This is a genomic window from Arthrobacter sp. efr-133-TYG-120, assembly GCF_030209785.1.
GTDB lineage: Bacteria > Actinomycetota > Actinomycetes > Actinomycetales > Micrococcaceae > Arthrobacter.
In genome coordinates, this window is sequence record NZ_JARVRI010000036.1 from 1 (window position 1) to 56,995 (window position 56,995).

53 protein-coding genes and 1 tRNA gene (1 of these 54 cut by a window edge) are annotated in these 56,995 nt (G+C 63.7%); 42 read left to right on the forward strand and 12 right to left on the reverse strand.

Annotated features, from left to right (window positions below; genetic code table 11):
- Positions 1-124: 124 nt before the first annotated feature.
- Positions 125-1,369: a D-inositol-3-phosphate glycosyltransferase gene (mshA, locus tag QRN51_RS18715; protein ID WP_284991313.1), complete on the reverse strand. Its 1,245-nt coding sequence runs from the start codon at positions 1,367-1,369 to the stop codon at positions 125-127.
- Positions 1,370-1,517: 148 nt separating this feature from the next.
- Here mshA and QRN51_RS18720 point away from each other — a divergent pair, with 148 nt between their 5' ends.
- The 7 genes from QRN51_RS18720 to tsaD are packed head-to-tail and all read left to right on the forward strand — an operon-like array spanning position 1,518 to position 7,322.
- Positions 1,518-2,048: a GNAT family N-acetyltransferase gene (locus QRN51_RS18720; RefSeq protein WP_284991314.1), complete on the forward strand. Its 531-nt coding sequence runs from the start codon at positions 1,518-1,520 to the stop codon at positions 2,046-2,048.
- Between the two features lie 40 nt (positions 2,049-2,088).
- Positions 2,089-3,195, forward strand: a complete 1,107-nt coding sequence (locus tag QRN51_RS18725) for a carbohydrate kinase family protein (RefSeq protein ID WP_284991317.1) — start codon at positions 2,089-2,091, stop codon at positions 3,193-3,195.
- Between the two features lie 57 nt (positions 3,196-3,252).
- The gene (gene alr / locus QRN51_RS18730) at positions 3,253-4,458 is read left to right on the forward strand and encodes an alanine racemase (protein ID WP_284991319.1); all 1,206 of its coding nucleotides are present in this window, start codon (positions 3,253-3,255) and stop codon (positions 4,456-4,458) included.
- Between the two features lie 26 nt (positions 4,459-4,484).
- Positions 4,485-5,060, forward strand: coding sequence for a tRNA (adenosine(37)-N6)-threonylcarbamoyltransferase complex ATPase subunit type 1 TsaE (gene tsaE, locus QRN51_RS18735; protein WP_284991557.1), 576 nt, complete (start codon positions 4,485-4,487; stop codon positions 5,058-5,060).
- Positions 5,060-5,731, forward strand: coding sequence for a tRNA (adenosine(37)-N6)-threonylcarbamoyltransferase complex dimerization subunit type 1 TsaB (gene tsaB / locus QRN51_RS18740; RefSeq protein ID WP_284991320.1), 672 nt, complete (start codon positions 5,060-5,062; stop codon positions 5,729-5,731). Before tsaE ends, tsaB begins: the two co-directional genes overlap by 1 nt.
- A 44-nt stretch (positions 5,732-5,775) precedes the next feature.
- Positions 5,776-6,216 (forward strand): ribosomal protein S18-alanine N-acetyltransferase, encoded by a 441-nt coding sequence (gene rimI, locus QRN51_RS18745; protein WP_059387414.1) that lies wholly within the window; start codon positions 5,776-5,778, stop codon positions 6,214-6,216.
- Positions 6,213-7,322, forward strand: a complete 1,110-nt coding sequence (gene tsaD / locus QRN51_RS18750; protein ID WP_284991322.1) for a tRNA (adenosine(37)-N6)-threonylcarbamoyltransferase complex transferase subunit TsaD — start codon at positions 6,213-6,215, stop codon at positions 7,320-7,322. The genes rimI and tsaD overlap by 4 nt, the downstream gene beginning before the upstream one ends.
- 34 nt (positions 7,323-7,356) lie before the next feature.
- Here the strand turns inward: tsaD and QRN51_RS18755 are convergent, their stop codons facing one another.
- Positions 7,357-8,508 (reverse strand): glutamate--cysteine ligase, encoded by a 1,152-nt coding sequence (locus tag QRN51_RS18755; RefSeq protein ID WP_284991323.1) that lies wholly within the window; start codon positions 8,506-8,508, stop codon positions 7,357-7,359.
- 177 nt (positions 8,509-8,685) lie between these two features.
- Between QRN51_RS18755 and QRN51_RS18760 the strand changes: the two genes are divergently transcribed.
- The 3 genes from QRN51_RS18760 to QRN51_RS18770 all read left to right on the forward strand — a co-directional run bounded on the left by QRN51_RS18760 (position 8,686) and on the right by QRN51_RS18770 (position 10,904).
- Complete coding sequence (locus QRN51_RS18760; RefSeq protein WP_284991325.1) at positions 8,686-9,846, forward strand: GTP-binding protein; 1,161 nt, start codon at positions 8,686-8,688, stop codon at positions 9,844-9,846.
- Between the two features lie 66 nt (positions 9,847-9,912).
- Positions 9,913-10,035, forward strand: coding sequence for a type B 50S ribosomal protein L36 (gene ykgO, locus QRN51_RS18765; protein WP_059387417.1), 123 nt, complete (start codon positions 9,913-9,915; stop codon positions 10,033-10,035).
- Between the two features lie 50 nt (positions 10,036-10,085).
- Complete coding sequence (locus tag QRN51_RS18770; RefSeq protein ID WP_284991327.1) at positions 10,086-10,904, forward strand: shikimate 5-dehydrogenase; 819 nt, start codon at positions 10,086-10,088, stop codon at positions 10,902-10,904.
- 23 nt (positions 10,905-10,927) lie between these two features.
- On the opposite strand, the gene QRN51_RS18775 is transcribed toward QRN51_RS18770, so the two are convergent.
- Positions 10,928-12,166 carry a THUMP-like domain-containing protein gene (locus tag QRN51_RS18775; protein WP_284991328.1) on the reverse strand — a complete coding sequence of 413 codons (1,239 nt, stop codon included), beginning with the start codon at positions 12,164-12,166 and terminating at the stop codon, positions 10,928-10,930.
- 77 nt (positions 12,167-12,243) lie between these two features.
- On the opposite strand from QRN51_RS18775, the gene QRN51_RS18780 reads away from it, so the two are divergent.
- From QRN51_RS18780 to QRN51_RS23490, 13 genes are all read left to right on the forward strand, one after another.
- Positions 12,244-12,654: a hypothetical protein gene (locus QRN51_RS18780; protein WP_284991330.1), complete on the forward strand. Its 411-nt coding sequence runs from the start codon at positions 12,244-12,246 to the stop codon at positions 12,652-12,654.
- 224 nt (positions 12,655-12,878) lie between these two features.
- Positions 12,879-13,175: a co-chaperone GroES gene (groES, locus tag QRN51_RS18785; protein ID WP_028265041.1), complete on the forward strand. Its 297-nt coding sequence runs from the start codon at positions 12,879-12,881 to the stop codon at positions 13,173-13,175.
- A gap of 86 nt (positions 13,176-13,261) precedes the next feature.
- Positions 13,262-14,872: a chaperonin GroEL gene (groL, locus tag QRN51_RS18790; protein ID WP_284991332.1), complete on the forward strand. Its 1,611-nt coding sequence runs from the start codon at positions 13,262-13,264 to the stop codon at positions 14,870-14,872.
- Positions 14,873-15,215: 343 nt separating this feature from the next.
- Positions 15,216-17,270, forward strand: a complete 2,055-nt coding sequence (locus tag QRN51_RS18795; RefSeq protein WP_284991333.1) for an acyltransferase family protein — start codon at positions 15,216-15,218, stop codon at positions 17,268-17,270.
- Between the two features lie 207 nt (positions 17,271-17,477).
- Positions 17,478-18,989 (forward strand): IMP dehydrogenase, encoded by a 1,512-nt coding sequence (gene guaB / locus QRN51_RS18800; RefSeq protein WP_284991334.1) that lies wholly within the window; start codon positions 17,478-17,480, stop codon positions 18,987-18,989.
- Between the two features lie 148 nt (positions 18,990-19,137).
- Positions 19,138-20,274: a GuaB3 family IMP dehydrogenase-related protein gene (locus QRN51_RS18805; RefSeq protein ID WP_284991336.1), complete on the forward strand. Its 1,137-nt coding sequence runs from the start codon at positions 19,138-19,140 to the stop codon at positions 20,272-20,274.
- A 100-nt stretch (positions 20,275-20,374) separates the two neighbouring features.
- Complete coding sequence (locus QRN51_RS18810) at positions 20,375-22,135, forward strand: glycerol-3-phosphate dehydrogenase/oxidase (protein ID WP_059387421.1); 1,761 nt, start codon at positions 20,375-20,377, stop codon at positions 22,133-22,135.
- A gap of 39 nt (positions 22,136-22,174) precedes the next feature.
- Positions 22,175-22,663: a PTS sugar transporter subunit IIA gene (locus tag QRN51_RS18815; RefSeq protein WP_059387422.1), complete on the forward strand. Its 489-nt coding sequence runs from the start codon at positions 22,175-22,177 to the stop codon at positions 22,661-22,663.
- 58 nt (positions 22,664-22,721) lie between these two features.
- A complete protein-coding gene (locus QRN51_RS18820; RefSeq protein ID WP_284991338.1) occupies positions 22,722-23,564 on the forward strand; it encodes an SURF1 family protein in 843 nt (280 codons plus the stop codon).
- On the forward strand, positions 23,561-24,079 hold the full coding sequence (locus tag QRN51_RS18825) for a DUF3817 domain-containing protein (RefSeq protein ID WP_059387423.1): 519 nt from the start codon (positions 23,561-23,563) through the stop codon (positions 24,077-24,079). The genes QRN51_RS18820 and QRN51_RS18825 overlap by 4 nt, the downstream gene beginning before the upstream one ends.
- A gap of 106 nt (positions 24,080-24,185) precedes the next feature.
- Positions 24,186-25,793, forward strand: coding sequence for a glutamine-hydrolyzing GMP synthase (gene guaA / locus QRN51_RS18830; protein ID WP_502870880.1), 1,608 nt, complete (start codon positions 24,186-24,188; stop codon positions 25,791-25,793).
- A gap of 128 nt (positions 25,794-25,921) precedes the next feature.
- A complete protein-coding gene (locus QRN51_RS18835) occupies positions 25,922-29,836 on the forward strand; it encodes an AAA family ATPase (protein ID WP_502870881.1) in 3,915 nt (1,304 codons plus the stop codon).
- A 9-nt stretch (positions 29,837-29,845) separates the two neighbouring features.
- The gene (locus QRN51_RS23490; RefSeq protein ID WP_502870882.1) at positions 29,846-30,091 is read left to right on the forward strand and encodes a hypothetical protein; all 246 of its coding nucleotides are present in this window, start codon (positions 29,846-29,848) and stop codon (positions 30,089-30,091) included.
- A 19-nt stretch (positions 30,092-30,110) separates the two neighbouring features.
- Here QRN51_RS23490 and cpaB read toward each other — a convergent pair whose 3' ends face one another.
- The 3 genes from cpaB to QRN51_RS18850 form a co-directional block, all read right to left on the reverse strand.
- Entirely contained in the window at positions 30,111-30,869 is a 759-nt protein-coding gene (gene cpaB, locus QRN51_RS18840) for a Flp pilus assembly protein CpaB (RefSeq protein ID WP_284991340.1), read from the reverse strand.
- A 201-nt stretch (positions 30,870-31,070) separates the two neighbouring features.
- Positions 31,071-31,322, reverse strand: coding sequence for an FmdB family zinc ribbon protein (locus tag QRN51_RS18845; RefSeq protein WP_284991341.1), 252 nt, complete (start codon positions 31,320-31,322; stop codon positions 31,071-31,073).
- A gap of 154 nt (positions 31,323-31,476) precedes the next feature.
- A complete protein-coding gene (locus tag QRN51_RS18850; protein ID WP_284991342.1) occupies positions 31,477-32,082 on the reverse strand; it encodes a 5-formyltetrahydrofolate cyclo-ligase in 606 nt (201 codons plus the stop codon).
- Between the two features lie 117 nt (positions 32,083-32,199).
- Between QRN51_RS18850 and galU the strand changes: the two genes are divergently transcribed.
- Both galU and QRN51_RS18860 read left to right on the forward strand, forming a co-directional pair.
- On the forward strand, positions 32,200-33,105 hold the full coding sequence (gene galU, locus QRN51_RS18855; protein WP_059387427.1) for a UTP--glucose-1-phosphate uridylyltransferase GalU: 906 nt from the start codon (positions 32,200-32,202) through the stop codon (positions 33,103-33,105).
- A 6-nt stretch (positions 33,106-33,111) separates the two neighbouring features.
- Positions 33,112-33,732: a GNAT family N-acetyltransferase gene (locus tag QRN51_RS18860; protein WP_284991345.1), complete on the forward strand. Its 621-nt coding sequence runs from the start codon at positions 33,112-33,114 to the stop codon at positions 33,730-33,732.
- Here QRN51_RS18860 and QRN51_RS18865 read toward each other — a convergent pair.
- Positions 33,729-33,989 carry a hypothetical protein gene (locus QRN51_RS18865; RefSeq protein ID WP_284991567.1) on the reverse strand — a complete coding sequence of 87 codons (261 nt, stop codon included), beginning with the start codon at positions 33,987-33,989 and terminating at the stop codon, positions 33,729-33,731. The genes QRN51_RS18860 and QRN51_RS18865 overlap by 4 nt on opposite strands.
- A gap of 51 nt (positions 33,990-34,040) precedes the next feature.
- Between QRN51_RS18865 and QRN51_RS18870 the strand changes: the two genes are divergently transcribed.
- The 3 genes from QRN51_RS18870 to QRN51_RS18880 all read left to right on the forward strand — a co-directional run bounded on the left by QRN51_RS18870 (position 34,041) and on the right by QRN51_RS18880 (position 35,677).
- Complete coding sequence (locus QRN51_RS18870) at positions 34,041-34,766, forward strand: hypothetical protein (protein WP_350225005.1); 726 nt, start codon at positions 34,041-34,043, stop codon at positions 34,764-34,766.
- A gap of 6 nt (positions 34,767-34,772) precedes the next feature.
- Complete coding sequence (locus QRN51_RS18875; protein ID WP_284991347.1) at positions 34,773-35,573, forward strand: SDR family oxidoreductase; 801 nt, start codon at positions 34,773-34,775, stop codon at positions 35,571-35,573.
- A 31-nt stretch (positions 35,574-35,604) separates the two neighbouring features.
- A tRNA-Ala gene (locus QRN51_RS18880) sits at positions 35,605-35,677 on the forward strand.
- 236 nt (positions 35,678-35,913) lie between these two features.
- Here the strand turns inward: QRN51_RS18880 and QRN51_RS18885 are convergent.
- Together QRN51_RS18885 and QRN51_RS18890 are read right to left on the reverse strand one after the other, a co-directional pair.
- Positions 35,914-37,014 (reverse strand): ATP-binding protein, encoded by a 1,101-nt coding sequence (locus QRN51_RS18885; RefSeq protein WP_284991559.1) that lies wholly within the window; start codon positions 37,012-37,014, stop codon positions 35,914-35,916.
- A gap of 329 nt (positions 37,015-37,343) precedes the next feature.
- The gene (locus QRN51_RS18890) at positions 37,344-37,784 is read right to left on the reverse strand and encodes a VOC family protein (RefSeq protein WP_059387432.1); all 441 of its coding nucleotides are present in this window, start codon (positions 37,782-37,784) and stop codon (positions 37,344-37,346) included.
- Between the two features lie 215 nt (positions 37,785-37,999).
- On the opposite strand from QRN51_RS18890, the gene QRN51_RS18895 reads away from it, so the two are divergent.
- From QRN51_RS18895 to QRN51_RS18905, 3 genes are all read left to right on the forward strand, one after another.
- Complete coding sequence (locus tag QRN51_RS18895; RefSeq protein ID WP_284991348.1) at positions 38,000-39,136, forward strand: App1 family protein phosphatidate phosphatase; 1,137 nt, start codon at positions 38,000-38,002, stop codon at positions 39,134-39,136.
- Between the two features lie 79 nt (positions 39,137-39,215).
- Positions 39,216-39,620 (forward strand): NADPH-dependent F420 reductase, encoded by a 405-nt coding sequence (locus tag QRN51_RS18900; protein ID WP_284991349.1) that lies wholly within the window; start codon positions 39,216-39,218, stop codon positions 39,618-39,620.
- 12 nt (positions 39,621-39,632) lie between these two features.
- Positions 39,633-39,932, forward strand: coding sequence for an NAD(P)-binding domain-containing protein (locus QRN51_RS18905; protein ID WP_284991350.1), 300 nt, complete (start codon positions 39,633-39,635; stop codon positions 39,930-39,932).
- A gap of 40 nt (positions 39,933-39,972) precedes the next feature.
- On the opposite strand, the gene QRN51_RS18910 is transcribed toward QRN51_RS18905, so the two are convergent.
- Positions 39,973-41,484, reverse strand: a complete 1,512-nt coding sequence (locus tag QRN51_RS18910; protein WP_441432546.1) for a GntT/GntP/DsdX family permease — start codon at positions 41,482-41,484, stop codon at positions 39,973-39,975.
- Positions 41,481-42,029 carry a gluconokinase gene (locus QRN51_RS18915; protein ID WP_284991351.1) on the reverse strand — a complete coding sequence of 183 codons (549 nt, stop codon included), beginning with the start codon at positions 42,027-42,029 and terminating at the stop codon, positions 41,481-41,483. The genes QRN51_RS18910 and QRN51_RS18915 overlap by 4 nt, the downstream gene beginning before the upstream one ends.
- A gap of 383 nt (positions 42,030-42,412) precedes the next feature.
- On the opposite strand from QRN51_RS18915, the gene QRN51_RS18920 reads away from it, so the two are divergent.
- The 11 genes from QRN51_RS18920 to QRN51_RS18970 all read left to right on the forward strand — a co-directional run bounded on the left by QRN51_RS18920 (position 42,413) and on the right by QRN51_RS18970 (position 56,392).
- Positions 42,413-43,258: a sugar phosphate isomerase/epimerase family protein gene (locus QRN51_RS18920; RefSeq protein WP_284991354.1), complete on the forward strand. Its 846-nt coding sequence runs from the start codon at positions 42,413-42,415 to the stop codon at positions 43,256-43,258.
- A gap of 42 nt (positions 43,259-43,300) precedes the next feature.
- On the forward strand, positions 43,301-44,308 hold the full coding sequence (locus tag QRN51_RS18925) for a Gfo/Idh/MocA family protein (RefSeq protein ID WP_284991356.1): 1,008 nt from the start codon (positions 43,301-43,303) through the stop codon (positions 44,306-44,308).
- 41 nt (positions 44,309-44,349) lie between these two features.
- Complete coding sequence (locus tag QRN51_RS18930; RefSeq protein ID WP_284991357.1) at positions 44,350-45,210, forward strand: sugar phosphate isomerase/epimerase family protein; 861 nt, start codon at positions 44,350-44,352, stop codon at positions 45,208-45,210.
- Positions 45,211-45,234: 24 nt separating this feature from the next.
- Complete coding sequence (locus QRN51_RS18935) at positions 45,235-46,401, forward strand: Gfo/Idh/MocA family protein (RefSeq protein WP_284991358.1); 1,167 nt, start codon at positions 45,235-45,237, stop codon at positions 46,399-46,401.
- A 101-nt stretch (positions 46,402-46,502) separates the two neighbouring features.
- Positions 46,503-47,549, forward strand: coding sequence for a LacI family DNA-binding transcriptional regulator (locus tag QRN51_RS18940; protein WP_284991360.1), 1,047 nt, complete (start codon positions 46,503-46,505; stop codon positions 47,547-47,549).
- A gap of 89 nt (positions 47,550-47,638) precedes the next feature.
- Complete coding sequence (gene uxaC, locus QRN51_RS18945) at positions 47,639-49,045, forward strand: glucuronate isomerase (protein ID WP_284991361.1); 1,407 nt, start codon at positions 47,639-47,641, stop codon at positions 49,043-49,045.
- Positions 49,046-49,131: 86 nt separating this feature from the next.
- On the forward strand, positions 49,132-50,454 hold the full coding sequence (locus QRN51_RS18950; protein WP_284991561.1) for a mannitol dehydrogenase family protein: 1,323 nt from the start codon (positions 49,132-49,134) through the stop codon (positions 50,452-50,454).
- A gap of 422 nt (positions 50,455-50,876) precedes the next feature.
- On the forward strand, positions 50,877-52,289 hold the full coding sequence (gene uidB / locus QRN51_RS18955; RefSeq protein WP_284991362.1) for a glucuronide transporter: 1,413 nt from the start codon (positions 50,877-50,879) through the stop codon (positions 52,287-52,289).
- A 163-nt stretch (positions 52,290-52,452) separates the two neighbouring features.
- On the forward strand, positions 52,453-53,682 hold the full coding sequence (manD, locus tag QRN51_RS18960) for a D-mannonate dehydratase ManD (RefSeq protein WP_265976960.1): 1,230 nt from the start codon (positions 52,453-52,455) through the stop codon (positions 53,680-53,682).
- Positions 53,672-56,017 carry a gluconokinase, GntK/IdnK-type gene (locus QRN51_RS18965; RefSeq protein ID WP_284991363.1) on the forward strand — a complete coding sequence of 782 codons (2,346 nt, stop codon included), beginning with the start codon at positions 53,672-53,674 and terminating at the stop codon, positions 56,015-56,017. Before manD ends, QRN51_RS18965 begins: the two co-directional genes overlap by 11 nt.
- A 105-nt stretch (positions 56,018-56,122) precedes the next feature.
- On the forward strand, positions 56,123-56,392 hold the full coding sequence (locus tag QRN51_RS18970) for a hypothetical protein (RefSeq protein ID WP_148667388.1): 270 nt from the start codon (positions 56,123-56,125) through the stop codon (positions 56,390-56,392).
- A gap of 17 nt (positions 56,393-56,409) precedes the next feature.
- Here QRN51_RS18970 and QRN51_RS18975 read toward each other — a convergent pair whose 3' ends face one another.
- Positions 56,410-56,995 carry the 3' portion of an SOS response-associated peptidase gene (locus tag QRN51_RS18975; protein ID WP_284991366.1) on the reverse strand. The gene runs 149 nt beyond the window's last position, so 586 of the gene's 735 nt are visible here — the last part of the coding sequence; its start codon lies beyond the right edge, outside the window — the gene reads right to left on this strand; it ends in the stop codon at positions 56,410-56,412.

Sequence of the window (56,995 nt, forward strand, 5' to 3'; positions counted from 1 at the left end):
GGGATTGCCTTCATTGGTGAGCGGGCGTCGTCGGGATTGCCTTCATTGGTGAGCGGGCGTCGTCGGGATTGCCTTCATTGGTGAGCGAGGGTCGCCGGGGAGGGGCTTGTTTGTGAGCGGGGGTCTAGCTTGGGCGGACGAGGACAGCGCCGATGGCTGCGTGGTAGCTCTCGAGCGTGATGGCTGCCGTCCTGTGCCAGCCGAAGGCCTCCGCGTGCACGGCTGCGGCACGGCCCATGTCTTCGCGGGTGCGGGGATCGTCGTACAAAGCTTCGATGACGTCGGCCCAGCGAGCGGGATCGTGGCCGTCAACCAAAATACCCGTCCGGCCGTCGGCAACGGCGCGGGTCAGCCCACCCACGTTGGTGGCCACCACCGGAGTGCCGCAGGCCTGTGCTTCAAGGGCTACCAGCCCGAACGACTCGCTGAAGGAGGGCATCAACACGACGTCGGCAGATCGGAACCAACCCGCCAGCTTGGGCGCCTTGACCGGCGCGCGGTGCGTGACGACGTCGTCGAGCCCCGAGGCGGTGATGAAGGACTGGAGGTTGAAGTCCTTCGCGCCGCTCAGGGCGCCCAGGATGGTCAGTTCGAGGTCGATGTCCGGCCGCCTCTTGCGGAGGATGCCGGCAGCCTCGACGAATACTTGCGGGCCCTTGAGCCGCTGGATGCGTCCGGCGAAGAGCAAGTGGAAACTGCCGGGGCGCACACCTAGCTCGGCGCGGGACCGGGCCCGGAACGCGGGAGTGAACACGGTCAGGTCAACACCGGGGGGAGCGATGTCGATGTGGTCGAAATCCGCGCTGTAGTGCGAAACGAGCTCCTGGGCTTCGGCGGGAGTGTTGGCCACGAGGCGCGTGGCTCCATCCACAATCCGCTGTTCGCCGTCTTCACGCAGGCGCGGTTCCGGCCGCTCGCCGGATTCGAGCACCAGGTTCTTGACCTTCGCCATCGTGTGCATCGTGTGGATCAGCGGCACGTTCCACAATGCGGAGAGTTCGAGGCCCGCCACACCGGACACCCAGTAGTGGGAATGGATGGCGTCGTAACGGCCGTGCGGTTGCCGTTGCCGGATCCGCTCGACCTCGGCAACCATGGCGTGGAGGAGTTCGGGAAGTTCCTCCTTGGGCAGTTTCCGTGGCGGGCCCGCCAGGACGTTATGGACGCAGACGCCGGGACCGGGATGTTCGACGGCGGGCTGGCTGGCGGACGTCGAACGCGTGAAGATCTCTACCTCCACACCAAGATCCGCCAACGCCATGGCCAGCGCCCGGACGTACACGTTCATGCCGCCGGCGTCGCCCGAACCCGGCTGTTCCATGGGGGACGTGTGGAGTGACAGGAAGGCCACGCGACGGATCAACGACACCGCTACCTCCTGTATCCAATGCAAATTCAACAAGTCCCGCAAAGTGAAAATCTCTGCGTCCCAGCGAAAACACTACTCCTGAGCTCCCTGGCATTGCAGTCGGCCCAACAGGGCCGGCACGGTAGCGACGGCTGGTACCGTAACGGACGTGAGCCACTCAAACAGCAAAGCAGGAACGCCGGCGGCCGCTGGCTACGAGATCCGGGCCGCCCGGGCAAGCGACTGGCCCGGGATCTGGGCTGTCCTGGAACCCGTGATCCGGGCCGGGGAGACCTTCACCTGGGACCGCGACACCACCGAAGAAGCCGCACGGAGCAAGTGGTTCAAGGAAGCGCCCGGGCTGACCTTCGTGGCAGTGCGCGACGGCGACGTGCTGGGTACCGGTGAACTGCACGCCAACCAGGGTGGTGGCGGAAGCCACGTGGCCAACGCCGGCTATATGGTCCATGCCGATCACGGAGGGCAGGGAATCGCCCGGGCGCTCTGTGCCTATTCCTTGGTTGCCGCCCGGGACTCCGGGTTCAAGGCGATGCAGTTCAACGCTGTCGTCGAGAGCAACGTGCGCGCGGTAGGGCTCTGGCAGTCCATGGGCTTCCGTATCCTGGCGACCATCCCCGATGCCTTCCAGCACCCGAACCTCGGCTACGTCGGGCTGCACGTCATGTACCAGGAGCTCTAAGAGCTTTGCACAATCGTGGCCGCGGCGTAGTCTGCCGTGCATGGACGCAACGCCCAGGATTGGATTCGACCCCCTCGCCGCTATCCGGGGGGAAGCGCGTGATGACGCGGCCGATTCAGCCTGCGATCTCCTGCTGACAGGGACTGTGTTCCAGGACATTATCTTTACCGGACTGGACCGCAGCCCTGAACCGGGGACCGAAGTGTGGAGCCAAGGCATGGGGACCTGCCCTGGCGGCGTGGCCAACCAAGCCATCGCGGCCGCCCGGCTTGGGCTGCGGACCAGCCTCGCGGCGGCCTTCGGGGACGACGGATACGGGGACTTCAACTGGCGGATCCTGGAAAGCCAAGAGCATGTGGACCTTTCCCTGTCCAGGCGGTTCGAGGGTTGGCATTCCCCGGTCACGGTCTCCTTGTGCGTGGATCAGGATCGTTCCATGGTCACCCACGGACATCCCCCGCCCATGAGCGCCTCAGAACTGATCGGCGATCCGCCCAAGGCGCTCGCCGCCGTCGCGGATCTGGGCGAGGAACCGGAGCCATGGATGCTGGCGGCGAGGAAAGCCGGCGTCAAACTCTTCGGCGACGCCGGATGGGATCCGACTGGTGCGTGGTCCTCGAAGCGGCTGGACCAGCTCAGCAATTTCCACGCCTTCATGCCGAATCAACGCGAAGCAATGGCCTTCACCGGCAAGGACAACCCATGGTCTGCGCTCTACACACTTGCCGACCGCGTTCCGGTGGCTGTGGTGACTTTGGGAGCGCAGGGAGCCATGGCCGTGGATTCCGAAACCGGCGAGGAGGAATGGGTGCCGTCCCTTCCTGTGACGGCGTACGACCCCACAGGAGCGGGCGACTGCTTCGGTGCGGCGTTTGTCGTGGGCTGCCTGGCCGGGTGGCCTTTGGGGGACCGGCTCCGTTTTGCCAATCTTTGCGCGTCGCTCGCGGTTCAGGAAGTGGGCGGCTCGCTGGCTGCGCCCGGTTGGGGAGACATCGCCGATTGGTGGCAGCGAGCCAACGCCCGGAGGGAGCGGCAGTCCAGCCAGTGGCTCAAACGGTTCGCTTTCCTCGAGGACATTGTGGCGGATGTCCCGCCAGGGGCCCAACGTCGTGCAACGGCCACGATCGCCCACAACTCCGACGCCTGAGCGGGGCCCCACCAAGCCGGACAACCCGCGGGCCATGGCGGCACTAGAATCGTGAGGGTGACTTACGAAGCAGCTGCCAGTTTCGAGCCCTCGACGACATCGGGTTCGGCAACGGTCCTCGAACGATCAGCCGTCATTGACTTGGATGCCATCCGGCACAACGTACGCCAATTCGTGGCTATCGCCTCGCCCGCAAACGTCATGGCCGTGGTCAAGGCCGACGCCTATGGGCACGGCGCGGTGCAGGTGGCGCGGGCGGCCCTGGAAGCCGGCGCCCGATGGCTTGGCGTTGCCCATATTTCGGAGGCTTTGGCGCTTCGCGCTGCTGGAATCGATGCCCCCATGCTGGCCTGGTTGCACACCACCCAAAGCAACTTCCAGGCGGCGGTTGCCGCCGGCGTCGACGTCGGGATTTCGGGCTGGGAGCTGGACGCGGTGGTCGCGGCGGCACGCGAACAGGAACGGCCGGCACGTATCCACCTCAAGGTTGATACCGGCTTGGGCCGCAACGGCTCCACCATCGCCCAATGGGACAAAGTGGTGGGCCAGGCCATGGAGTACCAGGACGAGGGGCTCCTGCGCGTGGTGGGCATCTTCTCGCACTTGGCCGTGGCCGACGAACCCCACCGTCCCGAGACCGATGAGCAGTTGGCAGCATTCCGGGAGGCGATTGCCGTGGCCGAGGACGCCGGAGTGGACACCGAAGTCCGGCACCTGGCCAACACTCCCGCCACGCTTTCACGCCCGGATGCCCACTTCGACCTCGTCCGCGTGGGGCTCGGGCTTTACGGGCTGTCCCCGTTCGAAGGACAAAACTCCGCGGAACTTGGCCTGCGCCCCGCCATGACAGTGCGCACCCTCGTTTCCAACTGCAAGCGCGTGCCCGAAGGCCAAGGGGTGTCCTACGGACTCAACTACCGGACGTCCAGCGAGAGCGCCTTGGGCCTGATCCCGCTTGGTTACGCCGACGGCGTGCCGCGCGTAGCCACCGGCGGACCGGTACGGGTCAACGGCGTCAACTACCCGGTGGTGGGCCGGATCGCCATGGACCAGATGGTCATCGACCTTGGGAATGCGGTGACGGACGAAGCCGGCTGGTTGGGTGCCGAAGCCGTCATGTTCGGTGACGGCGCCGACGGCGGCCCGACGGCGGACGACTGGGCCGCCGCCGCCGGAACCAACAACTATGAGATTGTCACCCGTGTCAGCCCACGCGTGCCGCGCATCTATATCAATGAGACCCCGGGGGCGGATGCCCGGTGAGCGGGACCTCGATTGACAAGACCCCGTTGAGCGAGGCCTTGTGGGAACGCACGGTCAAGGTCGCGACGGCGGAGCAGACACACGCTTTGGGCTCGGCGCTCGCCGGGGTCCTTGAGCCCGGTGACCTGCTGGTCCTGACAGGCGAACTCGGTGCCGGCAAGACCACCTTCACCCAGGGACTCGGCGAAGGACTGGGCGTCCGTGCCGGCGTCATCTCGCCCACGTTTGTCCTGGTACGTATCCACCCGAACTTGCCGGACGGGCCGCGGCCGGGTGGTCCCGACCTGGTCCACGTTGATGCTTACCGGCTTGCCTCCGCCGCGGAAATCGACGACATCGACCTTGAAAACACCATGGACAACTCCGTGACAGTGGTCGAGTGGGGGCGCGAGCGCGTCGAACACCTTTCCGATAGTCGCCTGGACGTCGAGATGCACCGGACGGTGGGCGGCGCGGAAGGGGCTGCAACCCGCCCGGAGGCCGGCCAGGACGTCGTGCTGGACTTCGACCCGGAGGACGACGACGAACCGCGCACCATCGTTTTCCGCGGCTATGGCCCTCGGTGGAGCACAGTGCCGGAAATACTGGAGGAGAACGCCTGATGCTGATTTTGGCCATTGATACTTCGGCCGTGGCGAGTGCGGCACTCATCTCCGACGATGCCATGGAAGGCGTGGTGGAGTCCTTCGCCACCGAGGACACCCGCAGCCATGCCGAGGTCCTGGCGCCCGGCATTGAGAAACTCCTGGCCGACGCCGGACTAAGTGGCGCGGACATCGACCTCATCGTCACCGGCGTTGGCCCCGGACCATTCACCGGGCTTCGTTCAGGGATTGCAACCGCCCGCACGTTGGCATTTGCGTGGAACAAGCCGCTATTCGGACTCATGAGCCTGGACGCGATCGCTTTGGAAGTGGCCGAATCAACGGAAGCACAGGCTGAGTTCCTCGTGGCCACGGACGCCCGTCGCAAGGAGGTCTACTGGGCGCGCTACACGCTCAACGATGGCCAGCTCCCGCAACTCGTGGACGGTCCGCACGTCGGTTTCGCCTCGGAGTTGCCCGATCTCCCGGTCTTCGGTGCCGGCGGCGGCATCTGTGCGGACGTCGTCAACGCGAACGAGGAATTCAGCGCCACCCAGCCCGACGCCGCGTCGCTTGGCCAGTTCGCCATGGCACTCCTGTTGGCCGGCGCGGAACTGCCCGATTCCACGCCCTTGTATTTGCGGGAATCCGACGCCCAAGTGCCGGGCCCTAGGAAGCGTGCCCTGTGAACCACTCATATCAGTTCAAGCTCGACGGCGTGACCTTGCGCGACATGACCGCCAACGACGTCACGGCGGTCGAGGTCCTGGAGCGCCGGCTCTTCCCGGTGGACGCGTGGCCGATGCAGATGTTCTTCGATGAACTCGCCCAGATTGATACCCGTCGCTACGTAGTGGCCGAAGCCGGCGGCCAGATTGTGGCCTACGCCGGGCTCATGTGCATTGAGCCGATCGCGGACGTCCAGACGATCGCCGTCGTTCCTGAATTCGAAGGCAGGGGAATCGGCTCGGCCATCCTCACGGAACTGATCGAAGAGGCCCGACGGCGTGGCGCTGTGGAAGTGCTCCTGGAGGTCCGTGCCGACAATCCACGAGCGCAGGCACTGTACGTGCGGTTCGGCTTCGAGCAGATCCACGTCCGACGGCGGTACTACCGCGACGGCACGGACGCCCTCATCATGAGGCTCACACTGACTGAAGGAACACCGGAATGAACCGCTCCCACACTATCCAGCCGCTCGTGCTGGGGATCGAGTCTTCCTGCGACGAAACCGGCGTCGGGATTGTCCGCGGAACCACGCTGCTGACCAACACCGTGTCCTCTTCGATGGATGAGCACGTCCGTTTTGGCGGTGTCATTCCGGAGATCGCTTCCCGTGCCCACCTGGACGCTTTTGTTCCCACGCTGCAGGAAGCTTTGCACGAGGCAGGGGTGGCGCTTGACGATATCGATGCCATCGCCGTAACGTCCGGACCCGGATTGGCCGGCGCGCTCATGGTGGGTGTCTGCGCGGCCAAGGCCCTCTCTGTTGCCACGGGCAAGCCGCTCTACGCGATCAACCACTTGGTGGCGCATGTCGGCGTCGGGCTCCTTGACGGGGCCGCCGGCGGTGGCACCGGGGGACTCTCGGGCGGCCGGCTGCCCGAAAACCTCGGTGCGTTGCTGGTTTCCGGCGGGCACACGGAAATCCTGCGCATCCGCAGCATCACCGACGACGTCGAGATGCTCGGCTCAACCATCGACGACGCCGCAGGCGAGGCTTATGACAAAGTGGCCAGGCTCCTGGGCCTTGGCTACCCAGGCGGACCGGCCATCGACAAACTCGCCAAGCAAGGCAACGCCAAGGCCATCCGCTTCCCGCGCGGCCTGACGCAACCCAAGTACATGGGAACCGCGGAGGAACCCGGACCGCATCGCTACGATTGGTCCTTCAGCGGGCTCAAGACCGCCGTCGCGCGCTGCGTTGAACAATTCGAAGCGCGCGGTGAGGAGGTTCCCACCGCCGACATCGCCGCTGCATTCCAGGAAGCGGTGGTGGACGTCATCACGTCCAAGGCTGTGCTGGCCTGCAAGGAGAACGGCATCACGGATCTGCTGCTCGGCGGCGGCGTCGCAGCCAACTCCCGGCTCCGTGAGCTGACAGGGCAACGTTGCAGCTCCGCCGGGATCACGCTGCATGTGCCGCCGCTGCCACTGTGCACCGACAACGGCGCCATGGTGGCGGCCTTGGGCTCGCAGCTCATCATGGCGGGAATCGCGCCCAGCGGCGTCGCGTTCGCTCCGGATTCCTCCCTGCCGGTGACTACCGTTTCGGTGTAGGCGAGGGAATCCGTCTCGAGGTTAGCCGGCAACGCTAGGAGGTCGGAACGGACCGCATTTGCTCTACGAGATCCTGGACGACCGCGTGAAGATCGCCGTCGTGCTGGGCCGCGACGCGGCGCTGGCGCTGGTAGCCGGCTCCGCGGGCGATGATCTTTTCGACGTCGGCCAGTTCCGCCGAGCAACCCAGCTTTTCCGCGACAGGTGCCAGGCGCAGCAGCGTTTCCTTGAGGTGCTCGGTGACGAGCTGCTCGTTGCCTTCGGCGTCGAGGATGATGATCGCCTCCATGCCGTAACGGGCGGCGCGCCACTTGTTTTCCTGGATATGCCATGGCGGCATGGTGGGAATGCTGCCGCCGTTGTCCAGGATCGTGGAGAACTCGTCCACCAGGCATTGGGTCAGGGCTGCAACGGCGCCGACCTCCTCGAGGGTTGCCAGGCCGTCGCAAATGCGCATCTCGATGGTGCCCAAGTTCGGCACGGGCCGGATGTCCCAGCGGATTTCAGACAGGGTGTCGATCACTCCAGTGGTGAACATGTCCTGGACGTAGGACTCGTATTCGGCCCAGCTGGGGAACTGGAAAGGCAATCCGGCCGTGGGAAGCTGCTGGAACATGAGGGCGCGCTGTGACGCATAGCCCGTGTCTTCACCGCCCCAGAACGGGCTCGAAGCAGACAATGCCTGGAAATGGGGGAAGTAGTTGACCAAGCCATCGAGGATGGGGAGCGCCTTGTCCCTCCGGTCCAGGCCGACGTGGACATGGACTCCATAAATGACCATTTGCCGCCCCCACCATTGGGTCCGGTCGATCAGTTTGGCATAGCGTTCTTTGTCCGAGACCGGCTGGAGCTGCGGCGGGCTGAAAGGATGGCTTCCGGCGCAGAAGAGCTCCACGCCCATGGGGTCGGTGACTTCCCTGACGGCCCGCAGCGAGCGGGCCAGGTCTTCCTTGGCTTCCTTGACGGTGTTGCACACGCCCGTCACGAGTTCCACGGTATTCAGGAGCAGTTCCCGCTTGATGTGGGGGTGCTCGTCGTCTTCGTTCAAATCCGGATGCCGCGAAGCCACGCCCCGCAGGACCTCATTCGCCACCGAGACCAATTCGCCGGTGCGTGCGTTGACGAGCGCTAGCTCCCATTCCACCCCCAGGGTCGACTGCCTGGATGAAGCGAAATCAATCTGCACGTGGGTCCCCTCGGTATTTGCCAAAAACGCCCTGAGCAATGCCCGCCGTGGGGCCGTCAGCGGTTGGCTCAAGTCTAATGCAGGGGCGGTACGGTACCGCATGATGGGAACCGCGAGGTAAAACAGGAAATCGAAGCCGTTTGCTAATGAGAATGATTTGCATCTAAGATTATTGGCATGCATCTTTCTGTTGTCAGCTCACTGGACAGCCAATGCCGCGAAGCAGCCGCCGCCAGGCTTGGGCGGACCCATCGAGATTCGGTGGTTGTCCTGCACGACCTCCTGGACGGGTCCATTGTCTTGCGAAGGATCTTCCGCAACGGCCAACTGGTGGAGCAAGCTCAAACCGCTTTGGAACACGGCTGCCTTAGCTGCACGGTCCGTCTCGACGTTGTCCCGACGGCGGAACGCCTCGCCGCGTCGGGACACGACCATATCGTCCTGGGCCTGCCACCGGGTGTCTCCGTGGAGATGGCGGTAGCCGAACTCAAGCGCGGCCTGGAGCGGCCCGCCGTCATCGACAACGCGGTGTTGGCGATTGACCCCTCCGGGCTGGAAGACCATATCTGGGACAAACACACGCTGTATGAATCCGGGTTTACGGCCATGCCCGAGGATGAGCGCACCAGCGGAGAATTTCTCATCGGGGAATTGGGCCACGCGGATACTGTCATGGTGCACGCCGGTCTTGGGGCAGAGCTCACCGGATTGCGCCCGGATTCAAGCGAGGCGTGGACCCTCGGCGTGGAACTTCTTGGGCAGCTCGCGCCGCACGCAGCCATTTCCGCGGGCGACGACGACTTCCGGCCCGGCTGCTACGACGGCGCCGAGGCTCTCGCGAGGGCCCGTCGTGGTTCCGTGAGGGTGCCGCTCGAGGAGGAGTCGGGGCGTTTCCGGACCGTGCTCCACAAAGTGGAGCGACCCCTTCATCCGATGCGCTTCCAGGAGGCGCTGCCCAAGTTGGCCGGGGGATGCCACTGGATGCGGGGCCGCTTGTGGATTGCCTCGGCTGCCAAAGTCCGGATCGCGGTGCAGGGAATCGGGCCGCGCGTCTGGCTCGAGAGCACGGGCGAGTGGCTGGCGGACGCCGGCATCGGCCCCATCCCCAGCGGCAAGGGCCTGAAGCACGGAAACGGACTCCACGACGTCGACGCCGCCCTCGACTGGCATCCGCGCTTCGGCGACCGGGGGACGGTGCTTGCCGTGACCGGAAGGGAAGACGACGTTGACGCAGCAGAAATCCGGTCCCTGCTGGATGCATGCGCGCTGAGCGAAGCCGAGATGAGGCTCGGCTTCGCCGGACTCGAGGACCCTTTTGAACTCGAATCCACCCTGTAGCCGAGCTCCAGCCCAGGCGGAACAAAGCCCCCATCAACCAAGCGAAAACACGAGAAGGAGAACCCCATGAAAGTCAGGAATTCGTTGCGTGCCCTCAAGAAGGTCCCCGGGGCGCAAGTGGTCCGCCGGCGCGGCCGCACCTTTGTCATCAACAAGCTGAATCCGCGCTTCAAGGCGCGCCAAGGCTAGCTCCCCGTCTAGGCTGGGCAGAGAACCCGCTACGCGAAGGAAGCCCCGTTATGCCGATCCTCAATAAAGACATGACGCTCTGTATTTCTCTCTCTGCCCGGCCCAGCAACAACGGAACGCGTTTCCATAACTTCCTTTACCAGGAGCTTGGCCTGAACTGGATCTACAAGGCCTTCGCTCCCACCGACCTCCCGAACGCGATCGCGGGCGTGCGCGGCCTGGGCATCCGCGGCTGTGCCGTCTCGATGCCGTACAAGGAAGACGTCATCGCCCTCGTCGACCGGATGGACGCTTCGGCGGCAGCAATCGATTCAGTCAACACGATCGTGAACGACGCTGGCGTACTGACGGCCTACAACACGGACTACACCGCGATCGCGCAGCTGATCGAGCGCAACGCGATCGACCCGGCGTCGTCCGTGCTGCTCCGCGGTTCCGGCGGCATGGCAAAGGCCACCGCCGCTGCCTTCCGGGACGCCGGGTTCTCCCGCGTTACAGTGGTTGCCCGGAATGAAAAACCCGGGCAAGCCCTCGCGGGGCTTTACGGCTTCGGCTGGCAAGCCGAAGTAGGGGAGTCGACGGCGGACGTCCTCGTAAACGTGACACCGATCGGCATGGCCGGCGGACCTGAGTCCAGCTCGCTGTCCTTCCCCGAAGCGGCGGTGGCGGCCGCGAAGGTAGTGTTCGACGTCGTCGCCCTCCCCGCAGAGACGCCGCTCATCAAGGCCGGCCGCGCGGCAGGAAAGACCGTGATCACCGGCGCCGAGGTGGCCACCATCCAGGCGCTTGAGCAGTTCGTTCTCTATACCGGCATCACCCCCACACCGGAGCAAGTCGCTGCGGCCGAGGAGTTCACGCGCGCCCAATAGGGCGCCACAGCTCAGAGACCAGCTCAGGCAGCCGCGACGGGCTCCACTACAACAGCCACCTTTTCCTCGCCGATCCTGGTGAGGACCAAGGTGGCTGTTTTGTTGCCGCGGCCTTTTGCCGAGCCTTTTCCTGCCGGGAGCAGCTGCTTCCGCAGCTCCTCCGGGGTGACGGAGGTGCCGCGTTTCTTGATGTCGAGGACGCCGACGCCGTTCGCCTTCACCCAGGCTTTGAGGGCTTTGACGTTCAACGGCATGACTTCCAGGACTTTGTAGGCGCGGGCGAACGGGGTCTCCACAAGTTCCGGAGCGCAAATATAGGCGATGTGCTGGTCCACCAGGTGGCCGCCCAACCGGAGTGCGACGTCGGCCACCAGGCCCGCACGGATCACCGCCCCGTCCGGTTCGTACAGGTATCCCTCCACGGGCCCGACGTCGGGCACCGGACCGCCGTCGAAATCTTCGGCGCTGGTGATCTCGGCTGCGCCTTGCGGCCCGAGTACCAGGGCAGCGCGGCGGATGCCGGGACGGGCGACGTCGTTGAACCACAGCGTCACTTCCGTGACGTCCCCGCCCACCGAAACCCACTGTGCCTCGCAGCCGGCCGGTACCGATTCGTGCGGCATGCCCGGGCCCATTTTGACCCCGACGGACTTGCCGGTCGCCGCCAATGATTCAACGAAGGACAACGGCGGCGAGAACGCCTCCGGATCCCAGATCCGTTTGGTTCCCGACGACGACGTCGTGCGTCGCGCCGGATCGAGCCACACGCCGTCGACCCCGTCGAGGGGCACCGAGGTTGCGTCGGAGTGCACTACCGTCGCGTGCGGGAACGGAATGAGGTTGATGGTGGCGCAGGCTGCGGTGGTCTCGTCGAGCTCCACGGCGGTGACCTCGATGTCCATGGAGGCCATGGCCATGGAGTCCGCTCCGAGCCCGCAGCCCAGGTCCGCCACGTGCCGCGTGCCTGCCTTGGCGAATCGCTCGGCGTGCCTGGCTGCAACATTGAGGCGGGTGGCCTGTTCCAGGCCGGCCTGGGTGAAGAGCATCTGCCGGGCGAATTCTCCGAACTTGGCCTCGGCCCGGGTGCGGAGCCTGGATTGGGTGAGGACGGCGGCCACGAGCGCGGGGGAGTGGCCGTCTTTGCGCAGGCGCGCGTTGAGGGCGAAGGCTTCGCCGTCGCGGTATGGTCCCAAGGATGCCAGGAGTTCCCAACCTTCCGTTGTCAGCAAAGGGGCAATCTGGTCCTGGGGTGTGTCAGCCATGGGAACCAGCCTAATGCTCGCCCGTCATAGAGTGCGGAGGGGGAACCGCGACCACCCGGGCGGATAGGGTTGATGCCATGGAAGACAACCCAGTACGCCAGCCTGACGACGCCAATGGTTCTCCCTTTGCCCCCGATAAACGTCCCTTCGCCGGAAATCTCTCCAAGTATGCCCGCCCCGCACTCATCGTCGGTGTTTTGATTGCCGTTGTCTGCATTGCGCTCTTGATCATTATTTTCTTCCTCGACTCCTTCAACGCGGCCACCTACTCCATGACCGGAAAGAGCGTCCAGGACGCCACCGACGAGGCCCGGGACATCCGTGACACCTACACCGGTGCCCGCATCGCAGCGATCGTCGGGCTGGTGGTGTTCGGCGTCGTCGCGCTCGCCAGCGGCGTAGTGCTCTACCTGAACCGCGGAAACGCGCCGAAGGAAGACTATGACGACGGCGAGGACGTCGACTTCGACGACCTCGCCGGTCAATGAGCTACTCGAGCCGCAAGTGGCGCTTCGGGCGTTCACCCATGACGGAATTCTGGCACTCGCCTTGACCGAGTGCTAATGCTTACATAGAGTCTTGATTAGCACTCTCCCTAGGCGGGTGCTAATCATGCCGCCAGGCACTTACCGGCACCGCGACGACGGTAAGCCCGCCACGGCATCCCTGGTTTGATAGTCCATGTACTACCTCACGTAAAGGAGAGATCCGAGTGTCGGTCTCCATTAAGCCTCTCGAGGATCGCATTGTTGTCCGCCCGCTCGAAGCAGAGCAGACCACGGCTTCCGGCCTGGTCATCCCGGACACTGCACAGGAAAAGCCGCAGGAAGGCGAAGTTGTCGCAGTTGGCCCCGGCCGCTTCGACGACAACGGCAACCGCGTCCCCGTCGACGTAACCGTCGGCGACGTCGTCATCTACTCCAAGTACGGCGGAACTGAAGTCAAGACCGGCGGCAACGAATACCTCGTTCTGTCCGCCCGCGACGTTCTGGCGATCGTCGTTAAGTAATTCCCTGGATCCCGCATCGCAGATCGAGTCGGACTTCTTCCGGTCGAATCAGCGGTGCGGGTTTTCCGTCTTGAAAGGACACAACCATGGCAAAGCAGCTTGCGTTTAACGACGCTGCCCGTCGCTCGCTCGAAGCAGGCATTGACAAGCTCGCCAACACGGTCAAGGTCACCCTTGGCCCGCGTGGCCGCAACGTCGTTCTGGACAAGAAGTGGGGAGCTCCCACCATCACCAACGACGGCGTGACGATCGCCCGCGAAGTCGAACTCGACGACCCGTATGAGAACCTTGGTGCGCAACTGGCCAAGGAAGTCGCCACCAAGACCAACGACGTCGCAGGTGACGGCACCACCACCGCCACCGTGCTGGCACAGGCACTCGTCAAGGAAGGCCTGCGCAACGTTGCCGCCGGAGCCGCACCTGGCGAAATCAAGCGCGGCATCGAGGTTTCCGTCCAGGCCGTGGCTGCCCGCCTCCTGGAGAACGCCCGCGAAGTTGAAGGCACCCAGGTTGCCAGCGTTGCCGCGATCTCTGCCCAGAGCGATGAGGTCGGCGAGCTCCTCGCCGAGGCTTTCGGCAAAGTCGGCAAGGATGGCGTCATCACCATCGAAGAGTCCTCCACCACGCAGACCGAACTGGTCCTGACCGAGGGCATGCAGTTCGACAAGGGCTACCTGTCCCCGTACTTCGTCACTGACGCGGAACGCCAGGAAGCTGTTCTGGAAGACGCGCTCATCCTGATCAACCAGGGCAAGATCTCCTCGCTGCAGGAATTCCTGCCGCTCCTCGAGAAGGCCCTGCAGGCTGCCAAGCCCCTCTTTATCATTGCTGAGGACATCGACGGCGAGGCACTGTCCACGCTGATCGTGAACCGTATCCGTGGCACCCTGAACGTCGTTGCCGTCAAGGCTCCGGGCTTCGGCGACCGCCGCAAGGCCATGCTGCAGGACATTGCCACCCTGACCGGCGCCCAGGTTGTTTCCCCGGAGCTCGGCCTGTCCCTGGACCAGGTTGGCCTCGAGGTCCTCGGCAGCGCCCGCCGGATCACCGTCACCAAGGACAACACCACCATTGTTGACGGCGCCGGTACGCCTGAGGACGTCGCAGCGCGCGTCGCCCAGATCCGTGCAGAGCTGACCCGCACCGACTCCGATTGGGACCGCGAAAAGCTGCAGGAAAGGCTTGCGAAGCTGGCAGGAGGCATCGGCGTCATCAAGGTCGGCGCAGCCACCGAGGTCGAGCTCAAGGAAAAGAAGCACCGCATCGAGGACGCAGTGTCCTCCACGCGTGCTGCCCTGGAAGAGGGCATCGTCTCCGGCGGTGGATCCGCCCTCATCCACGCCCTCAAGGCACTGGACGAGGACTCTGCCGTCAAGGCACTGGAAGGCGACGCGGCTGCCGCCGTCGGCATCGTTCGCCGTGCCCTGACCCAGCCCCTTCGCTGGATCGCCCAGAACGCCGGCTTCGACGGTTACGTCGTCGTGGCCAAGGTTGCCGAGCTGGAAGCCAACCACGGCTTCAACGCGAAGTCCGGCGTGTACGAGGACCTGATCGCCGCCGGCGTGATCGACCCCGTCAAGGTCACCCGCTCCGCACTCCAGAACGCCGCATCCATCGCAGCCCTGGTTCTCACCACCGAGACCCTTGTTGTCGAGAAGCCGGCCGAGGAAGACGAGCACGCAGGCCACAGCCACTAGTCCCCACCGCCTCCCTAGCCTCGCTTCGCTTCGGCCAGGGAGCCCGGGCGGTGTGGGCCCATCTGCGTGAAAGAAGGCCCGGTCCCCTTGAGGGGGCCGGGCCTTTCTTTTTAAAGCAACGCGGGGTCACTTACGGCCCATTGGGTGCTGCCGGATGGGCCGTAAGCGACCCCGCGTTGCCCGGAAAACGGCATGGAGGATTGACCCAGACAACGCTCCGGAAGCTCCCAGCCCCTTGTGTCCTAATGGATCATAGGAAGTTGGTTGAACGCGGTCTCAATTGACGACGAACATTTCGAATCAGTAGGGTAGACGGTTTGAGTAGCACCCTGGAGGCAAGAATTTGACAACCACGCGCCCGATTGCGCTACGGCGAACTAGCGGCGAGACGCAGAAATCGGCCCCCAAATCAACGTTCCGTCCTGAGATCCAAGGGCTTCGATCTGTTGCCGTCCTCATGGTTGTCACCTACCACATCTGGTTCGGCCGGGTCTCCGGCGGGGTGGATATTTTCCTCCTGGTCTCTGCATTCCTCATGACGGCGCAGTTCACACGGCGGTATGCCGGTGGGCGGCAGACGGAACTGATCAAGCACTACCTTCATCACTTCCGGAGGCTCTTGCCGGCAGCCGTGACGGTGATCGTTGGAACGCTGGCCGCCACTTTCCTCTTCATGCCGGCCACCCGCTGGGTCGATACCATCAAGCAGGGCTGGGCTTCACTCTTCTACGTTGAGAACTTCCTGCTGCAGTCGCAGGCAGTCAACTACTACGCCGCGGACCACAGCCTGGCCAGCCCGCTACAGCATTTCTGGTCGCTGTCCATCCAAGGACAGGTCTTCATTGTCTGGCCGATCATCTTCGTGGGCGCTGGCTGGGTGGCGAGGAGGTTCAGGCTCGCGTACGTTCCCCTTCTGCGTTACATCTTTGGATTAGTCTTCCTGGTTTCCCTGGTGTATTCGGTCCTCTACACCGCTTCGGACCAATCGGCGGCCTACTTCTCGACGGCGGCCAGGCTGTGGGAGTTTGCCCTGGGAACTCTTCTGGCACTTTTCCTGCCTTCGGTCAAAATACCCAGGTCGGCCAGGATCGTCCTAGGCTGGCTCGGTATCCTGGCGATGCTCAGCTGCGGGCTCATCCTCGACGTCGAGGGGGTCTTCCCCGGGTGGTTGGCCTTGTGGCCAACGCTGGCCGCAGCCTGTATCCTCGCGGCAGGCCAGACCCAGAGCCGGTTCGGAATCGACCGGATCCTCAGTTCCAAGCCGCTCGTGCGGATGGGAAACAATTCGTACGCCCTCTACCTCTGGCACTGGCCCATGTTGGTCATCTATCTGGCTTGGTCCGGCAAGACCCACGCCGGCTGGTTGTCCGGCACAGTGATCATTGTTGGTGCCTTCCTCCTGGCTGTTCTGACCACCAGGTTCATCGAGAAGCCGTTGCGGGAGTGGAAGTGGCCCGAGGCCAACCGGCGCAGAAGCGCGATTTCGCTGGTTGCGGTAGGGGCCGTGGCTATTTTGCCCTTGGCGGGTTGGCCCCTGCAGATCGAGCAGACAAACCGTGCCTTGGTTGCAAACATGGATGCCCGCAACCCCGGAGCGGCGGCCGTGGGCGGGGACTTCGTGTACACCCCCGATCCAGGGGTGCCCTTGGTTCCAAGCATGACTGCCGTTGATGGGGACTGGCCGGTTTTCCCGACCGCCTGCACAGGGACCGCGGACCCGCAGGAGTTCGTCAACCGATGCACCAACGGGATCAAGAACGGGACGAAGTCCGTGGTGGTCATAGGCAGTTCGCACGCCCACGTGCTGAACACGCCGCTGCTTACGATGGCCGCAAAGAACAATTGGAGCCTGACGTCCATCACGAAGGGATATTGCCCGCTTGGCGAGGACACCGCGGCAGACATTACGCAGGCATGCGTTGACTTCAACAAGGCCACGCTCGCAGAGGTCCTGAAGATGAAGCCGGATGTTGTGGTGACGACCAGTACGCGCACCAATGCTCAGAGCAACGTCCCGGAGCGGCTCGATCCTTCCTGGGTCACGGAAGTAAAGACCCTCAACGACGCCGGAATCCAAGTGGTTGCCTTCCGAGACACACCACGGGCAGCGCAGCCAGTTCCTGCCTGCCTGGAGAAGAACCCCGGCGCGTATGTTGCCTGTGGTTCCCAGCGTGCCGAAATCTATTCGGAAGATTCCCCGACGGGGGCCGTCGCCGCGTCAATGCCCGACACGAAATTCCTGGACCTTTCGAAGTACTTCTGCCCCGATGCGAATTGTCCGGCCGTGATCGGCAATGTGATTGTCTACAAGGACGACAACCACGTGACCGCCACCTACATGAAGACCCTGACCCCATACTTCGAGAAGGCGTTCATGGCCGCGACCGGGTGGAGCTAGGCGGCCAGAGTTGGGTTGTCCAGCGGCTCGGCGGCGGATGCCGGGTGCTGTTGCTCACATTGCCCTCGCGGAATATGGGGATCGGCGGCGAGGTTCTACTATTTATTCAGAACCTTTCTGCACAGGCCAGTCCCGTAATGACGGGCTGGTCATCAGCTGCAACCCCTACCAGAGCAACCCCCAAGAACCAAGGTAAGAGGCGCACTCATGACCCAGCCCGAACACGATCCCTTTGGCTTTGTTGGCCTGACCTATGACGACGTCCTGCTGCTGCCGGGCCACACCAACGTCATTCCGTCCGAAGCTGACACCTCCTCCCGGATCTCCAAGCGGATTTCGGTCCAGACCCCGCTGCTGTCCGCCGCCATGGACACTGTCACCGAGTCCCGGATGGCCATTGCCATGGCCCGCCAGGGTGGCCTTGGCGTCATCCACCGCAACTTGTCCATCGAAGACCAGGCCGACCACGTCGACCGCGTCAAGCGCTCCGAGTCCGGGATGATCACCAACCCCCTGACCATCCACCCGGAGGCCACCCTTCAAGAACTGGACGAACTGTGTTCGCGTTACCGGGTTTCCGGCCTGCCCGTGATCGACACGGACGGCCGTCTGCTCGGTATCGTCACCAACCGCGACACCCGCTTCGTTCCGGAGTCCGACTTCCCGCTGAGGCTGGTCAGCGACGTCATGACCAAGATGCCGCTCATCACGGGCCACGTGGGCATCAGCCGCGAAGAGGCTTCGCACAAACTGGCCACCAACAAGATCGAGAAGCTGCCCCTCGTTGACGAGCAGGGTCGCCTCAAGGGCCTGATCACCACCAAGGACTTCACCAAGGCCGAGCAGTACCCGCTCGCGACGAAGGACGAGGAAGGCCGCCTCCGGGTCGGCGCAGCCATCGGGTTCTTCGGCGACGGCTGGGAACGGGCCATGGCCCTGATCGACGCCGGTGTCGACGCACTTTTCGTGGACACCGCCAACGGCCACTCGCAAGGTGTCCTGGACATGATCACGCGCCTGAAGTCGGATCCCGTCGCTGCCCACGTTGACATCATCGGCGGCCAGGCCGCCACCCGCGAAGGCGCCCAGGCACTGATCGACGCCGGTGCCGACGGCATCAAGGTGGGCGTGGGCCCGGGCTCCATTTGCACCACGCGCGTTGTTGCCGGTGTGGGCGTTCCCCAGATCACGGCTATCTACGAGTCCTCGAAGGCGGCCATCCCTGCCGGTGTTCCGCTGATCGCCGACGGCGGCCTGCAGTACTCGGGCGATATCGGCAAGGCCCTCGTGGCCGGTGCCGACACCGTCATGCTCGGCTCATTGCTGGCTGGTTGCGACGAGTCGCCGGGTGAGCTGATCTTCGTGAACGGCAAGCAGTTCAAGAGCTACCGCGGCATGGGTTCCCTGGGTGCCATGCAGTCCCGTGGCAAGAACACGTCCTACTCGAAGGACCGCTATTTCCAGGCGGACGTTTCCGGTGATGACAAGCTCATCCCGGAAGGCATCGAAGGTCGCGTCGCCTATCGCGGCCCGCTCTCCTCGGTGGCGTACCAGCTGGTCGGCGGCCTGCGCCAGACCATGTTCTACACGGGTGCCCCGACCATCGCCGAACTCAAGGCACGCGGTAAGTTTGTGCGCATCACTGCGGCCGGACTCAAGGAGTCCCACCCGCATGACATCCAGATGACCGTCGAGGCTCCGAACTACGGTTCCCGCTAGGCGTAAATTCCTATCCCAGGCAGTTCCAAGCGAGCCCGCCACCTCCACTATGGAGGCGGCGGGCTCGCTTATTTATCAGGCATTGCCTGTCGTCATGGTCTGCGTCACCCTGCCAGAACATCGCGCCGCACTGGGATAACCTAGAGCAGTGACTTACGAGATTGAGATTGGCCGTGGCAAGCGTGGGCGTCGTGCCTACTCCCTGGATGACATCGCGATCGTCCCCAACCGCCGGACGCGCGACCCCAAGGACGTTTCCGTCTCATGGCAGATTGATGCCTACAAGTTTGAGATGCCCGTGATCGCCGCACCCATGGACTCCGCGATGTCGCCTGAAACGGCCATCGCGCTTGGGCGGCTGGGCGGCCTGGGCGTTCTGGACCTCGAGGGCCTGTGGACGCGGTACGAAGATCCCCAGTCCGTGCTGGACGAGATCTCTGCCCTCGCGGATGAAACGGCCAGCCCGACGGTCACCCGGCGCATGCAGGAGCTCTACAAGGCCCCCATCCAGCCCGAACTGATCACCACCAGGCTCGCGGAAATCCGTGCATCGGGCGTGACGGTGGCCGGCTCACTGACACCGCAGCGCACCCAGGAACACTACAAGACCGTGGTGGCCGCCGGCGTCGACATTTTTGTCATCCGGGGCACCACGGTCTCGGCCGAGCACGTCTCAAAGAACCATGAGCCCCTGAACCTCAAGCAGTTCATCTATGAGCTCGACGTCCCCGTGATCGTCGGCGGGGCTGCCGGCCACACCCCGGCGTTGCACCTCATGCGTACCGGAGCGGCCGGCGTCCTGGTGGGCTTCGGCGGCGGCGCAACGACTACCACGCGGCGCGCCCTCGGCATCCATTCGCCCATGGCTTCCGCCATTTCCGACGTCGCCGCCGCCCGCCGCGACTACATGGATGAATCCGGCGGACGCTACGTGCACGTGATAGCCGACGGCGGCATGGGTACTTCGGGTGACATCGTCAAAGCCATCGCCATGGGCGCCGACGCCGTCATGCTCGGCAGCGCCTTGGCCCGTGCCGAAGAGGCCCCGGGCAAGGGCTGGCACTGGGGCCAGGAAGCCCACCACCTTGAGCTGCCCCGCGGCGACAGGGTCAACGTCGGCACCGTCGGTCCCCTCGAAGAAGTACTCTTCGGGCCGGGCCACCACACCAACGGCACGTCAAACCTGATCGGCGCGCTCCGCCGCTCCATGGCGACCACGGGCTATTCGGACCTGAAGGAGTTCCAGCGGGTCGACGTCGTCGTCTCGCCATACTCGGGCCAGTAGCTCCCGCTCGGGCCGCTTTAGCGCAGGCGAAAACCCTGCCCAAGCCGCTGGACAAGAAGTAGTGTGGGGAACTACGGGCTTGTGCGATGGGAGGCGTCCAATGAGCAGTGTTGCAGATGGTTCGCAAAGGATTGATGCATCAACCGGTGCGTTGAGTCCGGAGGCGCGGGAAAGATCCATCGAAGTCCTCAGGGGAACCACGGAGCCTGGCAAGGAACTCGACATCCTCATCGTCGGGGGAGGCGTAGTGGGGGCCGGTGCGGCGCTGGACGCGGTGACCCGCGGTTTGTCGGTGGGCATTGTCGAGGCCCGGGACTGGGCTTCCGGCACGTCGTCACGGTCTTCGAAGCTGATTCACGGCGGCTTGCGCTACCTGGAAATGCTCGACTTTGCGTTGGTCCAGGAGGCCCTCCAGGAACGTGGTTTGCTGATCCAGCAAATCGCCCCACACCTCGTGCGCCCGGTTCCGTTCCTGTATCCGCTGACCCGGCGTTTCTGGGAGCGGCCCTACGTTGGTGCCGGCATCTTCCTCTACGACACGCTTGGCCTCACCTCCGGCCACAGCCGCGGCGTACCCATGCACAAACACCTCTTCCGGCGCGGAACACTGCGGGCAGCACCCAGCCTCAAGAGCGATGCCTTCGTCGGCTCCATCCGCTACTACGATGCACAGGTCGACGACGCCAGGCTGGTGGTCAATGTCGTCCGCACGGCCGCACATTACGGAGCGCATGCCGTGAACAGGATGCGCGTGGTGTCGTTCGTGCGGGAGGGCGAACGCGTGGTCGGCGCCAAGGTGGAAAACCAGGAAGACGGCAGCATCATCGAAGTCCGCGCCAAGCAAGTGGTCAATGCCACCGGAGTCTGGACGGACGAGACCCAGGCCATGGTGACGGATCGCGGCCAGCTCAAGGTCCGTGCATCCAAAGGCATCCACCTGGTGGTCCCGCGCGACCGCTTCCAGTCCACGGTCGGATTGATCCTGAGGACTGAAAAATCCGTGCTGTTCGTCATACCTTGGGGGCGGCACTGGATCATCGGCACAACGGACACCGACTGGAAGCTTGACAAGGCGCATCCTGCAGCGTCTACCAAGGACATCGACTATGTTCTTGAACACGTCAATCGTGTCTTGAAGCGGCCCTTGACCCGTGAGGATGTCGAAGGTGTCTACGCCGGACTGCGTCCGCTGCTGGCGGGGGAGAGCGACTCCACGGCCAAACTTTCACGCGAACACGTGGTGGCGCACCCGGTTCCAGGCTTGGTGGTGGTTGCGGGTGGAAAGTTCACCACGTACCGGGTCATGGCGAAGGACGCGGTGGACGAAGCGACCCGGGCCATGGACGAGCGCGTGCCGGCGAGCTGCACCGATACCATCCCCCTCCTGGGCGCCGAGGGATTCAAAGCCGCGTGGAACAGGCGGGGAAGAACCGCCGACGAGGCCGGGGTCCACGTTGCCAGGGTGGAACATTTGCTCAACCGCTACGGCTCCATGACCCCGGAAGTCCTCGCCATCATCAAGGACAACCCGGCGATGGCGGAGCCGCTGCCGGGGGCAGACGACTATTTGGCGGCAGAGGTCGTCTATGCCGCGACCCATGAGGGTGCCCGGCATGTCCATGACGTCCTGACCCGGCGCACCCGCATCTCGATCGAGTCGTGGGACAGAGGTGTTTCCGCGGTCCCTGTTGTCGCTAAGCTGATGGGAGAAATTCTTGGCTGGAGCGATGCGCAGCGGGAAAGCGAAATCAAGCACTACCTGGCCCGGGTGGAAGCTGAACGGCTCAGCCAACAGCAGCCCGACGATGAATCGGCCGATGCTGCGCGCATGGGCGTCGATGACATCGTTCCCCTCCGCTGAGCGGCCCGGGTTGGCTGGCCACACTGGAGGGAAAACGACTTGGCGGAACCACTGGACCCGTATGATGCCGAACTAACCACGCCGGAGACCGTCATCCTTGAGATGGAAGCGGTAGACAAAACAGATGCCGCGGGCCAGCTCGCGGAACGGCTGTACGCAGCCGGGCGCATCACGGACCTTGAGGGCTTCCTGGAAGTCGTCAACTCGCGCGAGCACCAACTTGCTACCGGGCTGCCGGGCGGCATTGGCCTTCCGCATGCCCGCAGCGAGTATGTCTCCAGGGTCTCCATCGCTGTTGGTGTCACGAAATTCGGTCATTCGTTGGACTTCGGCGCCAGCGACGGACCGGCCACGTTGGTCCTGCTCATCGCTACGCCCGCCAGCTCATTCTCGGACCACCTGGAAGTCCTCGCGACCTTGGCCCGCTCGCTGTCCAAGGAATCGTTCAGGGAATCCCTCCGGCGCGCCCACGATCCCGAAGTCATCGCCGAACTGATCAACTCCAGCTTGGTTTTCTTCGACCACTGAGGAAGGGGCAGGCCCTCCCGTTTAGCTGTTCTACAGCTTGACGAAGTACGGTTAAGGGGTGTTGAAAACCGCTCTGAAGCCCCGCTGGATCGCAGGACTTGTCTTTGCGCTCCTGCTCTCCGGGGTGTTTGTGCTGCTCAGCCAGTGGCAGTTCGGCAGATCCACCCAGAGCGACGCCCCGGTTGACGACCCCGCTGTGGAGCAGGTCAAGCCGCTTACCGGGGAATTGCAGCCTGGAACGTTCTTCCCGGGTTCGGCGTCGGACCAAATGGTCAGTGCCAAGGGTAGTTACGATCCCACCAAGCAGGTCCTCGTGGAGGGCCGGCTGCTCGCAGGGCAAAAAGGGTACTGGGTAGTGACCGCGTTTGCGGTCGACGGAGCACCTGTCCTCCACGGCGTCGGCGCAACCGGGAAGACGTGGATCCCCGTGGCCCGCGGCTGGGTCGCCGATCCCGCCCAAGCCGGGCCGCCGCCGTCGGGCACCATTGAACTGACCGGACGGCTCCTGCCGTCCGAGGCGCCGGTGCCAAACGTCGACGCCGGAGCGGGACGCGCCTCTGCGGTCTCCGTCGCGGAACTCATCAACACATGGGACGTCTCGAGCTATCCCGGCTTCGTCGCCGCGACGTCGGAAGTATCCGCGGGCAAGACCCTCGCACTTCCAGCGCAGCTGAAGCCCTTGAATATCCCGGCCCAACCACCCAACCAACAGATCAACTGGCTCAACCTTTTCTACTCCGTGGAATGGGTTGTCTTTGCAGGATTCGCCCTCTACATCTGGTGGCGCATGGTGGCCGATGACTACCGGCGCACCCTTGAAGACGACGAGGAAGAGCCCGACGCCGAACACCCGTCAGACGATTTGCCAGCAATTGCCAAGCCAGAACAGGTAAAGCCATGATTGAGCCCAAACCGGCCATCCAGCCCGAACAGTCCGGAGAATCCGCCGCGAAGCCAAGGGCGGCCAAGAAGCGCCGCTTCGGCGGAACGACGGCGCAGATCCGCTCGGCCCTGAAGTTCTACAAAGTCATGGCTTACCTCACCGGCACCATGCTGTTGCTTCTGTGCGCCGAACTCGTTGCGCGCTATGTGTTCGGCGTGTATCTCTTCGCCGGCGGTACCAATGCGATCACCGGTCAGCCTTTCGGTTTCGGATTCGCCGACGCCGAGTCCAAGGCGGTCCTGGGCGGGGTCAACGTTTCCGTGGGGGTCCTGATCGTCCACGGTTGGATGTACGTGCTGTACCTCATCTCGGATTTCCGCTTGTGGTCGCTCATGCGCTGGCCGTTCACCAAGCTCGTCCTGCTCGCCTTGGGCGGCGTCGTCCCTCTCATGTCCTTCATCGTGGAGAAGAAGTTCCACTCTGAGGTAGAGATGGAACTCGCCGCGAATCCGCAGGCCTCCAAGCGCTACTGACGGGCGTGGTGCGGCGGTCACTGTGAGATCGCTAACGTCGGATTGATTTCCGGGCTTCACGACCGGCTTCAAGGTGCACCGGGGCATCCCGGCAAAGTAGGCTGTTATGGTGACTACTCCCACCGCACCCTTCAGTTCTGAAGCTCAGACTTCCCAGAAGCCGGTGCTGGTTGTTGACTACGGTGCCCAGTACGCGCAGCTGATTGCCCGCCGCGTCCGCGAAGCGAATGTGTACTCGGAAATTGTTCCGCACACGTTCACCACCGAGCAGCTTCTGGCCAAGAACCCGGCAGCGATCATCCTCTCAGGCGGACCTTCAAGCGTTTATGCCGAGGGTGCCCCGAGGGTTGGCGCGGACCTTTTCGAGGCCGGCGTCCCGGTCTTCGGTATTTGCTACGGCTTCCAGGCCATGGCGAACGCGCTCGGCGGCAAGGTCGCTCAGACCGGTCTGCGGGAGTACGGCGCTACCGAGGCCACCACCGTCGGTGAGGCGCGCTCCATCCTTGCAGGTGTCCCGGACTCCCAGAACACCTGGATGAGCCACGGAGACTCCGTTCACGAGGCTCCTGAAGGCTTCGAGGTCCTGGCGACCACCGCCGGAGCACCTGTGGCTGCTTTCGCGAACGAAGAGAAGCATCTCTACGGCGTTCAATGGCACCCGGAAGTAAAGCACTCCGTCCACGGCCAGCAGGTTCTGGAAAACTTCCTGTTCAACGGGGCAGGCCTGAAGCCGAACTGGACCACAGGCAACATCCTCGACGAGCAGGTGGACCGGATCCGCCGGCAGATCGGCGATTCCAAGGTCATCTGCGGCCTCTCCGGCGGCGTCGACTCGGCCGTTGCCGCAGCCCTCGTGCAGCGCGCCGTGGGCGATCAGCTGACCTGCGTCTTCGTGGACCATGGCTTGCTGCGCGAAGGCGAAGCCGAACAGGTCGAGCGTGACTTCGTTGCCGCTACCGGCGTCAAACTCTACGTCGCCAACGAGCAGGAGCGTTTCCTGTCCGCCCTGGCCGGGGTCAGCGATCCCGAAACCAAGCGCAAGATCATCGGCCGCGAGTTCATTCGTGCGTTTGAGGAAGCAGAGCGGGCCATCATCGCCGAGGCTGCGTCCGAAGGCGAGAGCATCAAGTTCCTCGTCCAGGGCACCCTGTACCCGGACGTCGTCGAATCCGGCGGCGGCGAAGGTGCCGCGAATATCAAGAGCCACCACAACGTGGGCGGCCTTCCCGAGGACCTGCAGTTCGAACTCGTTGAACCGCTCCGCGCGCTGTTCAAGGACGAGGTTCGTGCCGTGGGCGCGCAGCTCGGCTTGCCGCAGGAGATCGTCGGACGCCAGCCGTTCCCCGGACCCGGCCTCGGTATCCGCATCGTCGGCGACGTGACCAAGGAACGGCTCGACCTCCTTCGCAAGGCGGACGCGATTGCGCGGGCTGAACTCACGGCGGCCGGACTCGACAATGACGTCTGGCAGATGCCTGTCGTGCTGCTGGCCGACGTCCGCAGCGTTGGCGTGCAGGGCGACGGCCGCACCTACGGACACCCGATCGTGCTGCGTCCGGTTTCGTCCGAGGACGCCATGACCGCCGACTGGTCGAGGCTTCCGTATGACCTCCTCGCCAGGATCTCCAACAGGATCACCAACGAGGTTGATGGCGTCAACCGCGTGGTACTTGATGTCACCAGCAAGCCGCCGGGAACCATCGAGTGGGAATAGCATTCTGAGTGACCGGCCTCTGTTCCAGGGGCCGGTCACTTTGTTTTTCCCCTGAAATCAGCGCCAATTTGCCTTTCCACCAGTGTTGCGGTGCGGACTGCCGGTCGATTCCCGCTACCCTCGAAAGTATGCCGATTTGGTCCAAGTCGTCTCGAGCTATAACAGAAAAGAAGGCAGCGGTGTCAGTAGGTCAAAGCCACGAAGAGAGCTCCATAGAGCTTCGGAAATGGCTGTCGGGGCTCAAGCCCGTGACTGGCGCGGACACCATGCTGCGCTTCGTCAAGACGCCGGAAGGGTCGATAGACCTAAGCAACGGCCACCCCTCAGGCCTGGCACAGCTCCTCGCCGGACGTCGGACCCGTCTTTCCACCTTGATCCGGGATCGCCAGCAGTATCTTGTTGCCGCGCGTGCAGCCAGGAACCTTCGCTCAAAGATTTTCGAACTGGGAAATGACCGGGGAATCGACGCCGGCTATCTCTCCTGCGGCACGGTCGTGTGGACGTCGGCGGTGGGAGGGAAACCCCAACGAGTCTCCGCCCCCGTCATGTTGGCAGCCATCTCACTCACGGCGCGGACGGGCGAAGACGACTACGAGCTGCAACTGACCGAGCAAGCAGGCATCAACCCCGCGTTGGTCCGGCATTTGAAGACCGTCCATGGAATCGTCTTTGACGTCAACGCCGTGAGCCGCATGGCCTACAACACCGCGCGCCTTGACCCGCTGCCGGTCCTCGACCGTCTTGCCACACTGGTACAACCGATCCACGGTGCCGAAGTAACCCCCAATCTCCTCATCACGACGTTGGCGGATCTGTCCGGGAACTTGGACGACCCCTGGATCAACGAGAACAGCAGCGTCGTTGCCTCCCTGTTTGAAGCCGCCAACGGCGGCGATGTGGAACCCGAACCCATCAAGTCCGGACGGTTCCCGAACCTCGACGAGCGCGACCCCGCCGAAGAATCGCTGCTCCTGGACGCGGACTCGGATCAGCAGTACGTCGTGGATGCCGTCCGGGCAGGGGACTCGCTGGTGGTGAGCACCCCACCAGGCAGCGGCCAGACCCAAACCGCGATCAACGCCATCGGTGCCCTCGTCAACGAGGGGAAGTCGGTGCTTGTGGTGGGCGACCGGCGGGCGAGCCTCAACGGCCTGGCCGGCCATTTTGAAGCCCTTGGCCTTGAATCGATGCTGTTCAGGCCAGGCAACGGTGCCACGCCCCAGCAGCTCAAGGGTCAACTGGTCAGCGCGATTATCCGCAACGAGAAGTCGCTGGAGCCGCAACTCGCGAATCTCCACAAGACCTTGACCGAGCACCGCCATGCACTCATGGACCACGTCGCGTCTTTGCACAACGTACGGCAGCGCTGGGGGTGCTCGCCCTACCAGGCAATGCAGTCGCTCGCGGAGCTCACCTCGATCCACCCTGCCCCCGCTACGACGGTGCGCTTGAAGCGCAGCGTGTTGGACAATATCAAAGACCGGGCCGAGCTGGCCGAGAGACTGCGCCGCGCTGCGGAGCTTGGCAGCTTCAGCCGTGAATCGACGTCGAGCCCTTGGTACGGGGCCCGCCTGGTCACGCGCAAGGAGACCGAGGAAGCCCAGCAACTGGCCAGCAGTGCCGCCGAACAACTTCCCCGGTTGCGTGAACGGATGAACCAGGTTGCGGAGCACTCCGAAATCCGGCTTGGGGCGAACTTCGCCGAATGGGGCGCGCAGCTTGAACTCTTGATGGCGGTCCGGGAGAGCCTGGACAAGTTCACCCCGGATATTTTTGACCGGCCGGTCCACGACCTGATTTCGGCCACCGCTACCTCCGCTTGGCGCCGTGAGCGGGGAGTCGAGATGCCCTCGATGCAGCGCTCCCGCTTGCGTCGTGTGGCAAAGGAATATGTCCGCCCCGGTGTCCACATTGCGGATCTGCACAGCTCCTTGGCGCTCGTTCAGGAACAGCGGGCACTGTGGGCCCAGTACGCGACCACCCAGCGCCATCCGGCAGTGCCCTCCGGACTTGCCGACCTCGGCGCGAGCTACCGCGAACTGGACCGGGATCTCCGCCGCTTGGGCGATTGCCTCCAACACACCGCGGCCGGCGGCGACCTCCACGCGACGCGCTACGAGGATCTCTTGGAGCGGCTTGAGCGCCTTGTGGCGGACACCGGCACTTTGGAGACGCTCCCGGAGCGCACGCTTCTGGTCGAGAACATGCGCGAGCACGGACTCGCCGAGCTTCTTGCTGACCTGGCTGAACGCGAAGTGCCTGCCGAATCTGTTGCCGCGGAACTGGACCTCGCCTGGTGGCAGTCCGCCCTGGAAGCGATGATCAGCGGTGACGACTACCTCGCGATGTCCGACGGCGATTCCCTTCGCCGTCTCGAAGCGGAGTACCGCCTGGCGGACCACGCGCACATTGCCAGCGGGGCCGCGCGCCTGCGGTGGAAACTTGCCGAAATGTGGCGGGCTGGAATCGCCGAACACCCCCGCCAATCGGAGCTCCTGCGGAACCTGATCAAAGACGGCCGCGTTACCCTGTCCGCGCTCAGTGCCCAGGCGCCCGCCCTTGTGTCCCGCTTGGTTCCGGTGTGGTCCATCAGTCCGTACCTGCTGACGAGCCTCTTGCCCGCAGAACAAAAATTCGACGCGGTGGTGATTCTCGATGCCGAGAGCACATCGTTGCAGGCCGTCCTGCCGGCCATTGCCCGGGCCCAGCAAGTGGTTGCCTTTGGCGACGCGAAGATCGCCAATGCCCGCACTTTCAGCGTCGCCGTGGAGCCACCCATGGCCGGAGCCGCAAGCCAAGACACCGTGGACAGTGCATTCAATGCCCTGGCCCGGGTCCTGCCCACCTGGCAGTTGAACTGGGTGTATCGCGCGGTCGACGAAGATCTCGTGCTGCAGTTGAGCAAGAACTACTACAACGGTGGCCTTCGCCGGCTGCCGGACGGGCAGTCCGTAACCGGGTTGGACCGCTCGGTGGTAGTTGAGTACATCCCGGATGGTACTGGCCTTCCCGGGGCGGATCACGAAGGTGTCGAATCGGTCGCCGCGGAAGTGAACCGTGTGGTTGACCTGGTGTTTCAACACGCCAGTCTGCGGCCAAGGACCTCGCTCGCCGTGGTCACCGCAAGCCTGCGGCATGCCGCAAGGATCGGCGAGGCCATCAGGCTCCAGCTCCCCAACTATCCGCTGCTCTCGGGTTTCTTCAACGCCGGTGCGGAGTCCTTCCGCGTGGTGGATTTGGAGCGCGCACAAGGACTGGTCCGCGACCACATCATCTTCTCCCTGGGCTTTGGGCGCACCCCGCACGGCCGGGCTCTGCACAGTTTCGGGCCGCTCTCCGTCGAAGGCGGGCGAAACAAGTTTGCCTTGGCAATGACCCGATCCCGGAGGTCGTTGCACGTCCTGAGCTGCTTCCGTCCGGAGGACCTCGACCTGGACAGGTTGGCTCACGGCGCCGTTGATTTCCATGAACTCCTGGACCGTGAATTGTCCGGGAATTCGGACCTGGGGACGCCCGCCACCAGGGCTGCTGCCAGCGAGCAGGCGCTCGGTGAGGATCCGTTGGTGGCGGATCTGGGCGAGCGGCTCCGTGCACGCGGAGCCCGGGTGTGGCACCACTACGATGGAGCCTTGGACATTGCCGCGGCAGCCGATCCCGTGCACACCATAGGTCGCGATGACACCGAAATGCCCACCCCGGTGGCCATTGAATCGGATGGCACGGAACGGTACCGCCGCATGAGCGTCAGGGAGCGCAGCAGGCTCCGGCCCCAACTTCTGGAACGCCTGGGTTGGCGTTACATGTCCTTGTGGACCATTGAAGTATTCACGGATCCTTCGTCCTGCGCCGACCGCATCGGTTCCTATCTGGGGCTGGAGAAGCCGACGGCACCCTCGTATAGTGCCGTCCAGGATGGATTCCTGGATGTTGATGTTGAACAATTGGAACTGAACAGTCAGGCGGACCATGCCACGGCCGGGCCTGATGGTATGCAAGGCCCCCGCGGTACGCAAGGCACTGGCTCGGGACCGGCGATCCCCTAAGGAAGCGCAATGGCGGAAAGCAAAAGCACTCAATCCAAGTGCGCTGCGGACACCAGTGCCGATGCGCTGGGCCCTGACGCGGAGTTGGACGAGCAGGAGAAAACAAAAGTGAAGCCCGCACCGGAGCGGAAGCCGGCAGGAGAGAGTATTCTGCCCAAGAAAGCCTCCGAGGATGATCCACGCCGTTGGGGCGATGAGCCTGGCTATGACCACGACGCCTGGCTGAAGGAGCAAAGGCCCCCGCACTGGGGCTGAACCCTCCATTTGCTCGTGGTTATCCGGCCGGGGCTCGGGATTGCCGGTTGTCAGAGGGATTGACGAGGACAAAGAACAGTTTCCCTCGCGTGGAAGCTCCGGCGAGGATTTCGGCCTGTTGCGGATTGGCGGCGACAACCACAAGGCCGTCCGCCTCGTTCGTGCCCAACCATTGGGTGGCCTTGCCTCCCTGCCCGGATGTCCACAAGACCGGGACCGCAGATGCCAGGAGTTCGGATTTCTTGCCGGGCCCTTCAGGCCCATCTGCTGCGGTGAGCACAACGTCGACCACCTGGCCCGGCGAGATGAGCTGGATTGAAGCGGGATCGGCCATGCGAAGTGGAACGGCCGCCGTCGCGGGTGCGGTGCCGGTGAGCAGGCCCGGTCCCAGGAGTTGGGCGTCCGTGGGGATCTGCCCCTTTCGCAGGGGCGAGGCAAGCTGCTTCCCGCCGTATCCGGTTTTGGGGGAGAGCGCCCCCGCGGGAACTCCATCTGGAAGGACTTCGAGGGGTTTGAGGTCGGAATCCATCAAAGTGGACCCGGCAGGAAGATCCCGCGCGGCGGCCAGGACCGTGACTCGCTGCTCCGAAGGGGGAGTCAGCTGGTGGACCGCGATCCCGGCGGCCACGCATAGCAGAAGGGCCACCACGAGGCGGCGGTTGTGGTTTAGCCAGCCAGCGAAGCGTCGATGCCCGGATTGTCGCGTGGGAGCGCCGAGGCGCCCGCCCGCCGCCCTGAAAGGAAGAACCTGAAGGCGACGCGTACGGGCCATGCTCATCGGCGACGGGATCCTATCGCGCGGAAGCGACGAAGATCCGGCAGGCACAGGGCCCGGGGATACGTTCGGGATTTTTGGCATGGTGCCACGCTAACGGGGCACGCAGGTCCCGTGGCAGGGCCCTATTGAGCTATGTGGAAACGTTGAGTTATGTGGAAACGTCGTGCTTTGTGGAAAACCGGGGGCAGCCGGAAACGGCTATCAGCTCGCGGCAGCCGCCGGAGCCGGAGACGCAGCTGGTGCGGCGGGAGCGGCCGAAACGGTGCTTCCCTTGGAATCCCGGGAGTCGGTGCGGTAGAAGCCCGATCCCTTGAAGACGACGCCCACGCTGTTGAACTTCTTACGCAACGACCCTTGGCATTCAGGGCAGTCGGACAGCGAGCTGTCCGTGAAAGTCTGAACGATGTCAAAGGCATGTCCGCAGTCTTTGCAGGCATAGGCATATGTGGGCACTGGTGATCCTCCTCCGGGACGAACTGCAGGTCCTGTGCTGCCAAGGCGGATTGTTCCGTCCATTAGCAGTCGCAGGGCCTGAGTGCCAATTCTATCATCCGGAGTCGAGGCCGCTACTACGGAATGTGGCGGAGTAGACAGACCTCAAACTCGGTCAAGCCGCCGCAACCAGGCGTACAACCCGGTTAGGGGTAAGTGCCTCGGCCACGGGCTTGTCGAACGATTGTGCGGGGATCGTCCCCGCGGGCAACACTTCGTGGTCATATACGACGGCGACAGTCGGCGGACGCTGCCCGTCGGCGTCGAGCTTGTCGAGGAGCCGGTCGTAGTAACCGCCCCCTTGCCCGATACGGTTTCCGCTTTCATCGACCGCGGTGGCCGGAAGGAAGATTCCAGCCGCATCCTTGATGGCGCCACTGTCGAATCGTTCGCCCACGGGCTCGTCAATCGGGGCGTAGTTCGAGCGGACAAAAGACGTTTCCGGTGTCCAATAGACCCAGCTCAGACGCCGTTCCGGTTCACAGACGGGAAGGAGGACCCGGTGCCCGGCGGCGTGGAGCGCAGCGAGCAAGGGCATTGTCGGCGGCTCGGCAGCCACGCCGACATAAGCCGCGAAAGTCGACGGATTCCCTTGGGTAACCGCATCCGCCCACAGGAGGCCATGGCGGGCAATCCCCGTTCCAGCGTCAGCACGCTGTTGCGCGGTCAAGGTGAGCCTGCGCTTGCGGTTGTCCCGGCGGATATCGTCCTTCAAAGTCATCTTTGCTCCAGTTCTTGCTGCTGTGCGGCCCGGGGATGGGCAGGAAAGGGAGCTTCACCGCTGTGCGCCCCGGGACTCTTTTGCCCAATGTCCAGCTCCTTCCGTTAGATTAGTCCGGTGACTTCCAATAGCTGCGCCGTCCGCAAGGCCGTGATCCCCGTTGCGGGGCTCGGTACCAGATTCCTGCCGGCTACAAAGGCCATGCCCAAGGAAATGCTGCCGGTGGTCGATAAGCCGGCCATCCAATACGTGGTTGAGGAAGCCGTGGGCGTCGGCCTCAACGACATCCTGATGATCACGGGACGCAACAAACGCGCATTGGAAGACCACTTTGACCGTGTCCCGGCGCTTGAAGCGACCCTTGAGGCCAAGGGAGACATCACCAAATTGGACGCTGTACAGGCCACGAGCGGCCTGGGCGACATCCACTATGTTCGCCAAGGCGACCCCAAGGGCTTGGGCCATGCGGTGCTGCGTGCCAAGCAGCACGTCGGCTATGAGCCGTTCGCGGTTCTTCTCGGTGACGATCTGATCGACGCCCGGGACACACTCCTCAGCGACATGATTGAGGTCCAGCAGAAGACCGGCGGATCAGTCGTAGCCCTCATTGAGGTGGAGCCCTCCCAGATCAGTTCCTATGGCTGCGCTGACATCGAGGATATCGGCGAAGACGGCTACGTCCGGATCAAGCAGCTTGTGGAAAAGCCAGCCGCAGATGAAGCTCCATCAAACCTGGCCGTGATTGGCCGCTACGTGCTTCACCCCGCCGTATTTGACGTCCTTGAGCACACCGAGCCGGGACGTGGCGGGGAAATCCAACTGACGGATGCCCTCCAGGTCCTGGCCGCCGAGGAGGGCGAAGGCCGCGGCGTGTATGGAGTGGTCTTCCGTGGCCGTCGATACGACACCGGGGACAAGCTGAGCTACCTCAAAGCCTGCGTCCAGCTGGCGTGCGACAGCGAAGATCTCGGTCCCGGTCTGCGTGAGTGGTTGCCCGGCTTCGCCGCCGGCCTCAGCAAGTAGCTCATCGTGTGGGGGTCGGCCATTTGGCCGGTGACGTTGGAGAGTGGCGACCTCATCTTGCGTCCCATTCACTACCGGGACAAGAAGGAATGGACCGAGGTCCGCTCACGCAACAGTGATTGGCTGGCGCCTTGGGAAGCCTCCAACCCGGCCCCTGGCGGTCGCCTGCCGAATTATCGGCAGATGGTGGCTTCCCTCAACTCGCAGGCTCGGCAAGCGAGTGCCCTTCCGTTCGTGATCACGGAGCGCATTCCCGGGTTCCCCGAGCCCAGGATCGTCGGGCAGCTCACGGTCTCCTCGATAATGTGGGGGTCGGCGATGACGGCCACGCTTGGTTATTGGGTCGACCAGGCGCGGGCCGGCCGCGGAATAGCTCCCACCGCGGTTGCCATGGCCACCGACCATTGCTTTGAGGCTCTGGGCCTGCACCGGATGGAGATCAACATCAGGCCCGAGAACGGGCCGAGCCTACGCGTCGTTGAGAAGCTGGGATTCCGTGACGAAGGCCGCCGTGAGCGTTTCCTCCACATCAACGGAGAATGGGCTGACCACCGAAGCTTTGCGTTGACCTCGGAAGAGGTCCCCGGCGGTTTGCTGGCCGCTTGGCTGAGACGCGGAGCCAACTAGTCGGCCCAGTGGATGAGAGCCGGTAAATCCATTGATTTGCCGACTCTCCGACGACACACCGTGGGCAATGCGGCGGCCTCTGCGTATTTCCTTCTACGGTTTTGATTGTGGACTTCCCTCTCAGCAGCTCGGTGATATTGGTCATTGCTGTCGCGCTGTGGATTGTTTGGGTTGCGCCATACATACTGCGGAATCGTCACAACCACGTCCAAATGGCCGGTGACATCCCGGCAGATGTCATCGACGAAGACGCTCATGAACTGCAAGCCGGGGTGGTTCTGTCAATCACCCCTCGGCAGGAGAAAGCAATGGAAACCATGCAGAGCACCGCAACCGCATTGCCCGAGGTATCGGCCGGCGCCGGCGAACGGCGTGATGCTGCATCGGATGCGGCGGTCTTCAAAGTCAGATACGGGCGCTGCGCCCTTGCACTCGGCGGTCTCCTCCTGCTGCTCACGGCGGCCGTTTCAGGCGTTCTTCGCATTCTTGGCCTCGTTTCGGGTTGGCTGCCGCTGGCATCCATCGTCGGTGTGGTCGGGACCGTTTTCCTGCTTCGCCGGCTCGCCATCAGGGACCGCCGGGCGAAGATGAACAGGGCCTTCCGTAATGCAATGGGTCCCGCGGTCGAGAGCCCCCGCGCAAATGCGCCGGCGTCGGACCGACCTGCGACCAAGATCTTCGACGCCGAAGCCCACGCCCGTGAGGCGACCCGACTGACCGCCGTCGAGCTCCGGCAGGCCGCCCTTAACGTTGCCGTCGCCGCCGGCGACAACACAGTCCGGTTTACGGCGGAATCCAAAGAGTCTGAATGGCGGCCGGTGGACGTACCCAAACCAACATACGTCGACGCCGCCAAGGCGCCTCGACCGGCGCCCGAACCCCTCGACTTGCCTGAGGCCCCCAAGCCGCTCGGCAAGCCGACGCTGAAGCCGGCCAGCGCGCCGTCCGCGGGTCCGTCGGTCCAGGTACAGCACGGCAAGCCCCAGAGTGCCCTCAGCAACCTCGACGACGTTTTGCAGCGCCGCCGGGCATAGCCTCCCTTGACTACTGTCTGCGTCGCAGGTGGCACGGGACAGGTGGGCCGTGAAGTCGTCCGCTTGGCGCTCGACGCCGGCCTCGACGTGACGGTGCTGAGCCGCCGGCCGCCGTCGGGCACGTCGCCAGCCCATCACGACGGCGCCCGCTACTTTCAGGCTGACGTCACCACAGGGGCCGGGCTGGCAGAAGCCCTGCACGGGGCCGACGTCGTGATCGATTGCTTGGAAGGGCAGTTCGGGAAAGCCCTCAAGAATTTCGCCGACGGCGGCGCGCGCCTGCTCGCCGCGGCCTCCGGTGCCGGTGTCCGCAAGGCTGTTGTCCTCTCGATCATCAACTGCGACCAGAGCAACGCGGCGTTTTATGGCTCCAAGGCAGACAAAGAACGGGTCTACGCGAATTCTGCGCTTGAGACGGTTGTTGTGCGGGCCACCCAGTTCCACAGCCTCCTGACGGCGGTTTTCCAGGCCGCGGCGAAAATTCGCCTCATCCCGGTCTTCAAGGGTGCCCGCTTTCAAACGATTTCGCCTTTGGACGTGGCGTCGGAGTTGCTTGCCGAGGCCATGGGGGAACCTTCCGCTGAGCGACACCGGACACGAACCATCGGCGGACCGGACATCCGGACCATGCGTGAACTCGCTGAGATCTGGCTCAAGGCGACCGGGCGTTCTGGACGGATCGTAGAGGTGCCGTTGCCCGGAGCGATGGGCAAATATCTTCGGAACGGACTGAATTTGGTGCCAAGCCAGCGGACCGGGACAGACACGTTCGAGTCGTGGTTGGCAAAGCGCGAAGATAGTTTGTAGCCTAGGGACACTGGCAATGCACAGTTGACCAGGGGCTATAGCTCAGTTGGTAGAGCGCTTCGTTCGCATCGAAGAGGTCAGGAGTTCGAATCTCCTTAGCTCCACGGGGAAGGCCCTTTGGCCTGCGGAAACGTGGGGGTGAGGGCCTTTTTTGCGTCGAAAATGGGGCCAACCCGACGGCCATATCCTCCCGGCCCCGGCACCACAGCGAGAACCTGTTTAACGCTTTCGGTCACGCCGTTTGCGGAGAGCGCCTCCGCAAACTCGAGCGGGTCTGAGCCCCGCCTGCTGGAAGTCTCTGCCGGGTGGGTGGAGGAGGTCCGTCGCCGACCGGCAGCGGTCAGTTTGGCTGATTTTTGCGGAGGTATTCCCGCAGTCCGGGGATGGCGAAGCCGGTTTTTCCGTGGCCGGTTGATTCGATGAGGCCTGCGGCGAGGAGTCTGGTCCGGTATTTGGCCACGAGAGTGGGCCGTGAACCGGTCCGCCGGACGATGTCCCCGGCCGTGGAGGGTCCATTGTCGATGGCCATTGCGTGCAGGATCTCCTGGTCTTTGGCGGATGCCGCGGCGAGGGCGGCTTCAATGACGACGCGTTCGTTGCGTCGGATGGCGGCGGCAATTGCCCGGTCGACGGCGGCGGAGGAGAGGCCGCCGTTGTTATTCTCGGCCTCGCGCCAGAGGAAGTAGCCGACCAGTTGGATGAGGAAGGGGTAGCCTCCGGTGGTTGTCGCTGCCTTGTGCACCAGGTCCGGGTCGATGGTGATCCCGGCGGCGGCGAAGGTTTCCGTGAAGGATGTCTCGACATCGCGTACCGCGGCGGCATGGAGATCGATCTTGTCTGCTCTGCGAAGGAATGTTGCCACGCCCTCGTTCAGGAGATCAGATACGGCAGAGGGAAGGCCTGCAAAGATCAGTGCGATGGGCAGCCGGTCTTGGATGAAGTGCTGGACGTTGGCCGCCAGCTGGGCCAGTTCGGCTCGGTCGGCGGCATGGATCTCGTCGACGGTGATGAGGAGCCCGGTCCCGCGTTCGTCGAGAAGCTTCAGGAGTGTTTCCCCCAGTTCCCACCAGTCCACCTGGCGTTCGGGCGAAAGTTGGGACGTGACACTGAACCCGGCAATCGAAATCCCTGTGATACGACGGCGGGATTCGGGTTGGTCGTCAAGCTCCTGGATGAGTCGGCGCATCTTTTCGCCGATCCGACCCATGAAGGTTCCGGTCGCGGTCTCGGCCACCACTGCCCATCCGTGCTCCTGGGCAAGGTCATGGGCAGCTCCCAGCATGACCGTCTTGCCGATGCCGCGGGCACCGGTGAAGATGGACAGGAGTCCAGGGGCTCCGGAACCGAGCTGAAGGCCATATTCGAATTCATCCAGGAGTCCGGAGCGGCCGATGACTTCCGGTGGGGTGGCTCCGGCCGTAGGCCGGAACGGGTTGTCCATGTTGAGCACGCCACGTTCCTCAGGTGAATTTGGGTGAATTTGGTGAATTTGGGTATCCGGGTGAATTTGGTGAACTTTTTGCCATGATACTCGTGTTCCTCGGATCCGAGCCACTGAGGGGTCCATCGGGGGTAGACGATCTGCGTCGGAAGGACGGCGCCGAAGACGATGATGCAGCATTCGCGCGTTTGGAGAGGGCAACCCTTGGAAGACAACGAAATGTGCCCTCCCATGAGAAGAGGTCAGGAGTTCGAAGCTCCTTAGCTCCACAGTGAAGGCCCTTTGACCTTCGGAAACGTTGGGTGGGAGGGCCTTGCTCGTGCCGATCCTTAGCTCATCCGCTCAGCCAGGGACACAATGATCCCCTCTGGACCTCGAACGTACGCCATGCGCCAGGCTCCCTCGTACTGGCCGATGCCACCGACCAACCCGTACCCCTCCGAAGCCAACCGGTCGACCCTCGCTTGAAGATCGTCGACTTCGAAAGACAAGCTGCGAAGCCCGAGTTCGTTGGCCATGGCGGCGGGCGACCCCGGCTGCGGATCTGGCCTGACGAAGCTGGATAGCTCCACCCCGGTTCCTCCGCCTGGCGTCCGCAACATGACGATCTCGGTGCGGGAGTCCGGGATCGCTGTGACCGTATCAATGAACTCGCCCTCCACAAAGGTCCGGCCCTCGATCTCGAGCCCGAGTCCCACGAAGAACGCCGCCACGTGGTCGAGGTCCTGAACAGTGACGCCGACGTGGTCGAACCGCATGATGCGCGACATGAGAAAAACCTCCAAGTGTTCGTTTGCACGGTCCAGGACGGAGCCTACCGGGGACTTTACGGCGGATTCACGTTGGGAGAAAGAGTCCGGCGCGCGGCTGGCACGGTGTACGGGCAGGGATCCAGGTCGGCGGCCCGGCTCCGTGTGCGCAAACCAGCGGATTGGCCAGCACGGCCCGTGCGTAGGCTTGGGGAGCGCCATGTCAGACTGGACGCATGTGTCCCCTCCCTGTGAAGCCGCGCGCTCTGTCCAACAGCGTTGAGAGCGTGGGCCCGACGTCGTCGAGCGGCGCAGGCCGCCACCTGGCCCTGAGGATCGACGATGCCTGGCTCAGGTTCCAGACGCGTCTCGCGATCCGGCGCGGTCGGGTGGAGACCGTCATCCCTTACACCGGTTACGGCACCACCTCATGGGTCCGGGTTTTGGCGCGCATTGTCCGCAGTGAACCACGGGACGGCGGGAGCGGCGCCCAGGCAGGTACGCTCAAACCGCTGAAAGATGGCATGCGCGGTTGGCGCAATTTCACGAGCGCGCCCGTGGCACATGCCACCGTGCGGGTGACGATTGCGGGCATCGACCACGACGTCGAAGCCGACCGCGGAGGTGTCGTCGACGCCCAAATCCCGGCAGCCCTCGACGTCGGCTGGCATATGATCACCGTGCAATCCGGCGGATCCAGGATCGTGGAAGCCCCTGTGCAAATCGTCGCGGACGACGCAGACTTCGGTGTCGTCTCCGACATTGACGATACAGTGATGGTCACGGCGCTGCCCCGTCCATTCTTAGCCGCCTGGAACACCTTCGTACTCGACGAACACGCGAGGACCCCGACGCCGGGCATGGCTGTGCTGTACGAGCGGATCGTGAGGACGGCGCCGTCGGCCCCCGTGGTGTACCTGTCGACCGGAGCGTGGAACGTCGCTCCGACACTGTCACGCTTCCTGTCCCGCAATTTATATCCCGCCGGTCCCAAGCTCCTGACCGACTGGGGTCCCACCCCGGACCACTGGTTCCGCAGCGGACAGGAGCACAAGAGGAGTTCGTTGGAACGTCTCGCGGCGGAGTTCCCCGGCGTCAAGTGGCTGCTGGTTGGCGACGATGGACAGCACGACGAAGCGATCTATGCCGAGTTCGCCCAACGCCATCCGCAGAACGTCAGGGCAATCGCGATCCGCCAGCTTTCCGTCGGGGAAGCGGTGCTCGCAGGCGGGCGGTCAAAGTCCGCGGCTCAGCCCACGCCGGGGATTCCCTGGATTTACTCTCCGGACGGTGCAGGGATGTCGGCCCAGCTCGAGCAGCTGGGCATCATCCGGCGCAGCGTCCGGCCCGCAGACATGCCGGAGACGCCGTAGGCCCGCAGCTGACCGACGTCGGATCCCCGCCCGGTGAGAACAGCAGGCGGTGCCGACTCATCTCGCAGACAAGCAGCCTATGGTTGGCAATTTGCGCCGCGCGTACGATCAGAACAGGGCAATTCTCGATAACCATGATCTGGAGGTTGACGTGACAACTGCAATTATTGGAACCGGCAACATCGGGTCCAGTGTCGCCCGCCATCTTGTTCAAGGCGGCGAGCCGGTGGTCTTGGCGGCCCGCGATCAATCCCATGCTGAATCGTTGGCCGCTGAGCTCGGTGCATTGGCGAGTTCGGCGAGCGTCGGCGATGCCGTGTCACAGGCTGAAGCTGTCGTGATGGCCGTGTGGCTGGACACCGAGAAGGAACTCATCTCCCAACTGTCAGACGCCCTGCTCGGCAAGGTCGTCATCGACCCGACCAACCCGATCGGGCCTGATGGCCACGGCGGCTACACCACGACGCTGCCGGAGGGCCAATGAGCAGCATCGATCGTGGCAGACCTTCTCCCTGATGGCGCGCATTTCGTGAAGGCCTTCGGCACATTGGGGGCCGACGCGCTGGGTTCGGCAGCCAACCGGCCATCCGGGCGGGCAGTTCTGTTTTACGCAACCGACGACGACGCTGCGGCCGAAACGGTGGAGCGGCTCATTCGTGTCGCTGGCTTTGACCCGGTCAAAGCCGGCGGAATCGAGGCGGCCGGCAGGCTCGAGTTGATGCGAGGCGATCTTCACCAGAATGGCGGGCTTGGTGGAAGGCTTTTGAACGCCGATGAGGCGCGTGCCTCCCTCTAAAGCAGATCGCGGCGGAGGGCCTTCGTTGTGCCGGTCCTGACTAGACGAAAACGGATAGCAGCAGCGTGAATCCGAATCCGACGACGGAAATTATCGTTTCCATGACTGACCAGGTCTTGATCGTCTGGCCTACCGTCAGTCCGAAGTATTCCTTGACCAGCCAGAAGCCGGCGTCATTGACATGGGAGAAGAACAGCGATCCGGCACCGATGGCGAGCACAACCAGCGCCAGCTGAGCCGGGGACAAGCCGGTTGCCAGCGGTGCGATGATTCCTGCGGCCGTCACTGTGGCAACAGTCGCCGAGCCGGTGGCAAGACGAATCAGCACTGCGATGATCCAACCCAGCACCAGTGCCGACAGGCTGGCAGCGACCGCGATCTTGGCGATCGCGGTTCCGGTGCCGCCGTCGACGAGTACTTGTTTGAAGCCGCCGCCCGCGCCGACGATAAGCATGACCCCGACGATCGGCAACAGGCTCTCGCCGATCTTCTTCGTCAGAATGGAGGCTGAGAAGCCGACCCTCGTACCGAAAGTCACCATTGCCAAAAGCACCGCCACGAGCAGGGCAAAGACCGGGTCGCCGATGAAGTCCAGCAGAGGCCGGAGCGGCGCGTTCTTGTCCATCCAAATGTCTGCCCCGGCTTTGATCAGCATGAGCACCAACGGTGACAGCAGGGTCACCAAGGTCCAGCCAAAGGACGGGCTGCGCGTTGCTTGTGGATCCTGCGCCTTGCCGACGGGCGCGTCGCCGCGCGAACTGGCGGCCTTCGCGCCGGGGCCTTGCGATCTGGCCGTCTCGGCGTTCTCGCCGGCTCCAACGGTAACGGCGAGGCCAGCGCCTGCGGCTCCGATCGGCACGATCCGTGCGGCGAGACGACCAAAGAGGGGACCAGCGATGATCACGGTCGGAATGGCTATGAGTAGTCCAAACGCGAGGGTCACACCGACATTGGCGTGCAGGATGCCGATCGCGGCCAACGGGCCCGGGTGCGGCGGGATGAAACCGTGGAGGACCGACAAACCGGCCAAGGCCGGAATGCCAAGACGCATTGCCGGGCCCTTGGAGCGGTGCACAGCGAGCATCACCACGGGAATGAGCAGCACGAGCCCGATCTCGAAGAACATGGGTATGCCGATGATGCCGGCGATGAGCGCCATCTTCCAGGGCAGCGTTGCAGGCCGGCCATGGAGGAGCGTGTCCACGATCTTGTCCGCGCCGCCGGAATCAGCCAGCAGCTTGCCCAGCATGGCTCCCAAGGCGATGAGCACACCCACGTAGCCCAGCACGCCGCCGACGCCATTTTCGTAGGAGGTTGTCACCTTGTCCAAGGAAATGCCCGAAGCAATGCCGACGAAGAGGGCGCCGATGCTCAATGCCAGGAAAGCATGCATCTTTGCCCAGACGATCAGCAAGACGACTATCGCGATGCCGATGGCCGCCACAACAAGTACTTGGGTGTCGTGGCCGGTCCAAGGTTGATGCATCGCATCCGTAGTGGCGTCCGTGGCTACCCCGGCGAGGGGCCTGCTGAGGATGGAGATTCCGTTCATGGTTCTCGTCCTGTTCCGCTCGGCCGCAGGCCGAACTTGTCCATGATTTGTTGGGCAATCACTCCTGGAGCCGGGCCAACGTCGATCCGGATTCCGGGCTCACCCGGAGACAGCTCTTCAAGATCCGCGAACTGACTCCCCAACATACTGGCGGGCATGAAATGGCCGTGGCGTTCGGCCAGCCGTGCGCTGATAGTCTCGGGCGTCCCGGACAGAAAAACGAAGACGACGCCTGAACCTCGGCGATTAATAATGCTTCGATAGGACCGTTTGAGCGCCGAACACGTGATGACGCCGTTTTCCCCGTGATCCAGCCTCTGGTCGACCCACTCGGCGACCTTCTCCAGCCAGGGATATCTGTCCTCATCCGTCAGCGGATGCCCCGCTGCCATCTTGTCGATGTTTGTTTGGGGATGCAAGGCATCCCCTTCCTCGAAGGACCAGCCAAGCCGCCCCGCCAGGAGTGCGGCAACCGTGGATTTCCCTGAGCCGGAAACACCCATGACAACCAGCACAACGGGTTCGGACAGAGGGGTCGTCGCCATGTCCAGAGGGTCCATGGAGCCCATCTTGGCAGCACGTGGGCCTCAGTGCCATAGGGAATCGCAGTGGATCTCCTGGCGGCCGGGCCCCGGGGGCGCAGGCCTGACGACGGCTCATTCGGGGCGTTGTACGATCTCGGACAGAAGCGGCAAGCCCGGTCAAGCCCGACACCAGGAAAGCTTGAGGGGATACGGACACCGCTTCCGGAAAAAACCAGGCGTCCCGTTTTTAGTCCGGCCGATGCGCATCCACAAGTTGCCAATATTTGGCAATCGGTTGTCAATCCGACACCAAGGTGGCTAGACTCGAGGCGAACGCATGCCCGTGAACTACGATTTGGTGCCATTTGTCGCCATGCGGGCGAACGGATCCAAAGGAGAATTCCGTGACTGAAACCAATGCCGTGTGGAGCCTGTCCGGTTTCGGCGACGAAGTGGATCCCGATCCCGCGGTCCAGGCCGCAGTCCTGCTGGCGCTCGGTGCCGGCCATATCGAAGTGCGCAGCGCGTGGGGCACCAACGTTTCGGAACTCGAACCGGAAGAGGTCGGGCGGCTCAAGGCGATCCTGGACGCGAAGGGCCTGAAGGTTTCCGCGGTCGCGAGCCCCATCGGCAAGGTTGACGTCGGTGTTCCGGTGGAACATGAGCTCGCCCGGCTGCGCCAGATCATTTCGGTGGCCAAGGTGCTCGACACCAAATACATCCGCATCTTCTCCTTCTACCGGGCCGAAGGGCAGAGCCCGGAAGACATCCGCGACTCAGTCATGGAGCGCCTGACCGCACTTAGCAACGAGGCGGAAGCGTCCGGCGTCGTCCTCCTGCACGAAAACGAAAAGGGCATCTACGGCGACATGCCCGAGCGCGTCCTGGACATCATGGAGACTGTCGATTCACCCGCGCTGCGCGTTGCCTGGGACAGCGCCAACTTTGTCCAGGTGGGCGTCAAGCCGTACACCGTGGCTTATGCCGTGCTGCGCCCCTACTTGGAGTACTTCCAGATCAAGGATGCAATCAGCGGGACAGGTGAAGTGGTGCCTGCAGGCGAAGGCGACGGCGAATTGGACGCTACCATCGCCGCGCTCAAGGCCGATGGCTTTGCCGGCTTCGTTTCGCTCGAACCCCACCTTGCAAGCACACACGAATTGGGCGGATTCTCCGGACCCGTCGCCTTCGGCGCCGCAGCGCGCGCCTTTGCGGCACTCGCAGCCAAGAACGGTGTTGCCCTCGCCTGAGGGCCTGTAGGTTCAAAGGAAAACATCTTTCGAGGGAGAAGAATGCCTACAGCAGCAGTCATCGGTTGCGGCGATGTATCGAGTGTGCACCTCGGAGCAATCGCCAAAATGGACGACGTTGAACTCGTGGCGGTCTGCGACACCGACGCCGGTCGCCTCCAGGCGGCAACGGCCGCCTACGGTGTGCCGGGTTACGCGGACTACCTGGAGATGCTCGAATCGGTGAGGCCCGACGTCGTGCATATCTGCACTCCGCACCACCTGCATGCCTCGCTGGCCGCGGAGTGCCTTGAGCGCGGCGTCAGCGTGATTGTCGAGAAGCCGCTCGCCCACACCCTGGAAGAGGGACGCCGGCTGGTTGAGGCGGCCGAACGGAGTACGGCGAAGATCGCCGTATGTTTCCAGAACCGCTACAACGCGACGTCCCAGGCCATGCGGAGACTGCTCGACGACGGCGGGCTGGGCCAGGTTCTCGGCGCCTCGGCAACCGTGATGTGGCACCGGACGGCCGAGTACTACCGTGACAGGCCGTGGCGCGGTACCTGGGCCGAAGGAGGCGGCGGCCTCATGATGAACCAGGCCATCCACACGGTGGACCTGCTCCAGTGGCTGGTAGGCGACGTGACCAAGGTGGAGGGCCACGCCTCCACGCGCTCGCTGGGCGGCGTGATCGAGGTGGAGGATACGGCGGAATTCATCGCCGGGCACGCAAACGGTGCCACCAGCGTCTTCTACGCCACCTTGGCCAATGCCACCAACGCACCGGTGACGCTGGACATCGTGACCGAAAAGGCCACGCTCAGCCTCCGGGGCGACCTTGTTGTCAGCTATGCCGACGGCACCGTGGAAACCATCGCGGAACGTGCCTTGGAATCGGGTGGGCGCGCGTATTGGGGCGTATCCCACGAACTCCTGATCAAGGATTTCTATGCCAAGCTCGGGGATCCTGCTCCCTTCTGGATCAGCCCTGGGGAAGCCGAAAAATCACTCAGGATCGTCAAAGACATCTACGCCCAAAGCTACCCGGACATTTCCGGGCAAGTGGGCTAACCAGGCGGCCCATAAAGGCCCGGAACCAACGGAGGACAAAAGTGGCAAAAATCGGCGTACAGGCAATGATGCTGAAGGGCAGTTTTGCCGAAGACGGGGCGTTTGAAACGCTCCGCAAGGTCAGTGCGATCGGGTACAACGCGGTCGAGATTTCGCAGATCCCGATGACGCCGGAAAACGTTGCCGAACTGGATCGCTCCCGGAGCGAACTGGGCATGGACATCGCGGCGCTTTCGGTCGCCATGGAGACGCCCAAGGGCATGCCCGGCGACTCACTCAAGGACCACTTCGACAAGATCGTTGACGACGCAAAGCGGCTGGACACCCACCTCCTGCGGATTGGCATGATGCCGTTCCCGGCCATGAAGTCGATCGACGCCGTGGTGGACTTCGCGAAGCAAGCCAACGAATACGCCGAAAACCTCCGGGAACACGGCATCGGCTTGTACTACCACAACCACCACATCGAGTTCGCGAAGTTCGACGGCACATACATGCTGGACATCATTGCCGAAAACTCCCCGGCCATGGGCATGGAGATCGACGTGCACTGGGTGCAGCGCGGCGGCCTGGATCCCGTCCGGACCCTGGCCAAATACGCCGGACGCACGGCCATGGTGCACCTGAAGGACTACCGGATAGGGGAGTTGCCGGAATCGGCCTTCGGGTTCCTGGAAAGGCGGGACCTCGCGGGCTTCATGGCCGAGTTCAAGAACGTGGTCCAGTTTGCCGAAGTGGGCGAAGGCAACCTTGACTTCCCGTCCATCATTCACGCGGCCCAGGCTGCCGGCGCGGAGTACTTGCTCGTGGAGCAGGACGAACTCTATGGCCGAACGGTGTGGGAAGCCCTGCAGACTTCATACGACAACCTGGTGGCCATGGGTCACGGCGACCTCTTCTAATCCCACTACAACGGAGATCTACTCATGAGCAAGAAAGTACGCCTTGGCATCATCGGCCTGGGCCAGCAGGGCGGCACGTACGCCAAGTTCATCACTGACGGATTGGTTCCGAACATGGTGATCGGCGCTATCTGCGACACCGATCCTGGAAAGAAGGAGCCGGCAGCCTCCCTGTACCCAGGTGCGCCGTTCTACGACGACTACATCGCGATGCTGGAAAGCGGCGACGTCGATGCGATCGTCACGTGCGTGCCCCACTACCTGCACCCGGAAATGGGCATCGAATCGCTCAAGCGCAACATCCACGCCCTCGTCGAGAAGCCCGCTGGTGTCTACACCAAGCAAGTCAAGCGGCTCAATGAGTTCGCGGCTTCCAAGCCCGAGCTTTCCTTCGGGATCATGTTCAACCAGCGCAACAACCCCCTGTACAAGAAGCTCAAGGAGATCGTAGACAACGGCGAGATCGGGGCCATCCGGCGCACCAACTGGATCATCACCAACTGGTGGCGCCCGCAGGGCTACTACAACTCCAGCGAATGGCGCGCTACGTGGGGCGGCGAAGGCGGCGGCGTCCTGGTCAACCAGGCACCCCACCAGCTCGACCTGTGGCAGTGGATCTGCGGCGTGCCGAAGTCCGTCTACTCCAAGGTGGCGTACGGATTCCGCCGGGACATCGCCGTGGAAGACGAGGTCACCGCCGTCGTGGATTACGGCAACGGTGCCACCGGAGTTTTCGTCACGGCCACGCACGACCTTGTGGGCACGGACCGCTTCGAGATCCTGGGTGACCAGGGCAAGATCGTGGTGGAAAACAGCAAGACCGCCACGGTCACCCGCCTGGTCAAACCCGAGCGCGAACTCAGCGACGGCATGGACATGGACGATGTCCGCAAGCTCTTCATGGGCGAATTGAAAGCCGAGGACTACTACACCACCGAGGTGATCGAGTTCGAGTCGGCCTGGGGCGGCCAACACGCCGGCGTCCTGGAGAACTTCGCGGCCAACATCCTCGACGGCACTCCGTTGTTGGCGCCCGGCTCGGACGGCATCAAAGGCGTCCGCCTGGCCAACGCCATCCACCTGTCGAGCTGGACCGGCAAGGAAGTCTCCCTGGACTTCGACGAGGAGGAGTACATGCGCGAGCTCAACAAGCGCATCAGCGAAGAAGGCAAGTTCGCCGAGCGCTCCTAGCTCGCAGGGCGCGTGAGTAGGGCACTTAAGCAGGGCGGTCGCCGGCCGAATGGTTTGGCAACCGTCCTGCTTTTGTTGCCAAGCCAGATTACGATTGAGCCGTGACTGAAGCGACGAACTCCGGAGCAGTAACTTCCCCCGCCAAGCGCGGACGCGGGGAGAAATCCTCGCCCACCATCTACGACATCGCGAGGCTCGCGGGAGTCAACCCTTCCACGGTTTCGCGCGCGCTGAGCAAACCGGGCAGGGTCAGTGCCAAGACCCAGAAAATCATCGAGGATGCCGCCGAGCAGCTGAATTACCAGGTGAACCCCTTCGCCCGGGCGCTTCCCACCGGCCGTACCCAGACGATCGGACTCATCGTCGCGGATATCACCAACCCGACGTTCTTCGACATTATCCGCGGTGCGGAAACCACCGGTTCGGCCCGGGACTACACCCTGGTGTTGGCCGAGTCTGCGGAGTCGCCTGACACCGAACTGATTGCGGCCCGCAGGATGTTGGGCACGGTGGACGGCCTCATTCTGGCGAGCCCCCGCATGGACGACGAAAAGATCCGGGCTTTGGCTGCGGACAAGCCGGTAGTCGTGATCAATCGCGAAATAGAGGGTGTGCCGTGCGTAGTCCCGGACGTCAACAAGGGGATTGGCCAGGCCGTGCGGAGCCTAGCCGCCAACGGCCACCAGCAGCTCGCCTATGTTGCGGGGCCGCCGCAGTCCTGGATGTCGCGCCGCCGCTGGGAAGGCGTCCAAGCTGCCTGCGATTGGTACAAGTTGGGAGCCGTCCGCTTGGAATCGTCCAAGCCAACCGTCGACGGCGGCCGCCAAGTAGCGCGCGACGTCCTGGCGAGCGGTGCGACGGCGGTGATCACCTACAACGATCTCCTTGCCATAGGCCTCATGCAGGAGCTCCAGGCCGCCGGAATGCACGTTCCGGACCAGATCAGCATCGTGGGCTTCGACGACATCTTCGGGGCAGACTTCACGACGCCGGCGCTTACCACCGTGAGGTCGCCGCTGGGGGAGTGCGGTTCCCGCGCTGCCGCCCTCCTGCTGGACATGTTGCTAGGCCAGGAAGGGCCCGCGGAAGCCGTCCGGGTGGACACGGAGCTCGTGGTGCGCGGTTCCAGCGGGCGGCTGATCGCGTAGTTTCAAGTGATCTTCGGTGGAAGATGCAACGCGGTGGCAATAGTTGGCAACCGGTTGACAGATTGATTCTTCCGGCCGAAAATTGACCTATGTCACAGTCGATCGCAGCCAATCCTGACCGGCTCCTGCCCGCGGATCCCGGGACGCGCAGCATTGCGCGCTCCCTACTGGAGCGCGTCCAGGACCTGCCCATCATCTCTCCGCACGGCCACGTTGACGCCTCCGTCATCGAGCACAACACGCCGTTCCCCGATCCGGCCGCGCTCCTGGTCAGCCCGGACCACTACGTCACCAGGCTGATCCATGCCAGCGGAGTCCCCATGGACAAGTTGCTCTCGGGAGGCGCCAACGCGTCCGAATCGCGGGAGATCTGGCGGACGTTCGTCCAGGCCTGGCCCCTCTTCGAAGGCACTGCCTCCGGGTACTGGCTGCGCACGCAGTTCGACAGCGTGTTCAAGCTCGGCGCGGACCTTGGCGAGATGTCCGCAGATGCCAGCTACGACGCCATTGCCGCCAAGCTCGTGGAGCCCGATTTCCGTCCCCGCCAGCTCTTCAAGGACTTCAATATCGAAGTCCTTGCCACCACGGACGATCCCCTGGACAGCCTTGCGAGCCACAAGGCCATTGCCGAGGACCCCTCCTTCAACGGCCGGGTGCTGCCGACCTTCCGTCCGGATGCCTACCTGAACATCGCGCACCCGGCGTGGAGTGCCAACGTGGAGCGGCTTGTCGAATCCGCCGGCGACGGGACAACCGGCTATGCCGGATACATCGCGGCCCTGGAAAACCGCCGTCGTTATTTCGTGGACCATGGCGCGGTCTCCGCGGACCATGGCGTCCTCACCCCGGCGACGCTCAAGCTGGACCGGGCCGAAGCCGAGCGGATCTTCGAACTGGCGCGTGCCGGCAAGGCCACGGCCGAGGACCGCAACACGTTCGAAGCCCACATGATGTACCAGATGGCCAGGATGTCGGTGGAAGACGGTTTGGTCATGACCATCCACCCGGGTTCCTTCCGCAACCACCACCAGCCCACCTTCGCGGCCTACGGAGCGGACACTGGACACGACATCCCGTTCGCCACCAACTACACCGAAGCCATCCGCCCCCTGCTCCAGGACTTCGGCACGGCAAAGGACTTCCACTTGGTGCTGTTCACCTTGGACGAGACCGTGTTCTCCCGCGAGCTGGCGCCCCTGGCAGGGTTCTACCCCTCCGTGTACCTCGGCGCTCCCTGGTGGTTCCTCGATGCACCGGACGCCATGCTGCGGTTCCGCTCCGCCGTCACCGAGACCACCGGCTTCTCCCGGTCATCGGGGTTCATCGACGACACCCGCGCGTTCTGCTCGATCCCGGCCCGGCACGACGCTTCCCGCCGGATCGAAGCATCCTTCCTTGCGCGCCTCGTCGCCGAACATCGTGTCAGCGAGGACCGAGCCCACGAAATCATCGTCGACGTCGTCGACTCCTCACCCCGAAGGGTCTTCAAGCTGTGAGCAACGAACCCGAGCGAACTGCGGAGCTTCCCCGCTTGAGCCGCTCCGTCAGGCCCATCGCCAAGGCCCCGGTACGCATTGTGCACATGGGACTGGGGGCCTTCCACCGCTCCCACCAGGCGTGGTACACCCAGCATGCAGGCGACGCGGCCGAGTGGGGCATTGCCTCCTTCACGGGCCGCCGCCCGGATGCCGCGGAGGTCCTGTCCGCACAGGACGGCTTGTACACCGTGGTGGAACGCTCAGACGCCGGTGATTCCTTCGAAGTCATCGGCAGCATCGTCGAAGCTGTTGACGGTGCCGACGTCGAGCGTTTTGTCGAGCTTGTCTCGGCGCCGCTGACCTCGCTCATCACGCTCACCATCACCGAAGCCGCCTACCGGCTCGGGGCCGACGGCAAGCTGGACAACCAGGCGCCCGACGTCGTCGCGGACCTCGCCGTGCTCGCTGGCGGTTCTGCTTCCGGCAAGCCGACGACGCCGCTGGGGCGGCTCGTGCTGGGCCTCGCCGCACGGCGCGACGGCGACGGCGGACCCCTCGCCGTCGTCTGCTGCGACAACCTTTCCAACAACGGGACCGTCGCTAGAAGGGCCGTGATGGGGATGGCCAAGGCGTTCGACGGCGGACTCGCCGCCTGGATCGACGCCAACGTCAGTTTTGTCAGTACTTCCGTTGACCGCATCACGCCGCGGACCACGGAAGCCGATATCGACGCCGTCGCCGCCGCCTGCGGATACCGCGACGAATCGCCCGTGGTCGCCGAGCCGTTCCTCAACTGGGTCCTGAGCGGGGACTTTCCCGCTGGGCGACCGCACTGGGAGGACGCGGGTGCCGTTTTCGTGGACGAGATCGAGCCGTACGAGAACCGCAAGCTGTGGCTCCTCAATGGCGCCCACTCGCTGCTCGCCTATGCCGGGCAGCTGCGTGGACACAAGACAGTGGCCGAAGCCCTCGCTGATGATTCCTGCCGACGGGCCGTGGAGGACTTTTGGGACGAGGCCGCCTCCAACCTGCCTGGTGAGGACTTGGGAATCCCCGAGTACCGGGCCGCCCTGCTGGAACGCTTCGGGAACTCCCGGATCGCCCACCACCTGGCCCAGATCGCCATGGACGGCAGCACCAAGCTGCGCATGCGGGCAGTGCCTGTGCTCCGCGCCGAGCGCGCAGCCGGCCGCAGCGGCCAGGCCGCTGCGCGGATGATCGCGGCCTGGACCGCCTACACCGCCACGGCAACAGGTCTCCAGGACCCGCAGGCGGCAGGGATCGCCGCCGCGAACCTCCTCACTGGCCGTACCCGGCTCGAGGCTTTGCTCGGCCTCGTGGATCCGGACTTGGTTGAAGACAGGGCGATCGTGGACCTTGTTGAGGGTTTGGCCGAGTCCTTCGCGGCTGCCGGCAACCTCAGCTAATCCGACAGGCACTTTCAACGGCGCCCGTTGCCTTCCCCGTGAAGGCGACGGGCGCCGTCGTCGTTGGCCCGGTATATGTGAGCGGGCGTTTGCCGGAGACGGGTCATATGTGAGCGGGCGTTTGCCGGAGTCGGGTCATATGTGAGCGGGCGTTCGCCGGAACTGACGCTCGCTCGGATATGTCGCACTTTCCCCTGACGCTCGCTCATCTTTGACGGCCTTTTCGGCATCGCTCGCTCACATCTTGAATGTGCCCAGAAGTTGGAAAGTTTCTATGGAAACATTTGGCAACCGCTTGCCGAATGATTGCCAGGGTGATTAGAATTACATCAAGCTTCAACAATTTCTGGCCTAGTCGGCCGAAGCTTTTCCATCATCGCAAGCCGGGGCATGGGGTATCGGCAAGGGTAAAGGAGCCCGCAATGAATAAGCTCAGCAAACTCAGCATCCTAGGCTATGGGGCTGGCGACGCCGCCAACAACCTTGCCTTCACTACCGCCACCATGTTCCTGCTTGTCTACTACACCGACGTCGCGGGCATATCCGCGGCGGCCGCCGGCACCCTGTTGCTTACGGTCAGGATCTTCGACGCTTTCGCCGACGTCTTCGCCGGACGATTGGTTGACCGCGCCTACAGCAAGCGCTTCGGAAAATTCCGCCCGTTCATCATGTTCGGCTCCATCCCATTGCTGCTTTTGAGTGTCGCGGCCTTCTCCATTCCACAGGTCGGCGAAACAGGGATGTTGCTCTATGCCTACGTGACGTATGCGGCGCTGGGCCTGGCCTACTCGCTGGTCAACATCCCGTACGGTTCGCTAGCGGGCGCGATGACCCAGGAGCCGGGGGAGCGAGCCAAGCTCGGATCCGCCCGCATGGTCGGCGCCCTCTTGGTCAGTTCCACGTTGGGCATCTTCGTAGCTCCGCTGATCAAGCCCGGCGCCAACCTGCAGTCCACGTTCACCATCATTACTCTGGCCTTCGTCGCGATCGGCGCGGCTCTGTACTTCTTCACGTTCCTGACCGCCAAGGAGCGGGTGCGCCGTGCGGTACCCAAAGTTTCCTTCAAGCAAAGCATGGCGACGCTCAAGACAAACCGTCCCCTGCTCATGCTGTGCCTCAGCTCCTTCCTCTTCCTGACCGGCTACATGGCACTGTCTTCGGTGCAGCTGTACTACTTGCGCGACGTCCTCGGCAGGCTGGATCTTTACGCTGTCCTCTCCATCGTCCAGCTTGTGGTGACCTTTGCCCTCGCTCCGCTCATGCCGAGGTTGGTCCGAAACTTCGGCAAGAAGACCATCTACGTGGCTGCCGGTTTCCTCGCTATCATCGGCGGCGCAATCGTCTTCTTCGCTCCGGCCACCCTGGTCTGGGTTGGATTCGCGGGTCTGCTCCTGAGCATGCTTGGCGTGATGGCCGTCAACATCGTGGTGTGGGCCTTGGAAGCAGACACTGTGGAGTACGGCGAATGGAAAACCGGTGTCCGGACTGAAGGCATCACCTACGCACTGTTCTCCTTTACCCGTAAGACGGGCCAAGCCGTCGGCGGCGCCCTTGCCGCATATGCTCTCGCTGCCGGCGGTTATAAGTCCGGCACTACGCACAGCGCCGAGTCCCTGCAAGCCATCCAGTTTGCCGCAGGTGCGCTGCCCGCCATCATGACCGTCCTCGCGATCGTCGTCATGGCCAAGTACAAGTTGACCGACGCGTTCCATGCCCAGATCCTGGGCGAAATCAAGGCCCGTCGCGCCCTGGAAGCATCCGGCTCAGAGCCATTTGGCGCGGAGGCCGAGTCCGCGACTCCCGTCGAGCGGGCAGCCTCGGAACTTGCCTCGTAGACGGCCGGGGAAACCGCCGGGCCAGAAAAAATCTCCACGAAATAATACTGCAACCGGTTGCCAATAATTGTCATCCATCCTAAGATCGTCTTTACCCGCCCTGTGGTGCTCGTCGCATCCGGGCCAGGCCAGCCCTCGATCAGCAACCCTGAAAGGACCAGCTGTGAAAATCATTGCCGCTGAAGTCTTCGTGACCAGCCCCACCCGGAACTTCGTGACCTTGCGGATCACTACCGAGGACGGCGTGACCGGCATCGGCGACGCGACCCTGAACGGCCGTGAACTCGCAGTGGCCGCGTACTTGAAGGAACACGTCGCGCAGCTGCTGATCGGCAAAGACCCGCACCGTATCGAGGACACCTGGCAGTTCCTGTACCGCTCTTCGTACTGGCGCCGCGGCCCGGTTACCATGGCCGCCATCGCCGCCGTCGACATGGCCCTGTGGGACATCAAGGGCAAGGTGGCCGGACTGCCGGTGTACCAGCTCCTGGGCGGCGCCTCCCGCAACGGGCTTCGCGCGTACGGGCACGCCTCGGGCGCGGACATCCCTTCCTTGTTCGACTCGGTCCGCGAGCACCTGGAACTCGGTTACAAGTCGATCCGCATCCAAACCGCGATCCCGGGCATCAAAGCCGTCTACGGTGTGGCCGCGCAGGCTCAGGCCTCGGGCGAGCGCTACGACTACGAGCCAGCCGGCCGCGGTGCGTTTCCGCAGGAAGAAGACTGGGACACCCGCGCCTACCTGCGCCACCTGCCCACCGTCTTCGAAGCGGTGCGCAACGAATTCGGCCCGGAAATCCCGCTCCTGCACGATGGCCACCACCGCATGACCCCCATCCAGGCCGCCAAGCTCGGCAAGGCCCTGGAACCGTACGACCTGTTCTGGCTCGAAGACTGCACCCCGGCCGAAAACCAGGAAGGGCTGCGCCTGGTCCGCCAGCACACCACCACGCCGCTGGCCATCGGTGAAATCTTCAACACTGTCTTTGACTTCCAGACCCTCATCAAGGAACAGCTGATCGACTACGTCCGGGCCGCGTCAACGCACTTCGGCGGGATCTCGCCGCTGAAGAAGGTCATGGACTTCGCCGCGCAGTACCAGATCAAGTCCGGCTTCCACGGCCCCACTGACATTTCGCCGGTCGGTTTCGCCGCACAGCTTCACGTGGGCCTGGCCATCCACAACTACGGCATCCAGGAATACATGCAGCACTCGGACAAGACCAACACGGTCTTCGAGCAGTCCATGACCTTCACCGACGGCTACCTGCACCCCGGCGACAAGCCGGGCCTCGGCGTCGAATTCAACGAAGAAGCCGCCAACTCCTTCCCGTACCAGCAGGCCTACCTGCCCTACAACCGCCTCGTGGACGGCACCGTCCATGACTGGTAGGAACATCGCCGTGGCTGGCGACCCCGGCGCAGCCGCGGAACAGCCGCGGCGCATCGTGGTGATGGGCGTCTCCGGTTGCGGCAAGACCACCATCGGAGACCTCGTCGCCCGGGCGCTGGGAGTTCCGTTTCTCGACGGCGATTCGCTCCACCCGGTGGAAAACGTTGCCAAGATGGCTGCGGGCACGCCCCTGACTGATGAGGACCGCTGGCCCTGGCTCGCGACCGTGGGCACCGAACTCGCCAACGCCGACAACGGCGGGCTGGTTCTCGCGTGCTCCGCCCTCCGGCGCAGCTATCGGGACGCCATCCGCGAGAAAGCCCCGGACACCGTTTTCCTGCACCTGCACGGCAGCAAAGAGGTTCTCAGGGAACGGACAGAAGGGCGTTCCGGCCACTTCATGCCGCCCGCCCTCCTTGATTCGCAGCTCGCCACCCTGGAACCGCTCGACGCCGACGAGGCCGGGTTCGTCGTCGACATCGCCGCACCGGTCAGCGAGGTGGTCTCGGAGGCGTTGGCGGGGATTGCCGCCGTCGCGGGTTCCAAAGCTCCGGCGGCCGGCAGCGCCGGTATCGCGGGCACTCCGGCGCGGCAGTTTGACGTCGACCTCCAGTCGGCGCCGTTCAACCTCGACGACGAGGCTGTTGCGTGGGTGGATGCCACCATCCGTGGCATGAGCCTTGAGGAAAAAATCGGGCAGCTCTTCATCAACCACAACAACGATTACTCCCCGGAGTACCTCGACGGTGTGCTGGAGAACTATCACGTTGGCGGAATGCGGTACAGGCCGGGTCCGTCCGCCGCTGTCCAGCAGCACATCCGTTATGCCCAATCCAAAACGCGCATCCCGCTTTTGGTGGCCTCCAACCCGGAAATGGGCGGAGCAGGAAGCTGCGACGACGGAACTTTCGTGTCGACCCACCTTCAGGCCGGTTCACACCCGGACAAGTCCATCGCGCGGAAAATGGGCCAGGTGGCCGGTGTGGAAACCGCGGCTTTGGGCTGCAACTGGGCCTTCGCGCCGATCGTGGACATCCACTACAACTGGCGCAATACGGTCATCTCAACCCGGGCGTTCGGCAACACTCCGGACATCGTCGTGGAGCGCGCCAAGGAGTACTTCGACGGCATCAGCGAATCGGCCACTGTCTGTGCCATCAAGCATTTCCCGGGCGACGGCGTGGACGAACGCGACCAGCACGTGGTCACTTCGTACAACACGCTCGGGTACGCGGAGTGGAATTCCAGCTACGGGCACGTTTACCGGGAAATGATCGGCCACGGGATCCAGTCGATCATGGTCGGACACATCGGGGCGCCGGAGCTCACGCGGCATTTCCGTCCGGGGACGGAAGACAGGGACATCCTGCCCGCCACCCTCGCTCCGGAGCTTCTCCAGGACTTGCTCCGTGGCGAACTCGGCTTCAACGGACTGATCCTCACCGATGCATCCCAAATGGTCGGCCTCACCCAGGCCAAGAAGCGCAAGGACCTGGTCCCGGCCACCATCGCCGCCGGGTGCGACATGTTCCTGTTCTTCCGCAACCCGGCGGAGGACTTCCAGTACATGTTGGACGGCTACAAATCAGGCGTGGTCAGCGATCAGCGCCTGCATGACGCGCTGCGCCGGATTTTGGGGTTGAAGGCCAGCCTGGGGCTGCACAAGAAACTGCCGGAAGAACTGACGCCGTCGCCTGAGGCCCTGCGGCTGATCGGCAGCGAGGCGCACCTCGCCGTCGCCGCCGAAATCGCCGACAAGACCGTCACGTTGATCAAGGACACTGCCGGCAACCTGCCGATCACACCGGAAACGCATAGGCGCATCCGCCTATACGGGATCTCCGGCGGTTCCGATTTCACCCGGGCAGATCCGTTGGCCTACCTGGATACGGTCAAGGAAGAACTTGAAATCGCCGGTTTCGAGGTCCACCTCTTCAAGACGGCGGAGCAACGCGAAGCTGCGGGGGAGTCGGGCGTGAACTTCATGACCGTCATCTCGGACGAGGCCACGGGTGACTACGCGGAAAAGTACGATGCCGCGTTCGTCTTTGCCAATGTCAAGGGTTTTGCCCAAGAGGCTGCGATCCGTATCAAGTGGTCCAGTCCCATGGCGGCGGAAATCCCTTGGTACGTCACGGAAGTTCCCACGGTGTTCGTCTCCCTGAACCAGCCGAACCACTTGATCGATGTGCCAATGGTCAAGACGGCCATCAACGCCCATGCAGGGACCCGCGAGGCCATCCGGGCTACGATCCAGAAAATCCAGGGGAAGTCCGAATTCCAGGGAACGTTCAATGAGAACGTGTTCTGCGATTCGTTCGACACCCGGCTTTAGCGCGGTTCCAGCGAGTGGCGGCCACTTCCCCGAAGCAGGGGGAGTGGCCGCCGCACGGCCGGGAACAACCTCCATATTGTCGAGGCCTCGCAGTAGTATTCGGGCATGCCTGACCAGCCCGAATATCCCGCGCCGTTGAATTCAGTCGGCGCCCCGCCTCCGCGCCAAACGGAACCGCTGTCAACCGTCTCAAGGGTGCCCGTGATCGCCAAGCTCGTTTGGCCGAAGTACCTCCAATATGTTCCGGCCATGGTCACCCGGACGTCGGAGGGCAAGGTCCTGGTGCAGTGGTGGCCGAATCCCTTCGGATCGGCCACCAGAATGACGTGGCTAAAGGACACGGACGTGAGGGCCGAGCTGCGCTACGAGCGTTGAGCGCAGAGAGCGTTGAGTCAGGCAGCCGGGTTTGCGACGTCCACCAGCTTGGTGTTGTCGTCCATGAGTTCCACGGGCCTCATCGTCCATGCCGACGCCAAGCCATACGCCTCGCCCAGCACGGCGTCCAACAGGGCCTGGCCCCTGGTTTCCTTGGGGTCGATCCAATCGTCGATCATGTCCGCGGAGATCGGCACCGGGATCCGGTCATGCAGATTGTGCAGTCTTTCGTGAACGTCTTCGGGAGGGGAATCCATGGTCAGGATCGAGCAGGACAAACGCCACGCGCCGGGTGCGGACTTGTCCTCGATGCTCTCGTCGCGCCATGGCGCAAACAATCCGGCGAAGGTAATCAGCTCGTCCTGTGGCTCGACGATGTAGCGCTGCTTGGGATCCTTGCGGCCGGGGCCCGACTTCTTCCACTCGTAGTAGGCAGAGGCAGGGACGACCGCCCGCCACTTCGGCAGGGAAGCCCTGAACGCGGGGATTGACCCAGCTGTTTCCGAGCGTGCATTCCACGTGGGTACCTTCGAATCGAAGGACTTGGAGAAGGCCGGAACCAAGCCCCAGCGCCCGGCCGCGAGCTCGCGTCCGAGCGAATCG

What these genes read in the sequence shown, in the direction of transcription:
- QRN51_RS18915 (WP_284991351.1), bottom strand. Translation starts at nt 42,029, where the DNA reads ATGGCGACGACCCCTCTGTCCGAACCCGTTGTGCTGGTTGTCATGGGT.
- tsaB (WP_284991320.1), top strand. Translation starts at nt 5,060, where the DNA reads ATGCTGATTTTGGCCATTGATACTTCGGCCGTGGCGAGTGCGGCACTC.
- QRN51_RS23490 (WP_502870882.1), top strand. Translation starts at nt 29,846, where the DNA reads ATGGCGGAAAGCAAAAGCACTCAATCCAAGTGCGCTGCGGACACCAGT.
- groL (WP_284991332.1), top strand. Translation starts at nt 13,262, where the DNA reads ATGGCAAAGCAGCTTGCGTTTAACGACGCTGCCCGTCGCTCGCTCGAA.
- guaB (WP_284991334.1), top strand. Translation starts at nt 17,478, where the DNA reads ATGACCCAGCCCGAACACGATCCCTTTGGCTTTGTTGGCCTGACCTAT.
- uidB (WP_284991362.1), top strand. Translation starts at nt 50,877, where the DNA reads ATGAATAAGCTCAGCAAACTCAGCATCCTAGGCTATGGGGCTGGCGAC.
- rimI (WP_059387414.1), top strand. Translation starts at nt 5,776, where the DNA reads ATGACCGCCAACGACGTCACGGCGGTCGAGGTCCTGGAGCGCCGGCTC.
- QRN51_RS18925 (WP_284991356.1), top strand. Translation starts at nt 43,301, where the DNA reads ATGCCTACAGCAGCAGTCATCGGTTGCGGCGATGTATCGAGTGTGCAC.
- cpaB (WP_284991340.1), bottom strand. Translation starts at nt 30,869, where the DNA reads ATGAGCATGGCCCGTACGCGTCGCCTTCAGGTTCTTCCTTTCAGGGCG.
- uxaC (WP_284991361.1), top strand. Translation starts at nt 47,639, where the DNA reads ATGTCACAGTCGATCGCAGCCAATCCTGACCGGCTCCTGCCCGCGGAT.
- QRN51_RS18910 (WP_441432546.1), bottom strand. Translation starts at nt 41,484, where the DNA reads ATGAACGGAATCTCCATCCTCAGCAGGCCCCTCGCCGGGGTAGCCACG.
- QRN51_RS18850 (WP_284991342.1), bottom strand. Translation starts at nt 32,082, where the DNA reads ATGACTTTGAAGGACGATATCCGCCGGGACAACCGCAAGCGCAGGCTC.
- QRN51_RS18810 (WP_059387421.1), top strand. Translation starts at nt 20,375, where the DNA reads ATGAGCAGTGTTGCAGATGGTTCGCAAAGGATTGATGCATCAACCGGT.
- guaA (WP_502870880.1), top strand. Translation starts at nt 24,186, where the DNA reads ATGGTGACTACTCCCACCGCACCCTTCAGTTCTGAAGCTCAGACTTCC.
- QRN51_RS18885 (WP_284991559.1), bottom strand. Translation starts at nt 37,014, where the DNA reads ATGGACAACCCGTTCCGGCCTACGGCCGGAGCCACCCCACCGGAAGTC.
- QRN51_RS18900 (WP_284991349.1), top strand. Translation starts at nt 39,216, where the DNA reads ATGGTTGGCAATTTGCGCCGCGCGTACGATCAGAACAGGGCAATTCTC.
- QRN51_RS18870 (WP_350225005.1), top strand. Translation starts at nt 34,041, where the DNA reads ATGGAAACCATGCAGAGCACCGCAACCGCATTGCCCGAGGTATCGGCC.
- QRN51_RS18760 (WP_284991325.1), top strand. Translation starts at nt 8,686, where the DNA reads ATGCATCTTTCTGTTGTCAGCTCACTGGACAGCCAATGCCGCGAAGCA.
- QRN51_RS18780 (WP_284991330.1), top strand. Translation starts at nt 12,244, where the DNA reads ATGGAAGACAACCCAGTACGCCAGCCTGACGACGCCAATGGTTCTCCC.
- QRN51_RS18970 (WP_148667388.1), top strand. Translation starts at nt 56,123, where the DNA reads ATGCCTGACCAGCCCGAATATCCCGCGCCGTTGAATTCAGTCGGCGCC.
- QRN51_RS18835 (WP_502870881.1), top strand. Translation starts at nt 25,922, where the DNA reads ATGCCGATTTGGTCCAAGTCGTCTCGAGCTATAACAGAAAAGAAGGCA.
- QRN51_RS18725 (WP_284991317.1), top strand. Translation starts at nt 2,089, where the DNA reads ATGGACGCAACGCCCAGGATTGGATTCGACCCCCTCGCCGCTATCCGG.
- QRN51_RS18825 (WP_059387423.1), top strand. Translation starts at nt 23,561, where the DNA reads ATGATTGAGCCCAAACCGGCCATCCAGCCCGAACAGTCCGGAGAATCC.
- tsaD (WP_284991322.1), top strand. Translation starts at nt 6,213, where the DNA reads ATGAACCGCTCCCACACTATCCAGCCGCTCGTGCTGGGGATCGAGTCT.
- QRN51_RS18895 (WP_284991348.1), top strand. Translation starts at nt 38,000, where the DNA reads ATGTGTCCCCTCCCTGTGAAGCCGCGCGCTCTGTCCAACAGCGTTGAG.
- QRN51_RS18965 (WP_284991363.1), top strand. Translation starts at nt 53,672, where the DNA reads ATGACTGGTAGGAACATCGCCGTGGCTGGCGACCCCGGCGCAGCCGCG.
- QRN51_RS18775 (WP_284991328.1), bottom strand. Translation starts at nt 12,166, where the DNA reads ATGGCTGACACACCCCAGGACCAGATTGCCCCTTTGCTGACAACGGAA.
- QRN51_RS18935 (WP_284991358.1), top strand. Translation starts at nt 45,235, where the DNA reads ATGAGCAAGAAAGTACGCCTTGGCATCATCGGCCTGGGCCAGCAGGGC.
- QRN51_RS18950 (WP_284991561.1), top strand. Translation starts at nt 49,132, where the DNA reads ATGGGACTGGGGGCCTTCCACCGCTCCCACCAGGCGTGGTACACCCAG.
- QRN51_RS18865 (WP_284991567.1), bottom strand. Translation starts at nt 33,989, where the DNA reads ATGAGCGTCTTCGTCGATGACATCTGCCGGGATGTCACCGGCCATTTG.
- ykgO (WP_059387417.1), top strand. Translation starts at nt 9,913, where the DNA reads ATGAAAGTCAGGAATTCGTTGCGTGCCCTCAAGAAGGTCCCCGGGGCG.
- QRN51_RS18890 (WP_059387432.1), bottom strand. Translation starts at nt 37,784, where the DNA reads ATGTCGCGCATCATGCGGTTCGACCACGTCGGCGTCACTGTTCAGGAC.
- QRN51_RS18770 (WP_284991327.1), top strand. Translation starts at nt 10,086, where the DNA reads ATGCCGATCCTCAATAAAGACATGACGCTCTGTATTTCTCTCTCTGCC.